At 36.7% G+C, this 57,671-nt stretch carries 51 protein-coding genes (1 of these 51 running past the window's edge); 47 read left to right on the top strand and 4 right to left on the bottom strand.

Going from position 1 to position 57,671, the window contains the following annotated elements:
• The 18 genes from HWV58_RS07930 to HWV58_RS07845 all read left to right on the top strand — a co-directional run.
• Positions 1–749, top strand: the 3' end of a protein-coding gene (locus HWV58_RS07930) for a YfhO family protein (protein WP_175633589.1). 1,765 nt of this gene lie to the left of the window's left edge; only the last 749 of its 2,514 coding nucleotides appear in the window; the start codon falls outside the window, past its left edge; it ends in the stop codon at positions 747–749.
• Between the two features lie 376 nt (positions 750–1,125).
• Positions 1,126–1,980: a UDP-2,3-diacylglucosamine diphosphatase gene (locus HWV58_RS07925; RefSeq protein ID WP_175633588.1), complete on the top strand. Its 855-nt coding sequence runs from the start codon at positions 1,126–1,128 to the stop codon at positions 1,978–1,980.
• Positions 1,981–2,000: 20 nt separating this feature from the next.
• A complete protein-coding gene (locus HWV58_RS07920) occupies positions 2,001–2,990 on the top strand; it encodes a glycosyltransferase family protein (protein ID WP_175633587.1) in 990 nt (329 codons plus the stop codon).
• A gap of 87 nt (positions 2,991–3,077) precedes the next feature.
• Positions 3,078–4,058: a DUF6427 family protein gene (locus tag HWV58_RS07915; protein ID WP_175633586.1), complete on the top strand. Its 981-nt coding sequence runs from the start codon at positions 3,078–3,080 to the stop codon at positions 4,056–4,058.
• A gap of 151 nt (positions 4,059–4,209) precedes the next feature.
• Complete coding sequence (locus HWV58_RS07910) at positions 4,210–4,944, top strand: type III pantothenate kinase (protein WP_175633585.1); 735 nt, start codon at positions 4,210–4,212, stop codon at positions 4,942–4,944.
• A gap of 1 nt (position 4,945) precedes the next feature.
• Positions 4,946–6,244, top strand: a complete 1,299-nt coding sequence (locus HWV58_RS07905) for an OmpP1/FadL family transporter (protein ID WP_235972679.1) — start codon at positions 4,946–4,948, stop codon at positions 6,242–6,244.
• Positions 6,244–6,810 carry a hypothetical protein gene (locus tag HWV58_RS07900; RefSeq protein WP_175633583.1) on the top strand — a complete coding sequence of 189 codons (567 nt, stop codon included), beginning with the start codon at positions 6,244–6,246 and terminating at the stop codon, positions 6,808–6,810. The genes HWV58_RS07905 and HWV58_RS07900 overlap by 1 nt, the downstream gene beginning before the upstream one ends.
• Before the next feature lie 261 nt (positions 6,811–7,071).
• Positions 7,072–9,156, top strand: coding sequence for a peptidylprolyl isomerase (locus HWV58_RS07895; RefSeq protein WP_175633582.1), 2,085 nt, complete (start codon positions 7,072–7,074; stop codon positions 9,154–9,156).
• 65 nt (positions 9,157–9,221) lie between these two features.
• Positions 9,222–9,737, top strand: coding sequence for a DUF2480 family protein (locus tag HWV58_RS07890; protein ID WP_175633581.1), 516 nt, complete (start codon positions 9,222–9,224; stop codon positions 9,735–9,737).
• A 99-nt stretch (positions 9,738–9,836) separates the two neighbouring features.
• The gene (locus HWV58_RS07885) at positions 9,837–10,610 is read left to right on the top strand and encodes a DUF3108 domain-containing protein (RefSeq protein ID WP_175633580.1); all 774 of its coding nucleotides are present in this window, start codon (positions 9,837–9,839) and stop codon (positions 10,608–10,610) included.
• A gap of 2 nt (positions 10,611–10,612) precedes the next feature.
• Positions 10,613–11,176 carry a DUF3109 family protein gene (locus HWV58_RS07880; protein ID WP_175633800.1) on the top strand — a complete coding sequence of 188 codons (564 nt, stop codon included), beginning with the start codon at positions 10,613–10,615 and terminating at the stop codon, positions 11,174–11,176.
• A gap of 764 nt (positions 11,177–11,940) precedes the next feature.
• Positions 11,941–12,318, top strand: a complete 378-nt coding sequence (locus HWV58_RS07875; RefSeq protein ID WP_175633579.1) for a plasmid mobilization protein — start codon at positions 11,941–11,943, stop codon at positions 12,316–12,318.
• Between the two features lie 25 nt (positions 12,319–12,343).
• The gene (locus HWV58_RS07870; RefSeq protein ID WP_175633578.1) at positions 12,344–13,378 is read left to right on the top strand and encodes a relaxase/mobilization nuclease domain-containing protein; all 1,035 of its coding nucleotides are present in this window, start codon (positions 12,344–12,346) and stop codon (positions 13,376–13,378) included.
• A gap of 234 nt (positions 13,379–13,612) precedes the next feature.
• Positions 13,613–14,665, top strand: coding sequence for a dTDP-glucose 4,6-dehydratase (gene rfbB, locus HWV58_RS07865; protein ID WP_175633577.1), 1,053 nt, complete (start codon positions 13,613–13,615; stop codon positions 14,663–14,665).
• A complete protein-coding gene (gene rfbC / locus HWV58_RS07860; RefSeq protein ID WP_175633576.1) occupies positions 14,665–15,213 on the top strand; it encodes a dTDP-4-dehydrorhamnose 3,5-epimerase in 549 nt (182 codons plus the stop codon). Before rfbB ends, rfbC begins: the two co-directional genes overlap by 1 nt.
• Positions 15,210–16,070, top strand: coding sequence for a dTDP-4-dehydrorhamnose reductase (gene rfbD, locus HWV58_RS07855; RefSeq protein ID WP_175633575.1), 861 nt, complete (start codon positions 15,210–15,212; stop codon positions 16,068–16,070). The genes rfbC and rfbD overlap by 4 nt, the downstream gene beginning before the upstream one ends.
• A 62-nt stretch (positions 16,071–16,132) precedes the next feature.
• Positions 16,133–16,993: a glucose-1-phosphate thymidylyltransferase RfbA gene (rfbA, locus tag HWV58_RS07850; protein ID WP_175633574.1), complete on the top strand. Its 861-nt coding sequence runs from the start codon at positions 16,133–16,135 to the stop codon at positions 16,991–16,993.
• Positions 16,994–17,311: 318 nt separating this feature from the next.
• The gene (locus HWV58_RS07845; RefSeq protein ID WP_175633573.1) at positions 17,312–18,595 is read left to right on the top strand and encodes a nucleotide sugar dehydrogenase; all 1,284 of its coding nucleotides are present in this window, start codon (positions 17,312–17,314) and stop codon (positions 18,593–18,595) included.
• A 28-nt stretch (positions 18,596–18,623) separates the two neighbouring features.
• Here the strand turns inward: HWV58_RS07845 and HWV58_RS07840 are convergent, their stop codons facing one another.
• The gene (locus tag HWV58_RS07840; protein ID WP_175633572.1) at positions 18,624–19,286 is read right to left on the bottom strand and encodes a hypothetical protein; all 663 of its coding nucleotides are present in this window, start codon (positions 19,284–19,286) and stop codon (positions 18,624–18,626) included.
• A gap of 296 nt (positions 19,287–19,582) precedes the next feature.
• Between HWV58_RS07840 and gmd the strand changes: the two genes are divergently transcribed.
• The 26 genes from gmd (at position 19,583) to HWV58_RS07710 (ending at position 48,423) form a co-directional block, all read left to right on the top strand.
• Entirely contained in the window at positions 19,583–20,719 is a 1,137-nt protein-coding gene (gmd, locus tag HWV58_RS07835) for a GDP-mannose 4,6-dehydratase (RefSeq protein ID WP_175633571.1), read from the top strand.
• A gap of 28 nt (positions 20,720–20,747) precedes the next feature.
• A complete protein-coding gene (locus HWV58_RS07830; RefSeq protein ID WP_175633570.1) occupies positions 20,748–23,213 on the top strand; it encodes an SLBB domain-containing protein in 2,466 nt (821 codons plus the stop codon).
• A 90-nt stretch (positions 23,214–23,303) separates the two neighbouring features.
• Positions 23,304–24,404, top strand: coding sequence for a Wzz/FepE/Etk N-terminal domain-containing protein (locus HWV58_RS07825; RefSeq protein WP_175633569.1), 1,101 nt, complete (start codon positions 23,304–23,306; stop codon positions 24,402–24,404).
• A 6-nt stretch (positions 24,405–24,410) separates the two neighbouring features.
• A complete protein-coding gene (locus HWV58_RS07820) occupies positions 24,411–25,598 on the top strand; it encodes a UDP-N-acetylglucosamine 4,6-dehydratase (protein WP_175633568.1) in 1,188 nt (395 codons plus the stop codon).
• Between the two features lie 3 nt (positions 25,599–25,601).
• Positions 25,602–26,768 carry a LegC family aminotransferase gene (locus HWV58_RS07815; RefSeq protein ID WP_175633567.1) on the top strand — a complete coding sequence of 389 codons (1,167 nt, stop codon included), beginning with the start codon at positions 25,602–25,604 and terminating at the stop codon, positions 26,766–26,768.
• Between the two features lie 3 nt (positions 26,769–26,771).
• Positions 26,772–27,668 (top strand): methionyl-tRNA formyltransferase, encoded by an 897-nt coding sequence (locus HWV58_RS07810; RefSeq protein WP_175633566.1) that lies wholly within the window; start codon positions 26,772–26,774, stop codon positions 27,666–27,668.
• Positions 27,665–28,690, top strand: coding sequence for an N-acetylneuraminate synthase (neuB, locus tag HWV58_RS07805; RefSeq protein ID WP_317174781.1), 1,026 nt, complete (start codon positions 27,665–27,667; stop codon positions 28,688–28,690). The genes HWV58_RS07810 and neuB overlap by 4 nt, the downstream gene beginning before the upstream one ends.
• Positions 28,687–29,799 carry a UDP-N-acetylglucosamine 2-epimerase gene (neuC, locus tag HWV58_RS07800; RefSeq protein ID WP_175633565.1) on the top strand — a complete coding sequence of 371 codons (1,113 nt, stop codon included), beginning with the start codon at positions 28,687–28,689 and terminating at the stop codon, positions 29,797–29,799. The genes neuB and neuC overlap by 4 nt, the downstream gene beginning before the upstream one ends.
• Positions 29,786–30,832 carry a nucleotidyltransferase family protein gene (locus HWV58_RS07795; RefSeq protein ID WP_175633564.1) on the top strand — a complete coding sequence of 349 codons (1,047 nt, stop codon included), beginning with the start codon at positions 29,786–29,788 and terminating at the stop codon, positions 30,830–30,832. Before neuC ends, HWV58_RS07795 begins: the two co-directional genes overlap by 14 nt.
• Positions 30,829–31,515 (top strand): acylneuraminate cytidylyltransferase family protein, encoded by a 687-nt coding sequence (locus HWV58_RS07790; protein ID WP_175633563.1) that lies wholly within the window; start codon positions 30,829–30,831, stop codon positions 31,513–31,515. Before HWV58_RS07795 ends, HWV58_RS07790 begins: the two co-directional genes overlap by 4 nt.
• Positions 31,512–32,357: an imidazole glycerol phosphate synthase subunit HisF gene (hisF, locus tag HWV58_RS07785; protein ID WP_175633562.1), complete on the top strand. Its 846-nt coding sequence runs from the start codon at positions 31,512–31,514 to the stop codon at positions 32,355–32,357. Before HWV58_RS07790 ends, hisF begins: the two co-directional genes overlap by 4 nt.
• A complete protein-coding gene (hisH, locus tag HWV58_RS07780) occupies positions 32,357–33,013 on the top strand; it encodes an imidazole glycerol phosphate synthase subunit HisH (protein ID WP_175633561.1) in 657 nt (218 codons plus the stop codon). Before hisF ends, hisH begins: the two co-directional genes overlap by 1 nt.
• Positions 33,013–34,242, top strand: coding sequence for an N-acetyl sugar amidotransferase (locus HWV58_RS07775; RefSeq protein ID WP_175633560.1), 1,230 nt, complete (start codon positions 33,013–33,015; stop codon positions 34,240–34,242). The genes hisH and HWV58_RS07775 overlap by 1 nt, the downstream gene beginning before the upstream one ends.
• Positions 34,243–34,289: 47 nt before the next feature.
• Positions 34,290–35,552, top strand: a complete 1,263-nt coding sequence (locus tag HWV58_RS07770) for an oligosaccharide flippase family protein (protein ID WP_175633559.1) — start codon at positions 34,290–34,292, stop codon at positions 35,550–35,552.
• 4 nt (positions 35,553–35,556) lie between these two features.
• On the top strand, positions 35,557–36,066 hold the full coding sequence (locus HWV58_RS07765) for an acyltransferase (protein WP_175633558.1): 510 nt from the start codon (positions 35,557–35,559) through the stop codon (positions 36,064–36,066).
• On the top strand, positions 36,067–37,431 hold the full coding sequence (locus HWV58_RS07760; RefSeq protein WP_175633557.1) for a hypothetical protein: 1,365 nt from the start codon (positions 36,067–36,069) through the stop codon (positions 37,429–37,431).
• Position 37,432: 1 nt separating this feature from the next.
• On the top strand, positions 37,433–38,035 hold the full coding sequence (locus tag HWV58_RS07755; RefSeq protein ID WP_175633556.1) for an acyltransferase: 603 nt from the start codon (positions 37,433–37,435) through the stop codon (positions 38,033–38,035).
• 11 nt (positions 38,036–38,046) lie between these two features.
• Complete coding sequence (locus tag HWV58_RS07750) at positions 38,047–39,186, top strand: NAD-dependent epimerase/dehydratase family protein (protein ID WP_175633555.1); 1,140 nt, start codon at positions 38,047–38,049, stop codon at positions 39,184–39,186.
• Positions 39,186–40,160, top strand: a complete 975-nt coding sequence (locus HWV58_RS07745) for a hypothetical protein (protein WP_175633554.1) — start codon at positions 39,186–39,188, stop codon at positions 40,158–40,160. The genes HWV58_RS07750 and HWV58_RS07745 overlap by 1 nt, the downstream gene beginning before the upstream one ends.
• 345 nt (positions 40,161–40,505) lie before the next feature.
• Positions 40,506–41,699, top strand: coding sequence for a hypothetical protein (locus tag HWV58_RS07740; protein WP_175633553.1), 1,194 nt, complete (start codon positions 40,506–40,508; stop codon positions 41,697–41,699).
• A gap of 6 nt (positions 41,700–41,705) precedes the next feature.
• Complete coding sequence (locus HWV58_RS07735) at positions 41,706–42,413, top strand: glycosyltransferase family 2 protein (protein ID WP_175633552.1); 708 nt, start codon at positions 41,706–41,708, stop codon at positions 42,411–42,413.
• 17 nt (positions 42,414–42,430) lie between these two features.
• Positions 42,431–43,255: a glycosyltransferase family 2 protein gene (locus HWV58_RS07730; protein ID WP_175633551.1), complete on the top strand. Its 825-nt coding sequence runs from the start codon at positions 42,431–42,433 to the stop codon at positions 43,253–43,255.
• A gap of 40 nt (positions 43,256–43,295) precedes the next feature.
• A complete protein-coding gene (locus tag HWV58_RS07725) occupies positions 43,296–44,276 on the top strand; it encodes an MraY family glycosyltransferase (RefSeq protein WP_175633550.1) in 981 nt (326 codons plus the stop codon).
• Positions 44,269–44,817 (top strand): PglD-related sugar-binding protein, encoded by a 549-nt coding sequence (locus HWV58_RS07720; RefSeq protein WP_175633549.1) that lies wholly within the window; start codon positions 44,269–44,271, stop codon positions 44,815–44,817. Before HWV58_RS07725 ends, HWV58_RS07720 begins: the two co-directional genes overlap by 8 nt.
• A gap of 45 nt (positions 44,818–44,862) precedes the next feature.
• Positions 44,863–46,803, top strand: coding sequence for a polysaccharide biosynthesis protein (locus tag HWV58_RS07715; RefSeq protein ID WP_175633548.1), 1,941 nt, complete (start codon positions 44,863–44,865; stop codon positions 46,801–46,803).
• Positions 46,804–46,806: 3 nt separating this feature from the next.
• Positions 46,807–48,423 carry a gliding motility protein RemB gene (locus HWV58_RS07710; RefSeq protein ID WP_175633547.1) on the top strand — a complete coding sequence of 539 codons (1,617 nt, stop codon included), beginning with the start codon at positions 46,807–46,809 and terminating at the stop codon, positions 48,421–48,423.
• Positions 48,424–48,760: 337 nt separating this feature from the next.
• Here the strand turns inward: HWV58_RS07710 and glmS are convergent, their stop codons facing one another.
• Together glmS and dxs are read right to left on the bottom strand one after the other, a co-directional pair.
• On the bottom strand, positions 48,761–50,599 hold the full coding sequence (gene glmS / locus HWV58_RS07705) for a glutamine--fructose-6-phosphate transaminase (isomerizing) (RefSeq protein ID WP_175633546.1): 1,839 nt from the start codon (positions 50,597–50,599) through the stop codon (positions 48,761–48,763).
• A 254-nt stretch (positions 50,600–50,853) separates the two neighbouring features.
• Entirely contained in the window at positions 50,854–52,782 is a 1,929-nt protein-coding gene (gene dxs, locus HWV58_RS07700) for a 1-deoxy-D-xylulose-5-phosphate synthase (protein ID WP_175633545.1), read from the bottom strand.
• Between the two features lie 211 nt (positions 52,783–52,993).
• Here dxs and HWV58_RS07695 point away from each other — a divergent pair, with 211 nt between their 5' ends.
• Positions 52,994–53,737 (top strand): segregation and condensation protein A, encoded by a 744-nt coding sequence (locus HWV58_RS07695; protein ID WP_175633544.1) that lies wholly within the window; start codon positions 52,994–52,996, stop codon positions 53,735–53,737.
• Positions 53,738–53,799: 62 nt separating this feature from the next.
• Positions 53,800–55,071 carry a serine hydroxymethyltransferase gene (gene glyA, locus HWV58_RS07690; RefSeq protein WP_175633543.1) on the top strand — a complete coding sequence of 424 codons (1,272 nt, stop codon included), beginning with the start codon at positions 53,800–53,802 and terminating at the stop codon, positions 55,069–55,071.
• A gap of 265 nt (positions 55,072–55,336) precedes the next feature.
• Here the strand turns inward: glyA and HWV58_RS07685 are convergent, their stop codons facing one another.
• Complete coding sequence (locus HWV58_RS07685; RefSeq protein WP_175633542.1) at positions 55,337–56,710, bottom strand: hypothetical protein; 1,374 nt, start codon at positions 56,708–56,710, stop codon at positions 55,337–55,339.
• Between the two features lie 643 nt (positions 56,711–57,353).
• On the opposite strand from HWV58_RS07685, the gene HWV58_RS07680 reads away from it, so the two are divergent.
• Positions 57,354–57,497, top strand: coding sequence for a hypothetical protein (locus tag HWV58_RS07680; RefSeq protein ID WP_175633541.1), 144 nt, complete (start codon positions 57,354–57,356; stop codon positions 57,495–57,497).
• The last annotated feature ends 174 nt before the right edge of the window (positions 57,498–57,671 follow it).

Here is a 57,671-nt window from a genome sequence, read left to right as displayed (position 1 = left end):
TCGCCGCAGATAAGGATCCAAATTTTAGAGTGTTTGATGCTTCGATAAATACTTTTAGTGATGCCAGCACATCAAATTATCATAAAACAATTGGGGGGTACCATGCTGCTAAGTTGAAGCGTTATGATGAATTGATTCAGAATCAAATGACCAAAAGCATCAACCAGGATGTGCTGGATATGTTAAATACCAAATACATCATTACACAAGATCCTCAAAACGGATCGTATAAAATGCAGCGTAATGCAACCGCTGCCGGTAATGCCTGGTTTGTACAAAGTGTACAGTTTGCTAAAAATGCTGATGAAGAAATGAAAGCCATCAGTAGTTTTGATGCTAAAAAAGAAGCCATTGTAGATGAAAGCTATAAGGATTTAATTGATACCAAACGTTTAGGTACTGGTCAGGAAGGTTTTATTCGTTTAACTACTTACAATCCCGATCATTTAACCTACGAATATTCTTCTGCCAAAGATGTAATTGCAGTTTTCTCAGAGATTTACTACAAAGAAGGCTGGAAAATGTATATCGACGGTGTTGAAAAACCTTATTTCAGAGCTGATTATGTTTTGCGTGCAGCTCAGCTGGAAGCAGGTAATCACAAACTTGAATTCATTTTCCACCCAACAGCCTATTATGCAGGTGAGAAAATCTCGCTGGCAGGCTCAATCCTGTTGTTGGCCGGATTGGGTTTTGGTTTTTACAACGAAGAAAAGAAAAAAAAGAAAGCAGTTAAGGTTAAAGCTTAAGTTGCGCTTTGATATGCAAGCCCCATAGGATTCAGATCTTATGGGGCTTTTATTTTTATCAATCTTGCCAAATAGGCCGTTTTACAATTAACCGGTTTATACCATTCACCTCTTTTAACATACATTATCAGATTGAATAATAATTTAACAATGTCGTAACATTTGTTTGATAAACAGCGTCTTATCTTTGTGTTGTAAAATCAGATGATATGTTAGAGTCTTTCTTTGCCGTGTGTTTGTTAATTGTTGTACTTTATTTCTTTAGCCCTTTTGAGGTAAAACTCGATGAGGAAGAAGAGTGGTAACAAATCTAAATTATGCAGGAACTGCCTACACCGGGCGGTAATAAGATTCTTCCCCCTAAAATTTCCCGTTTATGGATAAAAGAAATGTCGATGTAGTCGTAATCTCCGACGTGCATTTGGGCACCTATGGCTGCCATGCTAAAGAGCTTTTGAAGTATCTTAAAAGCATTAAACCCAAAACATTGATTTTAAATGGCGATATCATTGATATCTGGCAGTTCAGCAAAAGTTACTGGCCCGAATCGCATATGAAAGTCATCCGCAAGCTGATGAAATTCGTTTCGGAGGGGGTGCAGGTGCATTATTTAACCGGCAACCACGATGAAATGCTGCGCAAGTTCGATGGCATGGAAATGGGTACCTTCCATCTGCAGAATAAATTGATTTTAGAGCTTGATGGCAGAAAAGCCTGGTTTTTTCATGGAGATGTTTTTGATGTAACGATGCAACATTCTAAATGGCTGGCCAAACTGGGGGCTGTGGGTTACGATACCTTAATTTTGATCAATAGTTTTGTGAACTGGGTGCTTACGGCTTTCGGGAGGGAGAAGATGAGTTTCTCTAAAAAAGTAAAGGCGAAATTTAAAGATGCAGTTAAATTCATCAATAGTTTCGAGCAAACAGCGGCCGAGCTGGCAATTGAAAAGGGCTATCAATATGTGGTTTGCGGGCATATCCACCAGGCCGAAAAAAGGGAAATTGCTACCGATGAAGGAAGTGTTACTTATTTAAACAGTGGCGATTGGGTGGAAAGTTTAACCGCTTTAGAATATGAAAACCAAAACTGGACGATTTTTAAATATGAACACCAGCATTTTACCAAAGATGAACTGGATGAAGGACTGCTGTCTGATGCCGAAGATTTAAAGAGTAAACTGGACATAAATATTCTTTTACAGAATATAAAATATGAAATTGCCCAATAATTTTAGATATTCGGGCACAAATGAAGATACTTTACGCGATACAGGGAACCGGTAACGGACATATTAGCAGGGCCAGGGAAATTATTCCATTGCTTCAAAAATATGGTGAACTGGATATTTTAGTGAGTGGCACACAGGCCGATGTTAAACTCAGTCAACCGGTAAAATACCAGTTGCACGGTTTTAGCTTTATTTTTGGCAAGAAAGGTGGTGTAGATCATTATAAAACCTGGTTAAACATGAATCTTTTCCGTTTTAGAAAAGATATGAAACAGCTTCCCCTGAAAGATTATAACCTGATTATTAATGATTTTGAACCGGTAAGCGCCTGGGCCTGTAAACTGCAGGGTATTGAATGTGTTTCTCTAAGCCATCAGGCAGCGTTTAAATCGAAAAAAGTACCACGACCTAAAACATTAGACTGGGGTAAGCTGATTTTAAGCCGTTACGCCCCTACTAAATATCATATTGGTTTCCATTTCGATCGTTACGATACTTTTATCCATACGCCGGTAATCAGGGCCGAAATCAGAAACTTGGAAAGTGTAAATTTAGGTCATTACACCGTGTACCTTCCGGCTATTGATGATAAACGTTTGGTAAAGCTTTTTACCCAAATCCCGAATGTGAAATGGGAAGTTTTTTCTAAACACAGTAAGGTAGCTTATCAGGAAGGCAATGTTTTTGTAGAGCCTGTAAACAACGAGAAATTCAATAAAAGCTTGGCTACCTGCGAAGGGCTGTTTACCGGAGGCGGTTTTGAAGGACCAGCTGAAGCACTTTATTTAAAGAAAAAGCTGCTGGTTGCTCCCATGCGTTTCCAGTTTGAGCAGCAATGTAATGCTTACGCTTTAAAGCAATTTGGTTTGCCCGTGATCTGGGGAAGCACACGCAACTGGTTACCCATTATCAAAAACTGGGTCGAAAACCCTCAAAAGCACGAATTTGATTTCCCTGACGAAACTGCGAAAATTATCGACGATATGGTGAAAAAATACGCGAGGGTTTAGCCTTTCGAGTTTAGGTAAATTTAGTCTTTCAGCTTTCTGCTCTGGTGTTAAATTATTTTCTTTACTTTGCCTAATCGTTAAAAAGGCATGATTAATCAGTTTAGAAAGCTAAATCCAGTTAACCTCATATTTTTGCTGGCGTACACATTTTTTATGCGTATGGCTATCTTTTATGAAACACCATCGCAGTTAAACTTCGATTTCCTGGAGCCTTTTGCCCGCTTATTGATCAATGTAGATCTCGATAATGCCTTTACTGCACAGACCAATATTTTTATTGCGGCGGTTTTGGTTTATATACAGGCTCTGATCTTTAACCGGGTGGTAAACAATCATAACCTGTTGGGGAAACCGAGCTTTTTGCCTGGTTTAATGCTGGTAACCGGAACGAGTTTGTTTATGCCCTTTATGACTTTAAATCCGGCGCTGATTTGTAATTTCCTGCTCATCTGGATTATCGATAAGTTTTTAAAACTCGGAAAAAGCGCCAATTCTATTACTACTGTTTTCGATATCGGGATGATCATTGCCATTGGTACCCTGGTTTATTTTCCTTTTATGGGCATGCTGCTCATGATTTTTTTAGCCTTAATGCTTTTCAGGTCATTTAATTGGCGCGAGTGGGTAGCCGGGTTAATCGGTTTTATTACTGTATTCTTTTTCCTGGCCGTGTTTTATTACTGGAAAGATAATTTGAGTTCTTTTTACCAGATCTGGAAACCATTGGGTAATAAGTTTCCATCGGTGTTTAAAATCAACTATAATGATTATTTGGTTCTTATTCCAGTAGCTATTATCATTATCCTTGCATCATTACAGCTGCGCGAAAATTTCTTCAGGAGTTTTATCAGTACGCGGAAGAGTTTTCAATTGCTTTTTTTCATGTTTATTGTGGCTATTGTCAGTTTTTACCTCAAACCCAATTTCCGTACCTGGCATTTTCTGCTTTGCGTGCCGCCGGGTGCAGTACTGTTAGCATACTATTTTAGCAATGCCAAAAAGCGTTGGTTTTACGAAACTTTGTTTCTTTTGTTCGTGCTTTCGGTGCAGTACTTTCTGTTTGTTTAACCTTTTTTAACAAATAACCGGAGTGAAACTTGACAAAGATTAATAGCTTTGTGCATGATTTTAGCGTTAAAGCTTTTTTAGTTTTAATTTGATGGATAGAATTGGGATCTTCGGAATTTCTAAGGTATAATTTGATAAAAGGAAATTTTAAATGCGCACGTTAAGCATTGATATTGGAAATTCTGCTGCTAAAGTAGCTGTTTTTTCAAATAAAGAAATCGTTCACCATCAGCGTTTTAATAAACTTGGGATTATTGATCTGGCTCAGCTGATAGAAAAATTTTCACCCAATAAATCAATTATAAGCAGTGTTAATCAGGAAATTAGCCAGCTTGAAGGGTTTTTAAAGAAGCATACTGAATATACGCGTTTTTCGGCCTTATTAACGAATGGCGTGCAGAACAAATATAAAACGCCTGCGACTTTGGGATTAGACAGATGGGCAGCTGTTTTGGGTGCAAATGGATTATTTCCGGCAGGTGCCAGTTTAATTGTAGATGCGGGCACATGCATCACCTATGATGTTTTAAGCCAGTCGAAAGCATATTTTGGTGGGAGCATCAGTCCGGGAATTAATATGCGTTTCAGGGCTGTACACGAATTTACCGGCCGCCTGCCTTTAGTGGAATGGAATGAGCGCGAAGAGATAACAGAGGGGACGGATACACAATCGGCAATTAAAAACGGCGTTTTACAAGGAGTAATAAATGAAATTGAAGGCTTTATTGCCCTAAATAATAAAAAAGAAAGTGCTTTGAAGGTAATTATAACCGGTGGCGATGCTAATTTTTTGTATAAGCAATTACAAAACAGCATCTTTGCGCCTCAAATTATAAAAGATCCCTACTTGGTATTAAAAGGATTAAATGAAGCTATTGCAGATTAAAATGTACAAAAGAATAAATTATATTGCAGCCATACTCGTTTTAGTTGGTGGTTTAAGTGCTCAGGCACAGGTTACTACATCATCGCCATATTCAAGATATGGGCTTGGTAATATAAAAGGCTCTTTGTTGCCACAATTGCGGGCAATGGGTGGAATTTCTACTGCTGTAAATAAAGTAAGCGGTTTTAACTATATCAACATGCAGAACCCTGCATCGTACGCCGGTATTTCGTTAACCACTATCGATATTGGTATGAGTGCCAGTATCAATAACTTAAGCAGGGGAAATTTAAGCGAGAATACTTTCAACTCTACTTTTAGCCATTTGGCTTTTGCTGCACCAGTAGGTAGAAAATCAGCTTTGAGCTTTGGTATTTTGCCCTATTCTGATTTGGGTTATACTTACAGAAACTCCGTTAAAATTGATACTACTTCGGTTGATCAGGTTTACGAAGGTGAAGGTGGTTTATCGAAAGCGTACTTTGGTTATGGCTATCGTTTTGGCGATCATTTAAGAGTTGGTGCCAACTTGGAATACATTTTTGGTAACCTGCAAACTACGCGTTCAACCGAATACAGCAACGCCATTGTGGGTGCCTATAATGCTAAGCTTCAAAATAAAAACAGTGTAGGTGGTTTAGCTTATTCATACGGTATTCAATATGATTTTAACGTAGGTAAGAAAACCTTAGTAACCCTGGGTTATTCGGGTAGCACTTCTGGTAAAGTAAACTCGAGCCAAACCTTTTTTGCAACCCGTTACCTTAGAGATGCCAATGGAAATGAGCAGCCGGCTTTAGATACTTTGAGCCGTATTGATAAAGGAAAATCTAACCTGACCTTACCGCTAACACATAACTTTGGTATCGCTATTCAGCAAAATGATAAATGGATGATTGGTGCTGATTTTAGAATGAGCAAATGGTCGGAAACCACCATTAATAATGTTAGCCAGGGTTTGCAAGATAGCTGGGGAGCATCATTAGGTGGACAGTGGACTCCTGATGCCTATTCTTACAACAGTTACATGAAACGTGTTGATTACCGCTTAGGTTTTAATTACGATAAAACGTATATTCAGGTAAACAATCAGAATATTAAACAAATGGGCGCTTCGTTGGGTTTTGGTTTCCCGCTACCATCAGCAAACGGAGGTACTGCATTTTATAAAATCAACTTTACAACCGAGGTTGGACAAAGAGGTACTTTAAACAATAACCTGGTTAAAGAACAGTATATTAATTTCCACCTTGGCTTTACCTTAAATGATACCTGGTTCCGTAAGTACCGCGTAGACTAATGAAATTGAAAACATTTTTATATGGTTTGTTTCTGGCGTTGCCATTGTTTTTGGCTTCCTGTGGAGACGACGATCTAAAAAAAGCCAATTCAGTTTCAGCCGGCAAAATAACGCTAACCCGCGACCGTACTACCGGGGTTGAGATTATTTACAGCGATTCGGCCAGGGTAAAGGCAAAAGGCTATGCGCCAATACTGGATAAGATTACACCTTCTAACGGGAGTTCTTACCAAGAAATGATTAAAGGCGTAAACATCGATTTTTATAATCCACAAGGCACAGTTGATGGGAATCTGGTATGCGATTACGCGATCAGGAAAGATACTGAGCTCAAAACCGAATTCCGGAAAAATGTAGTGGTAAAAAATAGCAAGGGCGATACTTTTTCTTCTCAGGAATTGATCTGGGATGAATCGAAGAAGATTTTCTATTCAAATCAAACTGTTGATATTTTGAGTGTAAACGGTGATTTTACAAGGGCAAGGGATTTTAAGGCCCCTCAGGATTTCAGTACTTACGAGATGGGCCCCGGAACCGGTGAAATTAATTCGAAGGGAACTTTATAGCTGGATATAGACTAGTAGTGGCACTTTGACTTCATGTAAAATGGAAGAGGTAAAAGGGATGATGGATTGATTCTATTAAAATACAGTGGTTTTGAAGTCAGTTTTACAGGCAAATCCCGCCAACGTCCATCAGCCATTTTAGCGCCTACATCCTCCTTATAATTAAGCGTTTGATAAATAAAATTTTGTGTTTTCTTTTTTAACGCAAATTTGTATCTTGCGCCCTCTTAAAAAAGAACTAAATAAATTTATAATTACAATATGGGATTAATGACATTTTTGCGTAACCGTGCAGGCTATATCCTGGTCTTTGCAATCGGTTTTGCAATTGTTGCATTTTTAGTAGGTGATGCAATTAACGTAGGTAAACCTTTTTGGTCTGCAAATCAAAAAGTTGTCGGATCTATTGATGGTAACGAAATCAGTATCGATGAGTTCGGTCCAAAGGTTGATCAGGGTGTAAACCAAATGAAACAACAATACGGCGGTAGTGCAAATGCACAAATGACTGCTATGGCTGTAGATCAGGCCTGGAATGCAGAACTGGCTAAAGTATTATTAACAAAAGAGTACGACCGTTTGGGTTTAACTGTTTCGGAAGACGAGCTGTTTGATTTATTGCAAGGCCAGAACCCAAGCCCATTGGTTAAACAATATTTTTCTAATCCTCAAACCGGACAATTAGACCGCGTAACCCTGATGAACTTCTTAAAATCAAAAGAACCTCAGGCTTTACAACAATCTGATATGTTACAATTGGAGATTAAAAACCAGGCCTTACAAACCAAATATTCTAACTTAATCCGTAATTCGGTTTATGTAACTTCGTTAGAAGCTACTGATGAATATAACAACCGTAACAAACTGGCAAACTTCAAATATGTAAGTTTAGATTATACTTCTGTTCCGGATGCATCGGTTAAATTAACTGACGGCGATTATTCTGAATATTATGATAACAACAAAGCACGTTTCAACAATCCAACTGAAACCCGTGCATTTGAATATGTAACTTTCAGCATCAGCCCTAACAAAGCCGATTCGTTAGCGGTTAAAGCGCAGGTAGATAAAATTGCTGCTGATTTCCAGGTAGCTAAAAACGATTCGCTTTTTGCAGCTATCAATTCGGATGTTAAAGTTCCTTTTACTTACCTAACCAAAGGTAAATTAGATCCGGCTGTTGATTCGGCAGTATTTGCATTGCCTGCAGGCAGTTTCTATGGTCCTAAATTATCAGGTAACTCGTATAAAATTGTAAAAGTTGTAGCCAGCCGTTTCTCTCCTGATTCGGTAAAAGCCAGCCACATCTTAATCGATCCGGCTAAAGTTGGCGGTGATGATAAAGCAGGTAAATTAGCCGATTCGTTAAAAGGCTTAATTTTAAAAGGCGGCAATTTTGCTGAGCTTGCTAAAAACTACAGTGTAGATGGTTCGAAAGATAAAGGTGGTGAGCTGGGTACATTTGCACGTGGTACTATGGTGCCAGAATTTGAAAATGCTGCTTTCGATGGCAATACCGGAGATATTAAAGTAGTTAAATCTCAGTTCGGTTACCATGTAATCAAAATCGAAAAACAAATTGGTTCTTCGAAAGTTGCTAAACTGGCTTATGTAGAGAAAACATTAGCTGCGAGTAGCAAAACGCAGGCAGCGGCTTATAAAGCAGCAAGTAATTTCCTTGCTGATGTAAAAGGAAACGATTTTGCTAAACTGGCTACACAAAAAGGATTAAAACTTGCAGTTGCTGATAGAGTAGCAGCTACACAAGGTTTCGCCGCAGGTTTAGATAACCCACGTAAATTAATTCAGGATGCTTACGCAGCTGATAAAGGAGATGTGTTACCTGAAATCTATACCATGAGCAATGCTTATGTGGTAGCACGTTTAACCAATGTTAGCCCTAAAGGTACCCTATCGTTAGCCGATGTTAAAAAGGAAATCGAGCCAATGGTGCGCAATGCGGTTAAAGCTAAATTGTTAAAAGAAAAACTGGCTAATGCTAGTAAAGGAAATATCGATCAGGTTGGTGCGAAGCTAGCTCGTCCGGTTAGCCCAGTACAGAACATTGTATTTGCTAACCCGGTAATTCCAGGTGTGGCACAAGAAAATGCTTTGGTTGGTAGTGTATTTGGTTCTCAGCCAGGAAAAGTGTCTGCTCCTGTTCAGGGTGAGCGTGGTGTGTATGTATTCTCAGTTGATGGATTTACGAACCCTGCACCAATTGCCAACATGTTTAAACAAAAAGAAGGTATGTTATTAAGCTTAGGTCAGCGTTCGTTAGGGGCGGCTTTCCAGGCTTTACAAGATAATGCACAGATAAAAGACAATCGTGTGAAATTCTATTAATTAGAAAATACGTAATTTTGTAACCGTTCCGATCAGTTATCGGAACGGTTTTTTTATTTAAGGCCATGGAAATTCAGGAAAACATCATCAATAAAGTAGCCAACAGTGGTTTGGTAACCTTAAACCTCGAAGACTTTTATCATAAAGGCGAAAGAGTGCTGTATGATATTGTGGATAATCTTTTTCATGGGCTGATGCTGAAGGAGAAGGATTTCAGGGAGTTTATCAAAAACCACGACTGGGCGCAATATCAGGATAAGAATGTAGCCATTATCTGCTCTGCCGATGCTATTGTACCCACATGGGCCTACATGCTGCTGGCCAACAGAATGAAGCCTTATGCCAACGAAGTGGTGTTTGGCGGACTGGATACTTTGGAAGCTATTCTGTTTTCGAAAGCACTGGCTAAAATCAATCCACAGGATTATGCCAATGAACGTGTAGTAGTAAAAGGTTGTGGCGACATAGAAGTGCCCGTTTCGGCCTATGTAGAGGTAACCAACCTGTTAACGCCCGTGGTTAAAAGCATTATGTTTGGCGAGCCTTGTTCTACCGTTCCGGTTTATAAACGAAAAGATTAAAAATTGGTTTGCTTTTTGTATATCTTCATCAAGAAAGAATGTGTTCCCTTTTTTAAAGACTATACTTCTTTTCAGTACACACAAATGAATACAAAAGCGATGAGAAAACTGTTTTTAATAGTCACGGCTGCGTTATGCAGTTTTTATGCACAGGCGCAGGAGCTGCCCCTTAAGAAAGAGCCTGTATTTCAGGAGGGAGAAGTTTTAAAATATAAATTACGTTATGGTTTTATCACTGCTGCAGAGGCTACGATAAAGGTTAGTAATTCTGATTTAAAGTTTGATAATAAGCCAACTTACAAGCTAACAGTTGACGCGGAGACCTCAGGAACCTTCGATATCTTTTATAAGGTAAGAGATCATTACGACTCTTATATCGATAAAACGGACCTGTTACCTTACTTCTACCAGGAAAATATCCGCGAGGCCAGTTACCGCCGTCAGGATAAGGCCAGGTTTAACCAGGATGGTAAGAAAGTAGTATCGAACAGGGGAACTTTTAGTACCCCAACCAATCAAACCTTCGATCTGGTATCGGCCTATTATTTTGCCCGTAGCCTGGATATCAGTAAAATTAAGGTTGGCGATAAATTTAAATTAAACTATTTTTTGGGTGATGAGATTTCGGCCCTCGAAGTAGAATATATAGGTAAAGAAACCATCAAGAGCAAACTGGGTAATATTCGCTGTTTAAAATTTAGTCCATCTATTAAGCCGGGCCGGATATTTAAAAAAGACAGCAGATTGTACCTTTGGGTAACCGATGATGGCAACCGTGTGCCGGTAAAAGCACAGGTAGAAATATTGGTGGGCGCAGTAACGATGGAATTAAAATCGGCCGATGGGCTGAAATATGCTTTAGCAAAAGAGTAATGATGATAGAAGTAGAACAAGTGCTTGTGCACGAAGATGTATTGAAAGAAAACTTTGTTTGTAATTTAAGCAAATGTAAAGGGATCTGTTGTGTGGAAGGCGATTCGGGTGCACCTTTGGATAATGACGAGAAGGCGATTTTGGAGGATATTTACCCAAAGATAAAGCATTTGTTAAACGAAAAGGGGATTAAAGCTATTGAAGAGCAAGGCGTGTATGTAGTAGATGAGGATGGCGATTTAACTACGCCTTGTGTAGATAAAAATAAAGAATGTGCCTACGTGCTTTTTGAAGGTGGCATTACTAAGTGTGCTATAGAAAAGGCTTATGAGCAAGGTTTGGTAGACTGGCAAAAACCCATTTCGTGCCACTTATACCCTATCCGCATTACGAAATACCCGGAGTTTGATGTGCTGAATTACGATCGCTGGCACATCTGCCACGATGCCTGTACTTTTGGCCGCGAGCTTAAGGTACCGGTGTACAGTTTCCTGAAAGGACCACTTATTCGTAAGTATGGCGAGGATTGGTATAGGGAGTTGGAGAGTTCTGTTGCTGCGATGTAAACATATAGTATTTTGGCGAGCTATTCTAGCTAAGTTTCGCATCTATAAATAACAGCAGCCTGCTGGCACTCGTATAGCTCTGGCTATTTTCAATACTCATTTTTGCATTCTGAACGATGTGAATTTATTTACCTGAGGATTATTTTTTTGGTGGACGAGCTTCCTTGCTGCGTCAAATTTATTACGATTTGCTAAAAAGCTCATTTTTTGCAAATAACTATTGAAAATGGATTAGGGTTAGTAAATTTCTTCCTTAATAGGTATTCATTTATTTTCTGTGAAGTAGCCGTTTGCAAGCTGGATGTCTATCTTAACAGCTTTATTACATGAAAATCGTTGGTGATCACTATAGCGATGTAGTTTTAATTCAATTTTATTTTCCTATCGAGCGCCTAAAATAGGCCGAGTATGGAGGAAAATTATATCAGGTTAATTGTTAAATTCCACTTCTTTTTTACTATCTCCTAGACTCCTTCTAATAAATGAAAATATGTGACCTAATAGTTGTTCCTATTTTAACATATAAAGCATATCACATCTTCAATGATAGTAGCAGCGAAAAGTTAATTTCCATGCTAATAGCCTCTTTTTAAACGATTCGTCAAACGAATAATGTTCGATTGCTTATTTTTTTGTTGACAACTATTTTAAAAGAAAACGGTATAGATCACTATAGTGATCATCAAACAATTAATTTTTAGGTTGCGATTTTTATGGCGGACCACCTAACCTTTATTTCAGGAAGGGAGTAATTTAGTTTGGCTATGAAAAAATCAAAAAATGGAAATCAATATTGTAATGTGCCGTTCCATTGCCGGTTTACTGAAACAGAATTTCGAAGAATAAAAGAGGAATCAACGAACTTGGGCCTCTCCCAGGCGGAATATGTAAGGCAAGTCATCTCCGGTAGGAAATCACACACCCTTATTGATGCCCGAGATTTAGTAAAATGGCTGGATGAGGTTGCAATAGAATATAAATCGGCAAATAGTGCTCTGTGTAGTTTTATAGGGGAGCCTTTAAAGGAAATTATCTCCGAATATCATAGTATCGAACTATATAACTTAATTGTTAACTGCATAGCCGCCCAAGAAAATGTAGAAAAGGCAATGTTGATGCTAATGCGGCTGATAAGCAAATGATTTGATGTAGATCGTTTTTACAATTATGGAAATAGTGTTTCTTTCTTCAAGCAGCCGCTTTTCTGCTGTAAACTATAACAGCAGAAAGGTGTCCTCTGGTAAGGGGGAGCTAATGAGCGTCAAAAATTTCGGTTCATTGTCAATATTTAGAGATATTAAGACAAGACATTTTAAAGCATATTTTAAAATGATAGCATCTCTAAATCCAAGAGTATTAAATGCACAGCTGCATTTGTGCATTTCAGCAAATGGTAGGTCTCATAATAAAATGCAGCTGACAGAAGTCGCAGAACAATGGCTTGATAAAATGGGCTATGGAGAAAACCCATATTTAATATATTTCCATAGTGACACGTCTAATAATCATGTGCATATTGTTTCTACCAGAGTTGATAAGAAAGGAAAGAAAATTCCTTCATTTTATGAAAAAAATAGGGGTTTAATCATTCTGCACCATCTCATTGGTTTGGATGGAGTGGAAGAAGCTAAGGCAATTGCCTTTCGGGCTTTGCAGTACGGTTTTACTAGTGTTGATCAGTACAGAACAATTTTGAAAAGCTATGGATATTTTACTTATCTCAAGGATCACATGATTCATATGGTACGGTATACAAAGCGGTTATTTTCGATAGATTTAGATGCGATTCAAAATCGGATGAAAGAATATCAAAATAGCGAGATTGCGCTAAATAGTCTTAGAAGGATTTTTTCCTTGTTTTTGGATGTTGCTTCTGGCCAGCCAACCCACCAAACTGGAGCCTGGAATGCTCACATGAGAAGAATTCAGCGGTCTCCCCTTGGTGAACTATTAAAGCATAAGCTTAATATAGAAATCTTCTATCATCTTGACACGAGTTTCAATCCAGTTAATTACACGGTAGTTAATCACAATACAATGCGGGTTCACTCTGGTCATGAGATCGCAAATTTTGAGATTTTAACTGCACCGCTTGAGAATCCGAAAGCTTTTATCGTTGGTGAGGAGATTGTATTTAATAAACTTGATAATTCAATTAATGTAATGGATGCGGAAAAAGCTAGCAGAAAAACGAAACGATAAAAAACATATTTTGAATCTTTCCTTCTAATGAAATGGCAACAACTTCTTTAATTTTTTTCTGAAAATAAAGCTCTTATTAAAAACATGCAAATTAACTTGTGTGTTAACAACCTTGGTTGTTAAATTTCGGAGAATGTTTAAATACTTCAACAATAATCGACACTAAAAAACAAAATTAGTTGTAATTCAACTAAATCTGGCTTAATTTAGCTGACTGAAATTCATTTAATAACTGTGAAAAAAATCTTAATTACTGGTGGTGCTGGATTTATAGGGTCTCATGTAGTACGCCGTTTCGTTAATAATTATCCTCAATATGAGATTGTAAATTTAGACAAATTAACCTATGCGGGTAATCTTGCTAATTTAACCGATATCGAAAATAAGCCCAATTACCGGTTTGTAAAAGAAGATATCACCGATGCACACGCGATTGATGCGCTTTTCAAAACAGAGAATTTCGATGCTGTAATTCATTTGGCTGCAGAAAGCCATGTAGATCGTTCTATTTCCGATCCGACAGCTTTTGTAATGACTAATGTGATTGGCACGGTAAATTTATTAAATGCAGCCAGAGCTCACTGGAAAGGGAGCTACGAGCAGAAACGTTTCTATCATGTAAGCACCGATGAGGTTTATGGTGCTTTGGGTGAAATAGGTATGTTTACCGAAACTACGGCTTACGATCCTCACAGCCCATATTCGGCTTCAAAAGCCAGTTCTGATCATTTTGTTCGTGCTTATCACGACACTTATGGCATGGACTGTGTAATTTCCAATTGTTCAAATAATTATGGCTCGCATCATTTTCCTGAGAAACTGATTCCGTTAGCCATTAATAATATCAAAAACAATAAGCCTGTACCTGTTTATGGTAAAGGCGAAAATGTACGCGACTGGTTATGGGTTGAAGATCATGCCCGTGCCATTGATGTGATTTTCCACAACTCAAAAACTGGCGATACCTACAACATTGGTGGCCATAACGAATGGAAAAATATCGATCTGATTAATCTGTTGTGCAACATCATGGATGAAAAATTGGGGCGTGAAAAAGGGGAGTCTGCTAAACTGATTACCTATGTAACCGACCGTGCTGGACACGATTTGCGCTATGCTATCGATTCGACTAAATTACAGGAGCAGTTAGACTGGGTACCAAGTTTACAATTTGAAGAAGGCTTAGCTAAAACGGTAGACTGGTATCTGCAAAATGAAGACTGGTTAAACAATGTAACTTCAGGCAATTATCAATCTTATTACGAACAACAGTACAACAGCAAATAATGGAAATTGAACAAACGGGATTAAAAGACTGTCTAATTATTAAACCACGGGTATTTGAAGACCCTAGGGGTTATTTTTTTGAAAGTTTTAATCAAAATACCTTTGAAGAGCAAACGGGTTTATCGGGTAGATTTGTACAGGATAATCAATCTTATTCTTCATATGGAGTAATACGTGGTCTACATGCCCAAACTGGAGAATTTGCACAGGCTAAATTAGTTCGCGTTACTAAAGGCGAAGTATTGGATGTCGCGGTTGATGTGCGCCCAAGCTCACCTACTTACGGCAAACATATTGCCGTACGTTTAAGTGCAGAAAATAAATTGCAGTTGTATATTCCTCGCGGCTTTGTACATGGCTTTTCGGTATTGAGCGAAACTGCTGAGTTTTTATACAAGTGTGATAATTTTTTCAATAAAGCTTCTGAAACAGGCGTAATTTACAACGATGCCGACCTGAACATCGACTGGTTGATTCCAGAAGAGGATCAGGCTATTTCAGATAAGGACCTTCTTTTAAAACCCTTTTCAGTTTTACAGCATATATGAGCAAAATATTAGTAATTGGTGCTGGCGGACAGCTAGGGCAATGTTTAAAAACAGTTGCAGAGCGTAGGGGGATTACCGGAATTGTTTTTCCAGCTGAGCAGGATGGCAATATTTTAGATGAAACCGTACTCAACACGCTATTGGCAAAAGAGCAACCAACATTTGTAATTAATTGCGCAGCTTATACCGCTGTTGATAAAGCTGAAGATGAGGTTGAGTTAGCTAAAGCCATCAATGAGACCGGTGCAGGTTATCTGGCATCAGCTTGTGCCACAAATGATGCAGCTTTGGTTCATGTTTCTACTGATTTCGTTTTTGAAGGGAATGATGTAAAGTTGTTAAAAGAGGTTGACGAAGCTAAACCCATCAATGTGTATGGTGTAACCAAGTTGGACGGGGAAAAGGTCGTTGCCGCGAATTTGCCAGCTCATTTTATTATCCGCACCAGCTGGTTGTACTCTGAATATGCCAATAACTTTGTTAAAACCATGCTTAAACTTGGTGCGGAACGGGATGAACTGAATATTATTGCTGATCAGGTAGGTACACCAACTTATGCTATCGATTTGGCTAATGCCATATATGATATCATCGAATCCGGGCAAAGGGATTATGGTATTTATCACTATAGCAATGAAGGGGTAACATCGTGGTTTGATTTTGCAACTGCTATATTTGACATTAGTAAAACACAGGTAAAAGTAAATCCGATTCCAGGATCGGCTTATCCAACTAGAGCTACTCGTCCTCCGTTTTCAGTAATGGATAAAACGAAGATTAAGAAAACATTTAATATCGAAATTCCCTACTGGAGAGATAGTCTGGAGGATTGTATATCTAAAATTAAAGATCAATAAAATTGTTATGGGTTAACCGTTTAAATCGGTTAACTGTAATTTAAAAACCGATTAAATAAAATATGAAAGGTATAATTTTAGCCGGCGGTAGCGGCACGCGTTTGCATCCTTTAACATTGGCTTGCAGTAAACAGATGATGCCGGTTTACGATAAGCCGATGATTTATTATCCGCTTTCTACTTTGATGCTGGCGGGTATAAAAGAAATCCTGATTATATCTACCCCACACGATCTGCCTAATTTCGAAAAATTACTAGGCGATGGTGCAGCATTGGGCTGTAAATTCAGCTACGCGGTACAGGCAGAACCAAACGGTTTAGCGCAGGCTTTTGTAATTGGCGAAGAATTCATTGGTAAGGATAAAGTTGCTCTGGTATTGGGTGATAATATTTTTCATGGCGATGGCATGGCTAAATTATTACAGGCCAGTTCTGATCCAGATGGTGGCGTAGTGTTTGCCTATCAGGTATCGGACCCTGAACGCTATGGAGTTGTCGAATTTGACGAAAGTAAAAAAGCCATTTCAATTGAAGAAAAACCTGTAAGCCCGAAATCGGATTACGCGGTGCCAGGATTATATTTTTACGATAATGAGGTGGTAGAAATCGCTAAAAATATTAAACCATCTCCAAGAGGTGAATATGAAATTACCGATGTGAACCGCATTTATTTAGAACGTGGTAAATTGAAGGTAGGCGTATTGAGCCGTGGCACGGCCTGGTTAGATACCGGAACATTTACTTCTTTAATGCAGGCTGGTCAGTTCGTGCAAATTATTGAAGAAAGACAAGGCTTAAAAATTGGTTGTATAGAAGAGATTGCTTATCGAATGGGTTTTATTGATGCGGAGCAGCTCAGGGCTATCGCTATGCCACTAGTTAAAAGTGGTTATGGTAGTTATTTGCTGAAGCAGATTAAATAAACCATTTAATAGGCTAACTAAATTATATCGAATCACCATTCAGGTTATTGCTGATTGGTGATTTTTTATTTTAGTCTATTTATATCCCCTGTATCTGTTCTTATCACCCTGCTGATTCGATAGCTATCGGATTTGTTTTATTAGTGCTTTTGTTGTTTTTTAATGCCTAATAGCTACTCCGTGATTAGCATCTTTTAATGCATTGTACTTAATTTAGGTGAGACCCTGAAACGAGTTCAGGGTGACGACTAACGGATTGCTGAAAGCGCGCTCAGCTTATCCGATTTATCTTATCTTTGCCCAATTACCGAAATAAAAATGAATACAAAAAAGCAGATTGCCATTATAGGTTTGGGTTATGTGGGGTTACCATTGGCTATCGAATTTGCTAAAAAATATAAAGTAATTGGTTTCGATATCAATGAAACCCGGGTAGTGGAACTTAATCAGTTCGAAGACCGTACAAACGAAGCCAACCTGGATGATTTGAAATTTGTACTTAATTCTGAAAACACAAGCGCTGGATTAAAATTAAGTGCACAGCTGAATGATCTGAAAGCTTGTACGATCTATATTGTCACCGTCCCTACTCCTATCGATCATCTTAAACGACCAGATTTGCAACCCTTACTTGCTGCCAGCAATATGTTAGGTGGGGTGCTTAAAAAAGGTGATATTGTCATTTACGAATCGACCGTTTATCCAGGTTGTACTGAAGAAGACTGCGTACCGGTTTTGGAAAAGAAATCAAAGCTAAAATATAATACTGATTTCTTTTGTGGTTACTCTCCTGAGCGGATTAATCCCGGCGATAAGGTTAATACCCTCACCAAAATTAAAAAGGTAACTTCTGGCTCTACTCCAGCCATTGCATCCGAAATCGATCAGCTTTATGCCTCGGTTATCACTGCAGGAACGCACTTAGCTCCCAGTATTAAAGTGGCAGAAGCTTCTAAAGCTATTGAAAATGCACAGCGTGACGTTAATATCTCTTTTGTAAACGAACTGGCCTTAATTTTCGACCGCATGGGCATTGATACGGCGGATGTACTAGCCGCTGCAGCTACCAAGTGGAATTTCCTGAATTATAAACCGGGTTTGGTAGGTGGACATTGCATTGGGGTAGATCCATATTATCTGGCCCATAAATCTGAAGCTTTGGGTTATAAGCCTGAAGTGATCTTATCCGGACGGAGGGTAAATGATAATATGGGCCTATTTGTGGCCAATAAGGTTGTTAAAATGCTCGCTGCTAAGAACAAAGTGATTAATGGTGCTAAAGCCTTGATTTTGGGCTTTGCTTTTAAAGAGAATTGCCCCGATACCCGCAATACCCGGGTGATTGATATTTATAAAGAACTGAAATCGTTCAGTATGGAAGTTGACGTTTACGACCCCTGGGCAAATACCACAGCCGTAAAAGCTGAATATCAAATCCAGTTGATTGATAGCCGCCAGTTTGGGCAATATGATGTGGTGATTTTAGCCGTGGCACACCAACAATTTTTAGCTATTGATTACACCCGCTTCAGGGAAAAGGGAACACTGATTTTTGATACTAAATCTTTTATCGACCGCGATTTGGCAGATGCCAGGCTATAGTAAGGCTGGTTAGCAATCTTATTATCTCTTAGTTTTTTCTATTAATCTGAAACTGTAATCCAGCAGAAATTGGATTTAATAAGCTTTCTAATTTATTGTAAGTATTTACCGCCCGTGAAGTACTGTTGGGTTCTGAAATGTCCTGCCGCTCATAAGAAAAATAAAAATCTAAATTACTCTCTGCAAATAAAAGTAATTGCGGGAGGATATTTATTTTTAATCCAATTGAAGGGGAGACCACTAAACCACTCTTTGAAATATCTGCATTTCTGTTAACCGATGAAACTCCGTTGGGCTGTAGCGTGCCTGTAAAGCGATTGGAACGGTAGCCAAGGTCTAAGGCAAAGTAAGGCTGAATCCGGGAGTAGGTAAAGTTTTTTTCGAAGCCGATTTTAAAGCTATAATCTGTAACGGTACCATTAGCGGTTTCATAATTATTATCGAATCTGATATCATCCCTAAAATAATTTCCATTGATGCGATAACTGATTTGGTTATCGTTAAACTTAATGAATAAACCGTTTCCGTAAACATTGGTATAATCCTGCACATTGGTTTGATTCAGGATTTTAGGTAATTGTATTATACTAAAAGCTTTTATGCCAATCGAATAATTGTAATCGGCTGTATTTTGTGCTTTAAGACCGGATGAAATCAATAGTAAAAAGATAACCAGTGGGATTCTGTTCATAAAAATATTTAGCGAGACAATAAGGAGCTGTAAAAATAAAAATAATTCTGAACTATCAATGGAAATAGTGGAGCTCATTTGATTCTTTTGTGTTTTTTTTAATACATTGATTATGAGTATTTTGTGTTATTGTTGGCTTGGTAGAGCTAAATGTTGTTGAGATTTAATTTCATTTGCCAAAAGATTCAGGAGTGTTATTGTGCATTTATCCATTTCAATTCTATTCAGCTAATCAATTCGTTTTTTTACAAAAGAATTATTATGTATGTTTGCGTGCTTAAAACCTATGATAATTTATGAGGGTTGCCCTTATCACTGGCGTTACTGGACAAGACGGTGCTTATCTGGCAGAATTTCTGCTTAGAAAGGGCTATTTTGTGCATGGTATAAAAAGACGTTCATCATTATTTAATACCGATCGGATTGATCATCTCTACCAAGATCAGCACGAAAGCCATGTAAATTTTAAATTGCATTATGGCGATTTAACTGATTCAACCAATCTTATCCGGATTATTCAGGAAACACAACCTGATGAAATTTATAACCTGGCAGCAATGAGCCATGTGCATGTGAGCTTTGAAATGCCTGAATATACCGCTAATGCCGATGGTATTGGTACTTTGCGTTTACTCGAAGCCATCAGGATTTTGGGCTTAACTCGTAAAACCAAAATTTACCAGGCCAGCACCTCTGAATTATATGGTTTGGTGCAGGCTGTTCCACAGAGTGAAAGTACTCCTTTTTACCCGCGTTCGCCCTATGCTGTTGCCAAGATGTATGCTTACTGGATTACCGTAAACTACCGTGAAGCCTATGGCATGTTTGCCAGTAATGGGATTTTATTTAATCATGAAAGCCCGTTAAGGGGAGAAACTTTTGTGACTCGTAAAATTACACGCGCAGCGGCCAAAATTGCATTAGGCCTACAGCAGTGTTTATATTTGGGAAATCTTTCTGCGCAACGCGATTGGGGACATGCCAAAGATTATATCGAAGCCATGTGGTTAATTCTGCAACAGGAAAAACCCGAAGATTTCGTTATTGCCACAGGTGTAACCACTACTGTGCGCGATTTTGTCCGCATGAGTTTTGCAGAACTGGGTATAGCTATTGAGTTTAGCGGCAAGGATGAAAACGAAAAAGGTGTAATCATCGGTTTAGATGTTGAGGTGGTTAGTAGTTTAGGCTTAGACCCTGATAAGTTATTTTTGGGTAGTACAGTAGTTCGTGTAGACCCTAAATATTACCGGCCAACAGAAGTTGATCTTTTACTTGGCGACCCAACCAAATCTAAAACCCAGCTGGGGTGGGAGCCACAATATGATTTGCCAGCACTAGTTAAAGAGATGGCTTTGTCTGATCTTCATTTAATGAAGAAAGATGAGTACCTGAATGAAGGAGGTTTTAAAACCTTAAATTATTTTGAATAACATTACCTGCCGATTATTTCGGAAACCTATGAAACAAAGCATAAAATTATTTCTATCCCTTCTTGTTCTCTGTTTATTTGTCCATTTTCAGTCTTTTGCGCAGAATTATTCGAACGTAAAGGTTGATGAACTATCGGATGCGCAGATTTTGCAAATGATTAAAAAAGCAGAATCTGTAGGCTATAATGATGCCCAGTTGGAACAAATGGCTTCTGCCCAAGGCATGAAAGCCGATGAGATTCAAAAGCTGCGCGCAAGAGTGGCTAAAGTGAGGAAACAAGGCTCTGCCGTACAAGTAGAGCAAAAACCTGTGGTTACAGGCCGAGAGCTTAGTGAAACTACTGCTGGTGGCGAAATTAATAACGAAAAAAAAGAAGAAGATAGCGAAATCGGGCCGAAAATATTTGGATCAGAGCTGTTTAGAAATGGTAATATTACCTTTGAACCCAATTTACGCATGGCTACTCCTAAAGGCTATGTAATCGGACCCGATGATAAATTGGTAATCGACTTAACGGGAGATAATGAAGCCAGTTATAATTTGGAAGTAAGCCCTGACGGTATTATCAATTTGCAGTATGTTGGCCGAATTGCCGTTGGAGGATTAAGTATTGATCAGGCCACTGCTAAAATCCGAACGGCCATGAGTAAAACTTACCCCTCTCTAAAATCGGGCAGGACAAATTTGGCGATCAATTTAGGTAATATCAGAAGTATCAAAGTGGTTATGACTGGTTATGTAACTAAACCCGGTACTTATACCCTACCTTCATTGGCTACTGTTTATAATGCCTTATACGCTTCAGGCGGACCAGCTCAAAACGGATCTTTCCGTAAAATTCAAATTATCCGTAACAATAGGGTCATCGCAACTTTAGACATTTATAATTTTTTATTAAAAGGGATTCAACAAGCTAATATCCGATTACAGGATCAGGATGTGATCAATATTCCGGTATATGATGACCGTGTGGAAATTAGTGGTGAAGTAAAAAGAGCAGCACTTTACGAGGTAGTGAAAGGTGAGAACTTACAAAATGTAATCGATTTTGCAGGTGGTTTTACAACACAAGCTTATACCGCTAAGATCAAGGCTTTCCAAAATACCGATCGCGATCGCCGGATCAATGATATTCCTGCTGTCGATTTCCCTATTTACGTGCCAAAAAATGGAGATAAATATGTGGTTGAGGCGATATTAGATCGCTTTGCCAACCGTGTGGAGATTTTAGGAGCAGTGTTCCGTCCAGGCGTTTACGAATTGGAAAAGGGTTTAACACTCCGTAGTTTGATTAATAAGGCTGATGGTTTAACCGAGGAAGCTTTTTTAAATCGTGGCTATATCAACCGTTTGAATCCGGATAATACACAGGCGCTGATTTCATTTGATGTGGCTAAAATTATTGCTGGTACACAAACGGATATTGCTTTACAGCGAGAAGACAAGGTTACGATTTCATCCATCTTCGATTTAAGAGATGAATATCAGGTAAGTATTCAGGGAGAGGTACGTGCACCTGGAAGTTTTCAGTTTGCGGATGGCATGACTTTAGAGTCAGTAATCCAATTGGCTGGTGGGTTCAAAGAGGGAGCTACGCCTAACAGGATTGAAATCTCGAGAAGGGTAAGGAATAGTGAGGCTACTTCTGCCACGGCACAAACTGCTGAGGTTTTTATTGTAAATGTAAATGAAAATTTAAAATTGGAAGGAGAACCTTTCGTATTAAAACCTTTTGATATTGTATCGGTACGCAATGCAGAGGGCTATGCGGTCCAAAAGCAAGTTAAACTGGAAGGCGAGGTTGTTTATCCAGGAGTATATACTATTATTAACAAAAATGAACGAATTTCTGATTTGATTCGCCGTGCAGGGGGCTTAACCTCATCTGCTTATGCTGATGGAGCTTCATTAAAAAGACCTGGCGCTGAGAAGGTAAATCCAAAGGATAAAAATGCGATTAACAATAAAGAAGAAGAAGATAAGAAATTTTTGGGTTTAAAAAGGGCTCAAGAAACTGGAGCGAAAGACACCGTTGCTAAGGAGATTGAACAAAAATTAATCCAAAGTGATCTGGTAGGGATTAACCTAGAGCGTATTCTTAAAGATCCTCAGTCTAAATTTGATTTGATTGTAGAAGATGGTGATATCATTCGAGTACCACGCACCTTACAAACGGTTCGGGTAACCGGAGAGGTCTTAAATCCTAACAGTATTGTTTATCTTCCTGGAAAAAGCTTAAGGCAATATATTAACGGTGCTGGCGGGTTTACAGCTAATGCTCGTAAAGGAGGGGGCTATGTTAAGTATGCAAATGGTTCAGCTGCTGCTGTAAGCAAATTTTTGTTTTTTAATAATAATCCGGTGATTAAGCCAGGTGCAGAAATTTTGGTGCCTAAAAGGGCAGAAAGAGAAAGGATGACTGCGCAGAGCTGGATAGGGATCGGAACTGCGGTAGCTTCTTTGGGAGCGATTATTGTGAGTTTATTAAGATAAAGCTTTAACCCTCCCCAGGAAGGATCGCCATAGCGAGGCCTGGGAGGGGGTGAGCCGTGGCAATCTATTAAATAAGGTACTAATAAAATAATGACAACAGAAAGTCAACAATATAAAGATGCAGATAGTGATGAACTTTCACTAAAGGAACTTATCCTTAAAATCCGTGAATGGTGGCAATACCTTTTATCTAAATGGATAATCATTTTATCATTCGGATTATTGGGGGGAGCTTTAGGTTTCTTGTATGCAACTATTAAAAAACCGATATATACCGCAACTACTACCTTTGTACTAGAAGATGAAAAAGGTGGAGGTGGATTAAGTAATTTAGCAGGCTTGGCATCGGCGGCTGGTATAGATTTAGGTGGTGGCGGAAGTGGGATATTTCAAGGAAATAATATCATAGAACTTTATAAATCAAGAACTATGATTCAAAGGGCACTTCTTTCCCCAATAATAAGAGATGGGAAACAACGAATGCTAGTTAATGATTACATTGGATTTAATAAGTTAAGAAAAAATTGGGATGTGAATCCTAAACTAAAGAACATTCAGTTTACAACAAAAGATAACAATACACTTGGTTTGTCAACACTTTCTAGAGAAAAGGATAGTATCTTAGCTAATATTGTTGATGACATCAATAAAAATTACTTAAAGGTATCAAAACCTGATAAAGAACTAAGTATTATTCGGGTTGATGTTAAATCTCGAGTGGAAGTGTTTTCTAAAGAATTCAATAATCAAATCGTTAAAACCGTTAATGAGTTCTACAAAAATACAAAGACTAAAAAATCATTAGAAAATGTAACTATTCTGAAAGAAAAAACAGATTCTGTTAGGGCAATTATGAATGGTGCAATTTTTACCGCAGTAGCAATTACTGATGCTACACCAAACTTAAACCCTACTAGGCAAGTGCAACGTATGGTTCCAGTGCAACGGTCTCAATATACTGCAGAAACAAATAAAGCGGTGCTGAGTGAGTTGATTAAGAATTTGGAAATGACGCGAATGTCATTACTCAAAGAAACACCATTAATCCAACTTGTCGATTCACCAATTTATCCACTTACCAAAGAGCAATTTGGTAAATCGAAAGGAATTATTTTTGGTGGACTTATTGGGGGAATTTTGGTTTGTATTTACTTAATCTTACGTAGAATGCTTAAAATAATTCTCGCTTAAAAATCTATGAATATTCTTAACTTAATAGGACGTGAAAAAGAATTGTTTGAGGTTGATATTGCTCAACACGCAATGGCCCTTAATGAAAAAGTGTCACAATCTAAATTCTTGGTTTTGGGTGGAGCAGGTTCTATCGGACAGGCTGTAACCAAGGAAATATTTAAAAGAAATCCATTAAAGCTTCATGTTGTAGATATCAGTGAAAATAATATGGTTGAGCTGGTAAGAGATATCAGGAGCTCATTTGGCTATATGGAGGGTGATTTTCAAACTTTTGCTTTAGACATTGGATCTATAGAATATGATGCCTTTATTGAAGCAGATGGTGAGTTTGACTATGTACTTAATTTATCTGCATTGAAGCATGTGCGAAGTGAAAAGGACCCGTTTACCTTAATGAGAATGATTGATGTGAATGTATTCAATACAGTTAAGACCATCGATCAATCTATAGCAAAAGGCGTTAAGAAATATTTTTGCGTTTCAACAGATAAGGCTGCTAATCCAGTAAACATGATGGGGGCATCAAAACGGATCATGGAGATGTTTTTAATGCGCAAAAGTGAGAAAATCGTCATATCTACAGCTCGCTTTGCTAATGTGGCATTTTCAGATGGTTCTTTATTACATGGATTTAATCAGCGAATTCAAAAAAAACAACCCATCGTAGCTCCAAATGACATTAAAAGGTATTTCGTTATTCCCAAAGAATCTGGTGAATTATGTTTAATGTCATGTATTTTTGGGGAAAATAGAGATGTTTTTTTTCCCAAGTTAAGTGAAGAGCTGCATTTAATTACTTTTGCTGATATCGCGGTTAAATACTTGAAAGAGTTGGGCTATGAGCCTTATCTCTGTGAAACTGAAGAAGAAGCAAGAGCATTGATGAGTACATTACCACAAGACAAAAAATGGCCTTGTTTATTCACCGCTAGTGATACCACAGGAGAAAAAGATTTTGAAGAATTTTTTACTTCAAATGAAGTTTTGGATATAGCAAAATTCGAGAATTTGGGAATCATTAAAAATGAACTTCATTTTGATAATGATAAACTAAACAATTTTGCAACTACTATTTCAAGCTACAAGGCCGAAAAGAAATGGTCCAAAGATCAAATAATTAACTTATTCCACCAAATGATTCCTGATTTTGGACACAAGGAAACTGGGAAATATTTAGACGCAAAAATGTAAGAGATGGAGAGATTTCAGAAAATCGTTGATTTTGTAAAAGAACAATACCCTGATAAAGACTTTGTTTCCTTGCACGAACCTGTATTTATAGGAAATGAGCGTAAATATGTTTTAGATGCTATAGACTCTACTTTTGTTTCTTCAGTTGGAGTTTATGTCAATCGCTTCGAAGAAATGATGACAAAAATTACGGGAGCCAAGTATGCCATAGCTATTGTAAATGGTACTAATGCCTTACATTTAGGCTTATTGCTTGTTGACGTTGAAAGAGATGATGAAGTGCTCTCACAGGCCTTGACTTTTATTGCAACTGCAAATGCTATTTCATACATTGGTGCAACACCTGTTTTTATTGATATAGATAAAGAAACATTAGGGATGTCGCCTACAGCCTTAAGGAACTTTTTAGAAGGAAATGCAGAATTGCGAGCCGATGGTAGCTATAATAAGGTAACTGGTAAACGGATTGCCGCTTGTGTACCTATGCATACTTTTGGACTTCCATGTAAAATTGATGAAATAGCAGCGATTTGTAAGCAATGGAAAATTGATTTAGTTGAGGATGCAGCCGAGTCATTAGGTAGTCATTACAAAGGTAAACATACTGGTGTTTTTGGGAAGGTAGGCGTATTTAGCTTCAATGGAAATAAAACAGTTACTTGCGGTGGCGGAGGTGCATTAGTCACAGATGATGAGGCCATTGCAAAAAAAGCAAAGCACTTAACTACCCAAGCCAAAGTGCCCCATAGATGGGAATTCGTACATGATCAAATAGGCTACAATTATCGAATGCCGAATTTAAATGCGGCTTTAGCGTGCGCTCAATTAGAACAACTAGACCTATTTGTTGAAAACAAAAGAAATCTTGCTTCGCTATATAAAGGGTTTTTTAACGGTTCAAATATCTCTTTTATTAACGAACCTGTAGACTCAAAGGCTAACTACTGGCTTAATGCAATTCTTTTAGAAGACCTGAACCATAGAAATAAGTTTTTGGAATTTACAAATGCAAATGGGATAATGACCAGACCAGTATGGGAATTACTGAATCGATTGCCTATGTTTAAAGATTGCCAAACGGATAGTCTTATAAATAGTATTTTCGTTGCAGATCGCCTAGTTAATATACCTAGTGGGGTAAGATTGCAGGCGATAAATAATTTGAAGTAATTAATGGAAAAAATAAAAATAGGATATTTAGCTGATGGGCCTTGGTCTCATTTAGCGTTTGAGAAATTGATTAGTGATGAAACTATAGAAATAGCTTTTATAGTACCACGTTCAGATACAAATGATAGCACATTAAAGGAATTTGCTGAAAAATATAATATTGATTATCTATTTCCTGTTAAAATAAATACAGAAGAATTTATTGTTAAGGCAAATTCTTACAAGTTAGATTTGTTAGTTTCAATGAGCTTTAACCAAATCTTCAGATCTACTATACTTAAGGTGCCAAAATTCGGAGTAATCAATTGCCACGCGGGCAAGCTGCCATTTTATCGAGGAAGAAATATTCTAAATTGGGCATTAATTAACGATGAAAAGGAATTTGGAATAACTGTTCATTATGTTGATGAAGGAATAGATACTGGAGATATCCTTTTGCAAAGAAGCTATACGATTAGCGATGAAGATACTTATAGTTCACTTTTAAACATAGCTTATACTGAGTGCGCGAATATTTTGTACGATGCAATAAAGGAAATACAGAATGGCACCTCTAAAAGAATTGTACAAAATACAATTCATCCGATAGGCTTTTATTGCGGAAGGAGGGGGGCTGGAGATGAGATTATTAACTGGAATCAAACATCTAGGGCCATTTTCAATTTCGTACGATCAATAGATAAACCAGGGCCTATGGCTACTACAAATATAAGAGGCAATGAGGTTAAAATCAACAGAGCAAGAATAGTTAAAAATGCTCCATGTTATATCGGTACAAATGGACAGCTTTTAGCAAAAACAGAACAAGGCTTTTTAGTTAAGACGGCTGATAATTTTCTTGAAATATTAGAAATAGAATCTGAAGCTACATTAAAAGTTGGAGATAAATTAGGTTTATGATAAAGCATACAATAATTATTGCCGAGGCAGGGGTAAATCACAATGGCGATATGAATATGGCAAAACAGCTTATTGATGCTGCTGTTGTTGCTGGAGTTGATTATATTAAATTCCAGTCCTTTGTAGCAGAGAAACTTGTTAGTCCTAATGCGAAAAAGGCAGAGTATCAAAATAAGAACATAGGTGATGGCGATGATTCTCAATTTAATATGCTTAAAAAGCTTGAATTAAGCCATGAGAATCATATAGAACTGATTAAGTATTGTAAAGAAAAAGGAATACATTTTTTTTCTACAGCTTTTGATGTCGATGGACTGTATTATCTTAATGACCTTGGACTTCCATTATTTAAAATTCCCAGCGGTGAGGTAACAAATTTCCCCTACCTAAGAGCTGTGGCCTCTTTTGGAAAACCTGTTATTTTATCTACTGGAATGTGTGCAGAATCTGATATTAAACAAGCTACAGATGTTCTGACTGAATACGGGCTTACAAAAGATAAAATATCAATATTGCATTGTAATACTGAATATCCTACTCCTATGAAAGATGTGAACTTAAAGGCAATGCTGTCTATTAAGAAAGATTTTGGTGTGGAAGTTGGTTATTCTGACCACACATTAGGAATAGAAATTCCCATCGCTGCAGTAGCTATGGGTGCTGTAATTATTGAAAAACATTTTACGCTTGACCGTACATTGCCGGGACCTGACCATGTCGCCTCACTTGAGCCTGGTGAATTAATACAGATGGTCAAAGCTATTCGCAATATTGAGCTGGCAATTGGCGGCAACGGGATAAAAGAGCCAAGTGAAAGTGAATTGAAAAATATAGCTATAGCTCGCAAAAGCATACATCTAAATAATGATTTGCCTAAAGGTCATATTATTACTGATAATGATATAATAGCACTGAGGCCGGGTGATGGTATATCTCCTATGGAATGGAATAATGTTGTAGGCAGAAAGTTAACCGTTGATAAAAATAAATTTGATAAATTATTGTTGACGGATATCATATGAGATTAGGTGTACTAACAAGCTCAAGAGCTGATTATGGAATTTATCTCCCACTTTTAGAGAAATTAAAAGCAGATAGTTTTTTTTCTTTAGAAATAATTGCTTTTGGCACGCATCTATCAAAAAGCCATGGGTATACTATAGACGATATAATAAAAGATGGATATGGATGTATTCATAAAGTATCATCACTTGTATCAAATGATGATGAACAATCAATAACAACATCCTACGGACTTACTGTCCTGAAATTTGCTGACTTTTGGGCAGTACATAAATATGACTTGGTTTTATGTCTGGGAGACAGATTTGAAATGAGTGCTGCCGTGCAGGCAGGTATACCCTTTGGGGTAAAATTTGGCCATATCCACGGAGGAGAAACAACCTTGGGGGCAATAGATAATATTTACCGGCATCAGATTACTTTAGCATCTGTTCTTCACTTTACAGCAGCAGACAACTTTAAAGAAAAAATAATTAATTTATTGGACAGTAATTACGGCATTTATAGTGTAGGCTCGCTGAGCCTTGATAATATGCCTTCTTTCAAGCCCATAGAGAAAAGGGCTTTCTTTGATAAATTTGCTATTCCGGATGAAGGGTATGCGCTTGTGACTTTTCATCCGGAAACTGTTTCACCTGCAGATAACCTTATCTATGCAAGAATCATGAAAAAGGCAATGGCTAAAATAGCTGAAGAGATGTTTTTAGTTATAACGATGCCTAATGCAGATACCCTCGGCTCGATATTCAGGGAAGAGATTATAAAATTAAAAGAAGAAATGCCGGAGAGGATTTTACTGATAGAAAATTTTGGTAAAGCCAATTATTTTTCGGCAATGTATTATGCTAAAATACTACTAGGAAATACTTCAAGCGGAATTATCGAAGCAGCTTCTTTTGGAAAATATGTAGTGAATGTAGGCGACAGGCAGAAGGGGCGCGCTCAGAGCCTTAATATTCTAAATAGTCCATTTAATGAAGATGCACTTTATGACACAATACAAAATGCAATGGCTAAAGGGAACTATAATGGAAATAATGTGTATTATAAAAGTGGTGCTGTAAGTGTTATAATTAATATTATAAAAAAGTTCTATGAGGGTATATAGTGACCATTTAATCCCTTTGGGGAGTACAGTAAAGCAAGCATTGATAGTATTGGAGATGTTATCACATGATGCTATACTGTTTGTTGTGGATGCAGAGGACAAACTTTTGGGTGCACTTACTGATGGTGATGTAAGAAGGGGACTGATAAAAGGAATCAGTACTGATAGTATTGTTGATGAGATCATTCAAAAGAATCCCAGATATATTACAAAAGGTGAGAACGATATAAAAAAGATAATAGAATATAGAAAAGGGGATTTTAGGATATTGCCTGTAGTTGATGAGAATCATAAAGTTGTAAATATAATTAACTTTAGGAATATAAGATCTTATCTTCCTGTAGATGCTGTAATTATGGCAGGTGGTAGAGGACAAAGGCTGCAGCCACTTACAGATACAGTTCCAAAACCTCTTTTAAAAGTGGGGGACAAAGCTATTATGGAACATAATCTGGATCGCTTGGCTTTATATGGCATTGATGATTTCTGGGTTTGTATCAAATACCTTGGAAAACAGATTGAAGAACATTTTGGACAAGGTAAAAATAAGAATGTTGAAATTGAATATATTTGGGAAGATGAACCTCTTGGAACAATTGGAGCGGTTTCAAAAATAAAGAATTTTAAACACGATTATATACTGGTGACCAATTCTGACCTTTTGACCAATATAGATTATGAACAGTTTTTTTTAGAGTTTATAGAAGAAGACGCAGACCTTGCCGTGCTAAGTATTCCTTATCAAGTGAGTATCCCTTATGCTGTTCTTGAAACTAACCACAGGCAGGTAAAAAGTTTTAAAGAAAAACCTACCTATACTTATTACTCTAATGGAGGCATTTATCTGATGAAAAAGAAAGTGCTGCAAAACATCCCGAACAATACTTTCTTTAATGCTACAGACTTAATGGAGAGCCTTATAAAAAACAACTTTAAGGTGATTTCATATCCTTTTGCAGGCTATTGGCTGGATGTAGGCAAGCATGAAGATTTTGAAAAAGCTCAGGTTGATATAAAACATATAACCTTATGAGGATTCTTTACCTGATTCCTGCACGGGCAGGCTCAAAGGGGGTGCCTGGCAAAAATACAAAGTTGTTAGGAAACAAGCCTCTTATTGCATATAGCATTGAATTTGCGTTGGAAAACATGAAGGGGGATGATATGATTTGTGTCACAACCAACGATGATGATGTTTTTGCAATAGCAGATAGGATGGGTGTCAAGATTCCTTTTAAGAGACCAGAAGAACTCGCAACAGACAAAGCATCGTCTTATGATGTTATTATGCATGCCCTGAAATTTTATGAAAATCAGGGTTGCTGCTTTGATGCAATATTGCTTTTACAGCCTACATCTCCTTTTAGGAGCCAAGAAGATTTTAAAAATCTGATTGCAGACTATAGTGGAGATACTGATATGGTTGTAAGTGTTAAGTATTCAAAAGAGAATCCTTACTTTACGCTTTTTGAAGAAAACGACGACGGTTACCTTAAAAAAAGTAAAGAAGGAAATTTTGAAAGAAGGCAGGACTGTCCTCAGGTTTTTGCGTTGAACGGCTCAATGTACCTTATAAATGCGGAGGCTGTTAAAAAATCACCTCTTAGTGAATTTAAAAAAATAAAAAAAATCATAATGCCTGAAGAAAGAAGTATTGATATTGATACTTTTGCAGACTGGAATTTAGCAGAATTTTATTTAAACAATAGTAAATGAAAACAACCAGAATAATACCCCGATTAGACATTAAAGGACCTAATCTAGTTAAGGGTATACATCTTGAAGGATTAAGGGTGTTAGGTAAGCCATCAGATTTTGCCAAATATTATTACGAACAGGGGGCAGATGAATTAATGTTCATGGATGTTGTAGCATCTTTATATGAAAGAAACAGCCTTCATGACATAATAACTGAAACAGCAAAAAAGATATTTATTCCCATTACTGTTGGAGGAGGCCTAAGGTCAATTTCTGATATTAAAGAAGTACTTCGTGTAGGCGCAGATAAAGTATGCCTTAATACGGCTGCAATCAAGAACCCACAGCTTATCAAAGAGGCTTCAAGAATGTTTGGCTCTTCTACTATTGTTGTCGCAATTGAAGCCATAAAAGAGTCTGAAGGCAAATATCTTGCTTATACCGATAATGGACGTGAGTATACCGGTGTAGATGTTTTTGAATGGGCCCAGAAAGTTGATGAGCTTGGAGCTGGAGAAATTGTTATTACCTCCGTAGATAAGGAAGGAACCGGCCAGGGCTTTGATAATGACCTTATATCTAAAATAACTAGTTTGGTGAGTATACCTGTAATTGCTCATGGTGGTGCCGGCAATAAGCGACATGTGGTTGATGTTTTAAAACAGAGCAATCCGGACGCGGTAATGATATCATCTTTGTTTCATTATGATTTTATAAAAGAAAACGAATCTACAGCATCAGATCTGGAAGGGAATGTTGAGTTTTTGAAACAAAAAAGAAATTTCCATACATTTGAACCTTGTAGTATTACCGATGTGAAGAAAGAGTTATTGGCTAACGAAATAGAGTGCAGATTATAATGGATAACAGTAAGAAAAAAGTAGTTATAATAGACTATCAGCTAGGTAATTTGTTCAGTGTTAAACAGGCATGTGATACTGTAGGAATGAATGCGAAAATATCTTCTGATAAAGAAGATATTCTTAATGCTGATGCGCTTATATTACCAGGTGTAGGAGCTTTTAATGAGGCTATGAATAATCTTAAGAACCTGGATATAGAAAACCCCATTAAAGATATGGTTAATGCGGGTAAGCCATTGTTTGGGATATGCCTTGGACAGCAATTACTCTTTACTGAAAGTGAAGAATTTGGAACGGGTAAAGGCCTTGATCTTATCCCGGGAATAATAAAAAGATTTCCCGAGCAATTCGAAGACAGAAAGATAAAAGTTCCGCACATTGCATGGAATAGGATCTATGCAGATAATTATGACTGGAGTAAAACACCACTGCATGAGCTTGATAATAACGATTTCATGTATTTTGTGCATTCTTATTATGTAAAACCTGATGATAATGCAATTAGATTAACTTTAACCAATTATGATGATATTGAATTTTGTTCATCGGTTATAAAGGATAATATTTTTGCAACACAATTTCATCCTGAGAAAAGCGCCGACAAAGGCGTTTCAATTTATAAAAACTGGGCAATAACCAATAACTTATTATAATGTCAGAGAATAAATTTGAGACCTACTATGGTCTGCCGCATGATGTAAAGTTCTGTACAAAATGTGTAATGTCTAATCAAAGGCCGGCGTCTACGGTTGAGTTTAAGCATACCATTGATAGTAAAAAAGTAACTATGAACTTTGATGAGGAAGGGATTTGTGATGCTTGTAGAACTGCAGAGATTAAGGATAATATTAATTGGGGAATGCGTGAAGAGGAGCTTATAAAACTTCTTGATAAGCACAGAAAAAATGATGGTTCTTATGACTGCCTTGTACCGGGCAGTGGAGGTAAAGACAGTGCATACCAGGCACACGTACTTAAATATAAGTACGGAATGAATCCTTTGACAGTTACCTGGCCCCCAATTTTATATACTGATTATGGTCTACAAAACTGGAGAAACTGGTTAGATAGTGGCTTTGATAACATTTCATTTTACCGTAATGGTAAAGTAATGAAATTGCTTACCAAGCTGTCTATAGAAAATTTAATGCACCCTTTCCAGACTTTTATATTAGGGCAAAAAAACCTTGCTCCAAAAATTGCTGCACAACATGGTATAAGCCTTATTTTTTATGGAGAAAATGAAGCAGAATATGGTAATCCTATAGCTGATAACATGACATCTCTAAGAGATAAGTCATACCACAGTTTTGATAAACTTGACGAGATTTACCTTGCAGGTGTTTCTATTAAAGAACTTATGGAAAAATATGATGTGAAGTTAAGTGACCTTATGGCATATCTTCCTCCAAGGGCAGAAGATCTTGAAAGAGCTAATATTGAGGTTCATTATTTAGGTTATTATTTGAAATGGACTCCTCAGGAAGTGTATTATTATGCTGTTGAAAATACAGGTTTTAAAGCAAGGCCTCACAGGACTCAGGGTACTTTTAGTAAATATAGTGGTATTGATGATAAGATCGATGATCTTCACTTCTATACTACTTATATTAAATTTGGTATAGGAAGAGCTACATATGATGCTTCTCAGGAAATCAGGAACAGACACCTTACCAGAGAAGAAGGCGTTGCGCTCGTAAACCGTTTTGACGGTGAATTCCCGGATCGTTACTTCAACGACGTTATGGAATATATAGGCATGGAGTCGGAGCATTTCCACGAGCTATGTGATAAATTCAGATCTCCGCACTTATGGGGCAAGGGTGAAAACGGGGAGTGGAAATTAAGACATAATGTTGCTGGGAAAGGGCTTGACGATTAGAGAAAAATAGCAGATATTTTTTTGTAATTTTTCAAGAACGCTATTAGATGAAATTATTAAAGTCTTTTTCCCTTTATACCATTGCCTCTTTCATAGAAAGGGGCATAGCTTTTTTTTTACTGCCAGTTTTCACATTTTATCTTGTGCCTAAAGACTTCGGTATTTTAGCATTATTAGCATCAATTTCGAGTTTTGTATTACCCTTGGTTACACTAGGTATTCAAGGGGCAATATCTGTTGCTTATTTTAAAGGTGAAAAAGAAAATTATTCGAGTTATTTTACTTCTTCTATTATACCTCCATTTTTTATTGCCTTCTTTTTAACTTTAGTAACAGCTATTTTCCACACACAAATAGAGCATTACTTCGATGTTCCCGCTATATGGGTACTTGCAATACCTATTTCCTGTTTTTTATCGTTTTTTAATTCGTTATTGCTTATTGATTATCAGATTAAAGATGAAGCTGCTAAATATATAACGTTTAGCTTATCCTCTTCAATGCTAAATGTTGCACTATCAATTTTACTTGTTATTGTATTTAAATACGGATATGAGGGTAGATTTATTGGACAATATTTATCAATTGCTATTTTTTCGGTTATAGCATTGTACATAATGCTGAAAAAAAGGAATTTGCTGACGAAAAAAATCAGCTCCTTTAATATGAAAGATTCCTTGATGTTTGGTTTACCCCTTGTTCCCCATATTTTTGGATGCATGGTAATAAATATGTCTGACAGGATGTTTATAGATCATTTTTACGGGAAAGACGTTTTGGGTATTTATAATATAGGATACGTTATAGGTTCAGCGATATCAATCTTATGCGGAGCCTTTGCTAATGCAATTATACCATTTAGTTATGAATTGTTTACTCAAAACACACATGAGTCAAAGTCAAAAGTTGTAAAGGTTTACTTCGGTTTTATTGGTCTTATGGTAGTTACTGTTCTGTCTCTTTGGATACTTACACCATTTATTTTTGAATGGTTTGTAGATGCTAAATTTGCAGAAGGCTCTAAGTATGTGATATGGATTACGTTAGGATATTTTTTTCAGGGTATGTATCTGCTATTTGCAAATATAATTTTCTACCTAAAAAAGACAAAAATCCTTTTTTATATGTCATTTGCAAATGTTGCCATAAATCTAGGATTGAACTTTTTACTTGTTCCTAAATTTGGCCCAATTGGTGCGGCCATTACGCTTGCTGTAAGTTATCTGGTCTTTTTCTCTTCTATTGCGATTTATTGTCACAGCATTTATCCTTTGCCTTGGTTTAGTGCTTTTTCAAAAAAACAACACTGATAGTATGGGTATTGTAAAAAAAATAATTGCTAAAATATTCTCCTTATTCAAAGAGAGCTATCAGCAAAATGTATATGATAGTTACCGGTCTATATATACCATACATCCATCTTTTTACTTTAATGGAGAAGGGGTTTTGATGTATGGCGCAGGCAAAATAGATTTGGGGAGAGATAGTTATGTAGGCAGATACTCTGTGTTGCAGGCATCTGAAGGATGTGAGATTAACATTGGTAAAAATTGTAGCATTGGTCCTTTCTTTAGCATTTGGACACAATCCTCAGAAGTTGATTGCGATTACAATCTAAAAGATGAGATAAAACCTAAGCTTGGAAATGTTATAATTAAAGACGCGGTTTGGATTGGCGTTAATGTTCTAGTTTCCCCAGGTGTTACTATAGGGAGTAATGCAATAGTCGGAGCGAATTCAGTAGTAACTAAAGATGTCCCTGAGAATGCAATAGTAGGAGGTATACCTGCTAAGATCTTAAGGTATAAGAATTATGATATTTAAATGGATATAATAGAGTTTACAGATAAATTTCAGAAGATTGAAACCGCCAATAGTTTTTTTGAAGAGAAAAACAGTGAGGGGATATTGTATTGGGATATTGTAAGGCACGATGTTTTTTACTTACTGTATTTTAAGGTTTGCGATACTAAGCTTTTACCTATTGTAAATGCGAAAAGATCTAAACTGACCATGCTCTCTATTTTGTTTGGCAATGTTTTGGGATACATCAATTTTTATCTAAAAACCCTACAGAAATACAAGTACATTTGCTTTACGGCCTCAAGAAATAAGGATGTTAATAAAAAAGATTCAGATGTTATATCTGATGACATATTAAGCATTATCTATAATGATTCTTTAATGATTGAGAGTTTTAATAAAGATACTGCTAATAGTCGTTATAAGTCGGTTTTTGATTTTGGACTACTGATGGCGACATACAAATGGCGAATAAAGCAAAAGTTTACTAAAAAGACTTCCGAATCTTTTAAAATTGTAGAGATATTAAATTGCGAGTTTAACATTGATCTCAATCTTACAAATGATATAGCTGCTTTAATTATTAGCTATAAGATTTCCAATGCCTATTATTGGCGTTTGTTCAGGAGGATAAGACCTAAAGCTATATTTATTGTTCAGAATGGAATCCAGAAAGGATTGTTTTTGGCGGCTAATAAATTGAATATTCCGGTTATTGAACTTCAGCATGGACTCATAGGATATGTGCATCCTGCGTATTCGTATCCAGATACTATTCAATCGGGAGAATTGAAAACTTTCCCTAATACGTTTTTCTCTTTTTCAGATTTCTGGACCGGCAATTTAAACTATCCGGTAAAGAATATCATTCCAATGGGGAATAATTTTTATGCAAAGAGAACAGTCAATGAATCAAAAGAATATGATCTTACAATTATATTCGCAAATATTTACAGCAATGATTTACTGTATTTTATAGACAGCTTATTGAAAGACGACTATAAAGGCACGATATGTATAAAACTACATCCCAACCAGTTTGAGGAGTTTAATATAATTACATCATTGTATGAAGCTTATGATACAATCGAAGTAATAGCATCTCAGAGATCTATGGGCGAAATACTTTCCGTTTCAAGAGCAATTTTTGCGATACAGTCTACCGCGGTATATGAAGCACTACATTATAAGGTTAAGGTCTATCTTTATAAAATTAAAGATTATCTGACACATCAGGATGTTATAGATAATCCGAATGTATACCTTGTTGAAAATGCAGTTGATGTAAGTGAGTTGGATAAGAATGATTTTATAGATTCTGAGGAATGTATTATGTTTGAGCCGTTTAAGGAAGGAATGTTTAATGACTTTATAAAAAAAATGTAATATGCTTGAAAGGATTTATTTGGCTCTGTACAGACGTATATGGTATGTTTTGAATAAACCTGCATTTAAAGATTTAGGGAGAAATGTAATTGTTAGAAAGCCGTTAATAATTACGCCTGGTTTTATTTCGATTCATAATAATGTATCTATAAATTATCATGCAAGGATTGAAGGATTTAGAAGTTATGAAGGGGAAGTTTTTACACCTCATATTATATTAGATGACTTTTGTACAATACAACAAAACCTGCATTTGACCTGCGCAGGAAGTATATATATAGGTAAAAACACTGGAATAGCTGCAAATGTTACTATAACAGATATTCATCATCCTTATGAAGATATAAACCTTCCCATTGAAAGGCAGAAGATAAAAGTAAAACCTGTATCAATAGGTGATGACTGCAAAATTTATAATAATTCGGTAATTTTGCCAGGAAGTAATATTGGCAAACATTGTACTATAGGGGCTAATAGCATAGTTTCGGGAATTATTCCTGATTTTTGTATTGTTGTGGGTGCTCCGGCAAAAATTATTAAGCGATATTGTTTTGAGAGGGGCGAGTGGCTTAAAACAGATGAAAAAGGCGATTTTTTAAAATAAAATAAGATAAAATGAAAAACATTCTAATTACCGGCGGTGCCGGATTTATAGGCTCTAACCTGTCTTTGCAATTAATTGATAAAGGATATAATGTAACTGTACTTGATACTTTGTCGCCACAAATTCATGGTGAGAATGCCGAAGAGAATTCTTTTTTATTTTTGAAAATAAAAGGAAAAGTAAAGTTTATCAAGGGGACAGTTACCTCAAAAGAAGACTGGAATCAGGCCCTAGCAGGCCAGGATGCTATAGTACATTTTGCTGCCGAAACAGGTACAGGCCAGTCTATGTATGAAATTCAGAAGTATACCGATGTTAATATTGGTGGTACTGCATTAATGCTTGACCTGCTTGCCAATGGAAAGCATTCGGTTAAAAAAGTTGTTATTGCTTCTTCAAGGTCTATTTATGGAGAGGGCAGATATTGGTCTGAAGACTTAAATGCTTATGTTTATCCTAAACATAGGACTGATGAATATATGACTTCAGGAGATTTTGAAGTGAAATACAAAGGAGCAACAAAACCTCTACAGCTGGTTGCGACAGATGAGGAGTCTAAAATTCACCCATCTTCTGTATATGGTATTACAAAACAGAACCAGGAACAAATGATCATGACTGTTTGCCCTACAATAGGAATTGCTCCCGTAGCTTTTAGGTATCAGAATGTTTATGGTCCGGGTCAATCATTATCAAATCCTTATACAGGCATCCTGTCTATTTTCTCAACGCTTATCAAGAATGGTAAAGACATCAATATTTTTGAAGACGGTAAAGAAACACGTGATTTTGTATATATAGATGACGTAGTTGCTGCTACAATTCTTGGCCTTGAAAAAGAAGAAGCAAATAGTGAAGTATTTAATGTAGGTACAGGTGAAGCTACCGATGTTATTACTGTAGCTGACACGCTTATAAAAAATTATGGTGCTGATACAAATGTAAAAATATCGGGAAACTACAGGCTGGGTGACATCCGTCATAACTATGCCGATCTTACCAAGATAAAAGCACTGCTTGGATTTGAGCCTGAGTACAATTTTGAAAATGGTATTAAGAAATTTACTGAATGGGTACTTACACAAGAAATTAAAGAAAGTAAATACGAAGCGAGTATTACTGAAATGAAAGAAAAAGGGTTGTTTAAATAATGGATAGGAAAAAAGTTTTATTTATAGGCATCGGTTTTTATGATTATGATCAGGCTATAATCAATGAATTCAATTTATTAGGTTATGATGTTGATTATTTTTCGGAATTTCCCGCAGGAATCCCTTACAGGTATTATCTAAGGAGAAATAATTGGGATAAGATAAAATCATATAGGGAAAAGACAAGTATGCATATAGCAAATTCCTCGAAATCTGACTATGATCTTGTCTTTGTAATAAAAGGAGAATGTCTTTCGCAGAATGCTATAGATAAAATCAAAAGCAAGAATCCGAATAGCAAATGGGTTCTATACCTCTGGGATTCTATTGTTAGGATACCGCAAAGTAAAATAACAGCTAAAAATTTTGACAATGTCTATTCATTTGACAAGGCGGATTGTCTCGAAAACAAAGAATTTATTTTTAATCCTCTTTTTTTTAGGAGAGAGTATGATAAAAGGCAATATGGTGGGATGGAGGTCAAATATGATCTTTATTCCTTAGGTTGGTATCATTCAGACAGGCTGAGACTAGTAAAAAAAATTGTGAATTTTTGCAAAAAGGAAGGATTACGCTATAAGGTAATTCTCTATACAGGGTACATGAATTATCTTTTACATAAGCTTGTAGGTAAAGAACTAAAAGGTAATAAAGAGTACCTTATCTTTAAACCTATCACCACAAAAATGAATTTGGATTTAATTATGAAGTCAAAGGCCACTCTTGATATGGCTCATTCGCAACAGACTGGTTTGACCATGAGAACAATAGAGCTGCTGGGCGCGCAAAAGAAAATAATTACAACAAATAGCGATATTGTAAATTATGATTTTTACGATTCACAAAATATATTAGTAATAGATAGGGAAAATCCACATTTTGACACTGCTTTTTTTAAAGCCGAATTTAATCCAACTCCTGAACAAATATTGCACAAGTATTCTATAAATGAATGGCTCAAGCGAATGCTTTAATAGTTTATGAATATTTTTGTTATATAGTATAATATGTTTAACAAAAACATTTGTAATTAAATAAATCCGTTGATTTTAAGCAAAGTTTGTTTTAATATTCCTGTAAAAGGAAAATTTCTTGATGTATTGAATTATAATAGCGCAATAGTTATCGTAATAGGAAGTATTATATAGTATTAAAGATTTGTATACTCCTTTATACTATAAAACACGCTTGAGAGGCTTTAATCCTTTTTAAGTGTCTAAAAATGGAAGACTGTAAGATGTCGCAGTTTTTGAGGATATGTAAAACTCGATATAAAATATAAAAGCTCTATTTTTAGAATGTTTTTTTAAAACTAAAATATGATTGTTCGGATTGTTAAATTTTTATTGTCACTTCTTGTATTGATTCTATTAATAGATCCAAGCGACCGCATTTTTCATTTAAAAATACCAGCATTTATATTAGTAATATTTGGATGGTTGATTTTAAAATTAACATCTAAAATAAAATATTATAAAGAAAATATAATAATTATATTCTTTTTGATATTTATTACTGTTTTCGGAATTTTTACTGCCATTGCTCAGGGGGGGGGATATACTGATTTTGCATTTGCATTTGGATTTTTAAAATCTATTTCCATTTTATTTTTATTGATAGTTGTAGTGGATATGAATATTGATATTGGAAAGTATATAACGAACTGTTCGATTCTTATACCCTTAATTACAATTTTTATCTATTTCTTACCGATTTATAATGTAGCTCTTTTTGGACAAGTATATAATTATCTAGTTATAGGAACAGAAACGATGATGATAGCCAACAGGGATTTTTATGGATATACTGTTTCGATGATTTATTATAAAACAAGCCCAATGCTAGTTTTTCCTTTGTCTTATTATTGCTCGGTAATTGTAAGAGAGGGTTTCTCAGTGAAAAAAATAATTTTAATATCAACATTTTTTATTTGTTTGATTATATCTGGTACGAGGGCAAACATGATTTCAGCCATCTGTGTTCTTATATATTGGATTTATATATTTCTGAAAGAAAGAAAAAACGCCTTTTACTCCTTAGTTACTCTAACATTATTGTTTACAGCCATAACAATGTTTGCTTTGAGTTTATCATTTGAAAAAAAGGAAGCATCAGCGGAGACTAAACATGGTCACTATGTATCTCTAATGGATAATTTTGAAGAACATCCACAATATTTATTATGGGGTCAAGGGCTTGGCAGTAGGTTTTATTCAATTGGTAAAAATGGGTTTACTTCTCAAGTTGAACTTACTTATATCGAGTTAATACGTTATTTTGGAATTCCTCTAGGGTTATTTTTTTTAGTATTGATTATTTATCCAATGATTAATATTATCGTTAATAAAAAAATTAATACTTACAATCGATATATTATTCCTGCTTTTGCGACTTATTTATTTATTTGTGGGACCAATCCATTATTGGTTAGTTCAACAGGGATGCTAGTAATGATTATAATGTATTCCTACATTCGTATGGATTTTGTTCAATATAACAAAAAATTAGAATAATTTTTTATGATTTCTATCTGCATTGCAACCTATAATGGTGAAAAATATATTATTGATCAAATAAAATCAATTTTGAACCAAATCAATCCAAATGATGAAATAATAATATCCGATGACTCTTCGACAGATGGTACTATTACAAAAATAAAATCATTAAAGGACTCGAGAATTAGAATACTTGAAGGTCAAAAATTTTATAGTCCGATATATAATTTTGAAAATTGCTTAAAAAATGCAAGTGGTAATGTTATTTTTTTAGCAGATCAAGATGATGTTTGGGCCCCAGATAAAGTAAAAATCATGTGTGAATATTTAATCGATCACGATCTTGTGTTGTCAGATTGTGAGGTTGTAAACGATAAATTTGAAACTATCATACCATCATTTTTTAAGTTTAATAATTCAAAAAAGGGCATCATAAAAAATCTTTACCGAAATAGTTATATAGGATGTTGTATGGCCTTTAATAAAGAGGTTTTAAATAAATGCTTACCTTTTCCAAAAGATTTACCAATGCACGATTCGTATATTGGCTTAGTAGCAGAACTTAAATTCAAAGTGAAATTTTTACCAAATATTTTGTTATTCCATAGGAAGCATGATAAAAATACTTCGGATACATCGAGTGGTAAAAGTAAATTTAATTTTAAGGAAAAGATATTTTTTAGATTAAATTTAATAAAGGCATTACTTAATATTATTATTTATGATTAACTGTAAATCAAAAAAAGATGTTTGATATTGTTTGTAGTTTAGTAATTTATAAAAATGAAAGAACTCAGCTTTTAAACGCAATTAATAGTTTTCTCAATACTAATTTAAATGTTAGATTAGTATTGATTGACAATTCTCCCACTGACGAGTTAAAGAATATCATAATAGATAGCAGGGTGGAATATATTTCTAACCCCCAAAATCCTGGTTATGGCACCTCACATAATATTGGTATTTTTAAGTATATAGATGATACAAAATACCATTTGGTGCTAAACCCTGATATTTACTATGACGAAGGTGTTTTAGAAAATATTATTGATTTTATGGTAAGAGATAAATCAATTGGGCTAATTATGCCAAAAATATTGTATCCAAATGGAAATGTTCAATATCTAGCTAAATTAATTCCAAGCCCCATAGATTTCTTTATTAGAAGATTTATGCCAGTTCAATCCATTAAGGAAAAAATTACTAACAATTTTGAATTAAAGTTTAGTGGATATAATCAAATAATGGAAGTCCCATATCTTTCCGGATGCTTTATGGTTTTTTCTTCAGAAGCACTTAAAAAAATACAAGGATTTGATGAGAAAATTTTTATGCATATGGAAGATCTAGATATAAGTAGAAGATGTATTGCTGCAGGGTTTAAAAATGTTTTTTATCCAAATAGTGTAGTTTTCCATGATCATCTTTTTAAGTCCATAAGTGATTGGAGAAATCTTAAAATGTATCTTACATCTGCGGTGTACTATTTTAATAAATGGGGCTGGATTTTTGATAAAGAAAGGTCGATAACTAATAAGAGGACAATATCTAAAATAAAGGAGCAAAAATAAATATATTCATAACTGAAGAATCGAAAATTGTATTTTACTTATGACATTTTTAGAAACTACTCTAATTATTTCGGCACTATTTTTTCTTGAAATAACCTATTTCAAAATAGCAGATCGATTTAATATCATTGATAAACCTAACCATCGAAGTTCTCATTCTAGTGTTACTATACGTGGAGGAGGGATTATTTTTAGCCTGGCAGGCTTGCTTGCTTTTTTTCTTTTTGACTTTCACTATCTGTTTTTCAGTATCGGTTTGTTTCTCATTGCGCTTATCAGCTTTCTGGATGATATGCATACGCTTAATAACAAAGTGAGATTGATAGTACATGGTTTATCGGTGCTATTGCTCTTTACACAACTGGATGTAATTTATTTCCCCTGGTATTTTACGGCAATAGGAGCTGTTGTAGTAATAGGTACTATTAATGCCTATAATTTTATGGATGGCATTAACGGGATTACAGGTGGATATAGTTTATTGCTTTTAGGCACCCTTTATTATATCGATCAGTATGTTGTTGATTTTACATCTGTACAACTATTGCTTATGATAATTATATCTGTATTGGTATTTAACTTTTTCAACTTTAGAAAAAAAGCCAAATGCTTTGCGGGGGATGTAGGGAGTGTAAGTATTGCCTTTATTATTGTTTTTCTTTTAGGACAGTTGATTTTTAAAACACAGAATCCAGTTTACATTTTATTTTTACTGGTATACGGATTGGATACAGTGACTACAATTTTCTTCAGGGTAATGCGGAAGGAAAATATTTTTAAAGCACACCGCTCACATTTTTATCAATATTTAGCTAATGAGAAAAAATGGCCACAACTGGCTGTTGTAGCGCTTTATTTGGCTGTTCAATTGGTTATTAACCTCCTTATTATCTTTGTTATACAGGCTAATTTTTTATCGGCATTATTCTTGTTGGCAATGTGCCTGGTTGTTTTCGTAACCTTAAGATTTAAAATTGAGGGTAGAGAACATTTGTTTAACTTAAAGTTAAGTAATGAGTGATTGGGTAATTTATGGTGGTGGAGGCCACGCAAGGGTGATTGGAGATACGATTAAATTAAATGATGATCAGTTAGTCACCTATTTTGATGATAATCAAGATTTATCAGTAATCAACGGTGTTCCTGTTTCTTCTTATCACGAAAGTATTGAGCAACAGGCAAAGCTTATTATTGGAATAGGTAATAATGAGATCAGGCGAAATATTTCCAAATATATTGTACATGAATTTGGCACTATAGTGCATCCTAAAGCTACGGTTGCAGCCGATGTTGTAATTGGAGAAGGAAGTGTAATTTTAGCCGGTGCTGTGATTCAGTCGGGAGCAATTATTGGTAAGCACGTAGTGATTAATGCTAACGTAACTATTGATCATGATGCGTTCATCGGAGATTTTTGCAGTATATATCCTAATTCATATATTGGTGGCGGTGCTAAGATTGGCAAGGGGGTAAGTATTGAGGGCTGTAGTAGCGTGGCAAGACTAACAGAGATTCCGGATGCTTTTGAAAACGATGAAGTTATCGCATTAGATTTGTATTAGGATTGTTATAATGTGTATCTTTACTAAAATTTAGCCTATTGTATTTTGTTTACACAAATTAATATTGTTCCCCGCTGGGTCATTTTCTTATTAGATTTGACTATATGCACCTGTTCTTTAATATTTGCTTATTCACTTAAGAATAACTTAGATTTAACTGCAATTGAATTGCCAGAGTTGGCCCGGAATCTTTTGATTCTCGGAACCATAAATATTGCTGTTTTTTTTCATATTAAGACCTTTACGGGCATTATTCGTTATACCAGCGCTCAGGATTCATTCCGCATTTTGTTATCAGTAATTATTTGTAACGGAACTTTTTTTGTTCTAAATCTAATTTCAATTACTTTTTTCCAATACCCCTTAATTTCTTTTACTATATTAATCACCAATGGTTTAGCCAGCTTTTTGCTGTTGATGACTTATCGAGTGCTGATTAAATACTTCTTTATTTATGTGAAGAACCTTAACCTGGATAAGAAAAAGGTAATTATTTACGGAGCTGGTGAAGCTGGCCTGGCCACTAAACGAACTTTTGATCATGATGGAAGTGTAAATAAAAATATTGTTGCCTTTGTTGATGATGATCAGCGCAAGGTGGGCAAGACCATAGATGGTGTGAAAATTTTGGACGCTGCGAACCTGGCCTATTTGATTGGTGAGCATGAGCTGGATGAAATTATCTTTGCCTCTTACACTATTCCCGATGATAAAAAAGATGCGATTGTAGATTTATGTTTAGAAAATGATATAAAGGTTTTAAATATCCCGCCACTTGATGTTTGGACCAATGGACAGTTAAAGTCTGCGCAGATTCAAAAGCTGAATATTGAGGATCTATTAAATCGTAAATCTATTAAGATTGATATAGAAGGCATTGGTGAAATGCTGAATAAAAAGCGAATCCTGATTACTGGCGCGGCCGGATCTATTGGTAGTGAAATTGTGCGGCAGCTATCTAAATTCGAGGTGGGTTTGATTATTCTTTGTGATCAATTGGAAACAGCTTTACACGAACTGTATCTTGAATTAGAAGAAAACAATAAGAATAAGAATTTTCATGCCTTTGTAGGTGATGTTAGAGATGAACAACGTATGGATAAGTTATTTGATACTTATAAACCACATTATGTGTATCATGCTGCGGCCTATAAACATGTGCCTTTGATGGAGGATAATCCGGCAGAGGCGATTAAGGCTAATGTTTTGGGTACCAAAACTATTGCGGATAAAGCTGTTAAATTTGGTGTGCAAAAGTTCGTGATGATTTCTACCGATAAGGCAGTAAACCCCACTAATATTATGGGGGCTTCTAAAAGGATTGCCGAAATTTATGTTCAATCATTAAACAATTCGTTAAGTACAGAAGGCTTTATTTTTAGTAATGGTTTACAATACATTAACGAGCTAAATGTCAAACCTATTACCAAATTTATTACTACGAGGTTTGGCAATGTTTTAGGATCAAACGGATCTGTAATTCCCCGCTTCAGGCAGCAGATTGAAAAAGGTGGACCATTAACGGTTACGCACCCTGAAATTACCCGCTATTTTATGACCATACCTGAGGCTTGCCGTTTGGTGCTGGAAGCAGGGTGCATGGGTAAAGGTGGTGAGATTTTCGTTTTCGATATGGGTAAATCGGTTAAGATTGTAGAATTGGCCAAAAAAATGATCAGATTAGCTGGTTTAGAACCCAATGTTGATGTGAAGATTGAATATTCTGGTTTACGACCGGGAGAAAAACTTTACGAAGAGCTCTTGAATGATAACGAGAATACCATGCCCACCCACCACGAAAAAATTATGATTGGCAAGGTGCGTGAATATATATTTGCTGATGTAGAAAAACAGATTTATGAGCTGGTTGCCTCAGCAAGATCAGGTAATGATAGACAAGTGGTAATCAACATGAAAAAGCTTGTCCCGGAGTTCAAAAGTAAAAATTCGGTATTTGAAGAATTAGATCAAATTATTAACGATTAGAAAATGACGAAAAAAATCCTCTTTATGGCCTTTATGGCCATTTTTGCTTTAAGTACGAAAGCACAAAATCCTACTCCCAATAATATTATCCCTTACGATTATCAGTTTTACCAAAAGCTAAGTACATCGGTATATGATCGCCAATCGAAATTTCACTCGGCTATTAAAGGCTTTTATGCAGATGATAGCGCTTTGCAAAAGCAATATGATTCTTTGATGAATGCCGGTACTGATAGTTTGAACAAAAGAAGGTGGGTACACCGTAAATTGTTTCAGGAACACCTTTTAGAATTTAAGGATGACGATTATAGCATTTATGCCGACTTTTTGCCTGATTTTCAAATTGGCCGAGATGTTGCCAGTGATCGTACAACCTGGTTAAACACGAGAGGCTTTCAGGTAGGTGGGAATGTTGGTAAGCAATTTTCTTTCTATTTAAATGGTTTCGAGAACCAGGGGAAATTTGCCAATTATATAAATAATTTTATTGTAGCCAATCAGGTTGTGCCTGGGCAAGGTTATGGTAAATTGGGGGTAGACAAGCAAGACTGGTCGTACGTAACGGCACTCTTATCTTATACGCCGAATAAGCATTTGAATTTTGCTTTAGGCTACGACAAGAACTTTATAGGTGATGGATACCGTTCGATGCTGTTATCTGATGTGTCATCAAACTATTCTTTTTTCCGTGTACGTGCCACTTTAGGAAGTGTTCAATACCAGACCATATTTGCCTATATGCTGGATCCGGGAGCAGAGCGGTTTACTGCAGATAGAAGACTTGGAGACAGAGGAAAGTGGATGGCTGCGCATTATGTAGACTGGAATGCTACGAAACGTTTTTCGGTAGGCTTTTTTCAGGCTGTAACCTGGGCTGATGCGCAACCAGAAGGCAAACGTGGGTTTGATTTTAATTATATCCACCCTTTTATGTTTTTGCGCCCAGTTGAGAATACGAATACGACCTCACCAGATAAAATGCGCTTAGGGATTAACCTGAAATATGAACTATTAGAAAAAACAGCATTATATGGCCAGTTTATGTTTGACGAATTTACTGCAAAAGAATTTTTTAAGGGGAATGGTTATTGGGCCAATAAGTTTGCTGTACAGTTTGGGGTACGTGGATCGGATTTATTTAAGGTGCCAGGTTTAAACTATCTTGCTGAATTTAATACCGCAAGGCCTTATACTTATGCCCATTTTGACCGAATATCTAATTATGCCAATTATAATCAATCATTAGCACACCCTCGAGGCGCAAACTTTAGGGAGTTTTTAGGGATTTTAAATTACAGTTATAATAGATTTGACTTACAAGGGCAAGCATTGTACTCGCGGTATGGCTTGGATCCTGCTGATATGAATTATGGCGGTGATATTTTTAAAAGTTATGATACCAGATCGGTACAGTATGGCAGCCATATTGGTCAGGGGATTGGCACCGATTTATATTATGTAAAGGGGCAGGTAGCTTATTTATTAAACCCGAAATATAATTTAAGGATAGAAGTTGCCGGTACTTACCGGAGAGAAAGCAACGCATTGGGTTTGAACAGAACAGGTTTGTTAACCATTGGTTTGAGAAGTTCATTTAGAAATATTTATCACGATTTTTAACCGTGATAAATATTTCAGTGAAGTGTTAATTTGATTGATGAACCTAACTAATTTTTTATTTTCCTCTAAATTGGTTAACCATGTAACCGACAAAATTGAAAATTAGTTTACTAAATACAATCGTTTTTCTAATAGCAGTCATAATTTAGTTCATTTTATTCGAAAACAAAACCTTGTTTGCGATGTTAAACATATGGAAGATAAAATTGTTTTAAAATTGAAGTAGATTTATCAGGTTTTAAAGTAGATTGCTTTTTGACGTTGATGGAGAAAGATTTTATACTGGCTAAATAAAAAATAAAGCGCTGATTTTTTTAATCAGCGCTTTATTTTTTAACTACTCAACTGTTACGGATTTAGCCAGATTTCTTGGCTGATCTACATTACAGCCTCTCATTACCGCAATGTGGTAAGAAAGTAACTGAAGTGGTATGGTGGCTAATAGTGGTAAGAAAGCTTCGTTTGCATCAGGAATCTCGATACAGTAGTCGGCCATTTTCTTCACTTCAGTATCGCCTTCTGTTACAATGGCAATTACTTTACCTTTACGGGCTTTTACTTCCTGGATGTTGCTGATTACCTTTTCGTAAGATGAATTTTGCGTAGCGATGAATACCACCGGCATTTCCTCGTCAATAAGCGCAATTGGGCCGTGTTTCATTTCGGCTGCTGGATAACCCTCTGCGTGGATATAAGAAATTTCCTTTAGTTTTAGTGCGCCTTCTAAGGCCACCGGGAAACCACTTCCCCTACCTAAGAATAAACAGTTCCTGGAATCTTTGATTTTTTCGGCAACTTCTTTGATTAACTCATTCGATTCTAAAGCTACCTGGATTTTTTCAGGAATATGGTCTAGTTCGGTTAACAGCTCAATTAACTTTGAAGTGGTAATGGAGCCTTTTTGCTGGGCCATGTAAAAGGCCATTAGCGTTAGCACGGTTACCTGGGCTGTAAATGCTTTTGTAGAAGCTACGCCAATCTCCGGACCTGCATGTGTGTAAACACCGGCATGTGTTAAACGCGGGATGGATGCACCAGCAACATTACAGATGCCAAAAATGGTTGCGCCGCGCTCTTTGGCCATTTCGATAGCAGCCATGGTATCGGCAGTTTCGCCTGATTGCGAAATGGCGATTACCACATCTTTTTCGGTGATGATGGGGTTGCGGTATCTGAATTCTGATGCATACTCTACCTCAACCGGTATACGGGCATATTCTTCAATCAGGTATTCCCCTACCAAACCGGCATGCCATGAAGTGCCACAAGCTACAATGATAATCCGGTCGATATTTTTTAGTTTATCTGCAAACTCTTTTATTCCACCCAACTGAACTTTGCCTTCTTGCGGGTATATGCGCCCACGCATACAATCCTTAATCGATCTCGGCTGTTCGTATATTTCTTTTAACATGAAGTGATCGAAACCTCCTTTTTCAAGCATCTCTAGTTTTAGTTCCAGTTCCTGAATTAATGGGGTTTGCACCACATTGTCGAGCTGCTTAATTAAAAGATCACTTTTTGTAATTAATGCAATTTCGCCATCTTTCAGGTAGATTACATTTTTGGTGTATTCGATAATCGGTGTGGCATCTGATGCAATAAAATATTCGCCTGCACCAACACCAATAACCATCGGACTTCCTTTACGTGCTGCAATTAAGCGATCGGGATTTTCTCTATCCATAATTACAATGGCATAGGCGCCGCTCACTTCCTGGAGTGCCAAACGTACCGCTTCCATCAGGTCGATTTGCTCAATTTTCTGAATTTCTTCAATCAGGTGGATGAGTACCTCTGTATCGGTATCACTTTTAAACTCATGGCCACGTTCCAATAATTCTTCTTTTAAAGTGGCGTAGTTTTCGATAATACCGTTATGTATGATGGAAAGTTTATTGTTGTTTGAGGTATGTGGGTGTGAATTCCGGTCAGATGGTACACCATGCGTTGCCCAGCGGGTATGGCCTATTCCGATAGTGCCAGATTTATCCTGAGAAGCTGCAAATTCTTCTAAAACGGCAACTTTACCTGCCTTTTTGTAAATGTGCTGCCCACTATCATTCATTAATGCAATGCCAGCGCTATCATAACCGCGGTACTCTAATCTTTTAAGGCCTTTTAATACAATTGGCCAGGCTTCTCTAAAGCCTATGTAGCCTACTATTCCACACATAATAAATTTAGATTTTAATTAGGCAGCTAATATAGCAAATCAAACGTTTGTTTAATATTATTTGGTTAATTATGGTAGCGTAATTGTTACGGCCTTTACATGAGTTTACAATATTAACTCATCTGATCAACATGGGTTAAGTACCTAATTTATCTATCAAGGTTTACTTTTATATAATACAGCTATTGACATAAAAAAATCCCATTGCATTTTTTGCAATGGGATTTATATCGGTGTATTGAGGCTTTTTGCTTTTAACCAGCCATACTATCGGTTGTTCTTTTTACAGCAACTTTTCTTACTGCCTGTACAATGGCGTTTTTATCGTATCCGCATTCGGCCCAAAGCTCGGGCTGTTCGCCATGTTCGATAAACTGATCGGGAATGCCTAAGCGGATTACGTTGGCCTGGTAACCATGATCGGCCATGAATTCTAAAACTGCAGAACCTACGCCGCCTTGCAGTGAACCATCTTCTACAGTAATTACATGTTTATATTTGGTAAATACCTCATGCAGCATTTGCTCATCTAAAGGTTTAACAAAACGCAAATCGTAGTGTGCAGGATAAAATCCTTCGGTATTCAGTTCGGCACGGGCTTCTACTGCAAAATTACCTACATGACCAATGGTTAATAGTGCAACATCTTCTCCATCACATATTTTACGGCCTTTACCAATTTCTAACGCTTTAAATGGTCTTTTCCAATCGGGCATTACGCCATTACCACGTGGGTAGCGAATTACAAAAGGACCGATGTTTTCTTGTTGAGCCGTAAACATCAAATTGCGCAATTCTTCTTCGTTCATAGGCGAAGAAACCACCAGGTTTGGAATACAGCGCATATAGGCAATATCATAAGCGCCGTGGTGGGTTGCTCCATCTGCACCTGCTAATCCTGCCCTATCCAGACAAAAAACAACATTGAGTTTTTGAATGGCTACATCATGAATTACCTGATCGTAAGCCCTTTGCATAAAGCTGGAATATATATTACAGAAAGGAACCAGACCTTGCGCTGCTAAACCTGCAGAGAAAGTTACAGCATGCTGTTCGGCTATACCCACATCGAAGGCGCGCTTAGGCATGGCTTTCATCATGATGTTTAATGATGAGCCGGAAGGCATTGCTGGCGTAATTCCTACAATTTTATCGTTTGCCTCGGCCAGTTCGACCATGGTATGTCCGAAAACATCCTGGTATTTGGGAGGCTGAGGTTTATCTGGCGTACTTTTTTTAATTTCTCCGGTAATTTTATCGAAAAGGCCTGGTGCATGCCACTTGGTCTGGTCTTTTTCGGCTAATGCAAAACCTTTACCTTTTACTGTAACACAGTGTAACAGTTTCGGGCCTGGAATTGCAGAAAGGTCTTTTATTGTTTGTGCAAGGCGTTTTACATCATGACCATCTACCGGGCCAAAATACCTGAAATTTAAGGCCTCAAATAAATTGCTTTGTTTAAGCAGGGTACCTTTAATACTCTTCTCTATTTTCTTCACATACTTATGTGCATTTGGCCCTAATTTAGAAAGCCCTGCAAGTACATGAGAAATATCATCGCGAAAGCGGTTGTATGATTTTGAAATGGTAATACTGGTTAAGTATTCTTTCAGCGCACCAACATTCGGGTCGATAGACATACAGTTGTCGTTTAAGATAACCAGTACATTGCTGTTTTCGATCCCGGCGTGGTTTAAACCTTCAAAAGCTAAACCGGCTGTCATGGCACCATCGCCAATTACGGCGACATGTTGTCTGTCGGTCTCGCCTTTTAGCTGCGAGGCAACAGCCATACCCAAGGCGGCAGAAATAGAAGTAGATGAGTGGCCCACACCAAAGGTGTCGTACTCGCTTTCCGAAATTTTTGGGAAACCACTAATGCCTCCATATACGCGGTTGGTGTGAAATAAATCTCTTCGACCGGTAAGGATTTTATGTCCGTAAGCCTGGTGACCTACATCCCAAACCAGTTTATCATATGGTGTATTTAACGCATAGTGTAGTGCTACCGTGAGTTCGACAACACCTAAACTGGCACCAAAATGGCCACCATTCACACTCACTACATCGATAATGTATTGTCGTAATTCCTGACTTATTTGTTCTAAGTCAGCTTCGTTATATTGCTTTAAATCAGCAGGGTAGTTGATTTTGGAAAGCAGGGGGCCAGCTTTTACTTGCATTCGAAATTTATGGTAAAAAACAAGATACAAAGTAAGGGAAATTTGTTTTAATATAGAAGAGAAAAATAATGGTTTATTATTGACGGTTAAGCGATTAGTGATTAGCTGTTTAGCAGTAAGCGTTTGGCGGATTGCGTTAAAGATATCTTTTTATTGCTATTAGCGGCCAGATTGTTAAGACCTGAAATTTTCGTTATGTTTGCCCCTACGCATGCAGGCAGAGAATTTTGAAATAAAACTTCCGGTTTTCGAAGGTCCCTTCGATTTATTGTTGTTCTTTATAGAACGCGATGAACTCAATATTCAGGATGTGGAGATTGCCAAGATTACCAACGATTTCCTGGCCTATATCCATCAGCTATTGGCGCTGAATGTAGAAGTGGCCAGCGAATTCATTCTGGTAGCAGCAACTTTAATGCGCATTAAATCGAAAATGCTTTTGCCCAGGATTGAAATTGACGAAGCCGGAAACGAAATCAATGCAGAACAGGATCTGATTGCGCGGCTTATCGCCTATAAGCAGTTTAAATCGGCTGCCGAAGAAATGAAAGTTTTGGAAGATGGCCGGATGAAACAGGATCAGCGGGGTAATATAGCTTTCGACTTAAGTTTGGCAGCTGCTTCTTCATCTCACCAGGATGAACTCCTTTCCCTCGATTTATATAAACTTTTAACAGTTTATCATCGTACCATGCAGAAGTATGAGCTGCGGAGCGAAGAAGTTAAACATACCGTAGTTCAATATCCCTATACTATTGAGCAGCAAAAACATTTTATTGCCAATCTGTTAGATATCAATAAGCAGATAGATTTTGCACTGGTGCTTAAAAATTCAGAAAATAAGGTGCATTTTGTGTACAATTTCCTGGCTATTTTAGAAATGTTGCAACAACAAATCGTAGAGATAACCATCGGAAGCGGCTTTAACAACTTTAATGTGAAAGCATTATCGTAATACCGCTTAAATTAGCTTTGAATTTCTTACTTTTGCAAAAAAAATACAAACCTAATATAACGATGACACGCGACAACCAAATTTTTGAACTTATTGATAAGGAGTTAAACCGCCAGGAGCATGGTTTAGAGCTTATTGCATCAGAAAACTTTGTAAGCAAGCAGGTAATGGAAGCTGCTGGTTCAGTATTAACCAATAAATATGCTGAAGGTTTACCAGGAAAACGTTACTATGGCGGTTGCCAGGTAGTGGATGTAGTAGAGCAAATTGCTATCGATAGGGCAAAACAACTATTTGGTGCAGCATGGGTTAACGTTCAGCCACACTCTGGTGCGCAGGCCAATGCAGCGGTTATGCTTGCTATCCTTCAGCCAGGCGATAAAATATTAGGTTTTGATCTTTCTCACGGTGGTCACTTAACTCACGGTTCGCCGGTAAACTTTTCTGGTAAATTATATCAGCCATTATTTTATGGTGTTGAAAAAGAAACCGGATTAATCGATTATAAAAAACTAGAAGAAGTTGCCTTAGCTGAAAAACCAAAATTAATTATCTGCGGTGCATCTGCTTACTCGCGCGAGTGGGACTATGCATTTATCCGTTCGGTAGCTGATAAAATTGGTGCATTGGTTTTAGCTGATATTTCTCACCCAGCTGGTTTAATTGCCAAAGGTTTGTTGGCTAACCCGCTTCCTCATTGTCATATTGTAACTACTACTACCCACAAAACTTTACGTGGCCCGCGTGGTGGTATGATTATGATGGGACAGGATTTCGAAAACCCATGGGGATTAAAAACACCTAAAGGCGAAATCCGTATGATGAGCAACTTATTGGATATGGCTGTTTTCCCAGGTACGCAAGGCGGTCCGTTAGAGCACATTATTGCTGCTAAAGCAATTGCTTTTGGCGAGGCTTTAAGTGAGGAGTACGGAACTTATATTAAACAAGTTGCTGCCAATGCACAGGCTATGGCCAAAGCATTTGTGGCTAAAGGATACGGAATTATTTCTGGCGGTACCGATAACCACTTGATGTTAATCGACCTTCGCAATAAAAACATTACCGGTAAAGTTGCTGAAAATGCTTTGGAAAGAGCTGAAATTACAGTAAACAAAAACATGGTGCCATTTGATGATAAATCGCCATTTGTAACTTCAGGTATCCGTGTTGGTACTGCGGCAATTACCACAAGAGGTTTAAAAGAAGCTGAAATGGAGAAAATTGTTGATTTAATTGATCAGGTATTAACAAATCCAGACGATGAAGCCAATATTAATGCGGTAAAAGCTGAGGTAATTAACCTGGTTAGCGCATTTCCATTGTATAAATAATATCGCTTTAACGGATTTTTACAGAAAGAGCCTTGCACGATGTGTGCAAGGCTCTTTATTTTTATAGGTGGTGCAGGGCTAAACTGTTAATGGCTTTTTTTTTGTGCGGATTTTTCTGGAATCCTATTTAAACATAAAGTGAGGTAAAAAGTAAAGGGCCGATATTCTTATGTGAAATATCGACCCTTACCATCTAAATTAACGCTCTCGAATATATAAACGAGAATTTATGTCAAATTGTTTTCGATGAGGTGAAAAAAAGTGATTATTTTTCGTAACAGCCTAAGGTTGAGGGAAAAAATCTTGCATTTTCTTTAAGGTCTTTATTCAGGTAACTGCTGAAATAGAGGTCTGTGCTTAGTTCTTTCCCCTTTTTTATAGCAGGACTGCTGGTTTGCAATTCAAAATTCTCCAATGTCCTATCAACAAAAAGTGGATCTGCATTTAGAATGTTGCCGTTATTGTTGTAGCTGCTGTTGGTGGTTCTGATTAGATTGTTCCATAAATTCAGTTGCAGCGCTGCCGAAGTTTTTCTTTGGATATCGAGCTCATTAGTTAAACTGCCCCAAACGATATTATTGACTAAATCTAATTGAAGTTCATTATAAGCATTAACTGATAAATAATCGGAAAAGCTCAAAGCTGCGGTCTTTCGTGGGAAATTGAGGTTATAGCCTGCAAAAGTATTGTGCTTAAGGTTATAATTTCCGCCCCCTACGGCATAAATAAGGTAATTGCCACAATTGTACATTAGATTGTTAAATGCCAAAAGCTCCGAATGGTAGCCTATGTACGCTGCAACCTGCATATTTTTAATAACACTGCTGCTTAAAATCAATTTTGGGTTCGAGTTCAACGATAAGGAATCGGAAGTGATGCCAACTGATGCATTTTTGATAATAGCATATTTAATTAACCCATTTCCATTTCTTTTTATAAAAATTCCTTTCCATTGTCCGGGTTCATCATGATATACTTTTTCCAGCCTATCACTGCAAAACAGCACCGGTTCGTTAACCGTTCCGTTAACAGTTAGTGTCCCCTCTACGTTTAGGTTGGCGTCTTTATGGAAATAAATTTTGGTGCCGGGTTGGATGGTAAGAGAATTACCGCTTTTAACAGTCAGCGTACCATTAATAATATAAGGCAAGGCTTTTGCCCAAATGGTATTGGAGCCAATAACCGCATTGTTTATAAATATGGCATTCTGACCGTAAGCCAAAAGTTGCACTACCTGCCGGTTTCCATTGGTGTTTAAAATAATCGAATCCTGCACTAAAAAAGCAAGGTTTTGGATGTTGGGATTAATGGTAACTTTTACAAAAAGGTTAATCGAATCCTGGCCATTTAAAATTAGGTCATTTTTATTTAACAGGCTTTCTCCATTAATATTAATGGTAAATGGAGAAGTGTTGCCTCCTGCCAATTTTATTTCTGTTATTCTAACCGCATTGTTATTCTTATTGGCAATTTTTATTTTTTTCGTAACCGATCCTACTGAAGTAAAAATGGTATCGAATAAAATTTCGGGATTAGAAATACTTAGTTTGGCGTTTGGATCAGTGGTTATATGCTCTCCTTTCCGGCAGGCCGATACTATGAAAATAACCAATAACATCAGGCCAATATTAAAACGCATAAATCAAACTTATAAAAATGTTCGAGGAGTTACAACAATGCTCAAAAATAATAGCTGCCTTTATTAGGCAAAAGCTACAGTCGTAGTCTTTTCCATAACAGAATTAAAAAGCGCGTTTGCCGTGGCTCAAGTTTTTCTGTTAATTACTATGCCTTTTTCAAATGAAATGAGTTTATTCGAAATCTGTCTAGAAATTCTTAGGTTTCATTTTGTACATAATAAAATGCGATTGCCATAGCCAATTCCATGTCTCCAGGCCCTCTTGATATTATTTTATCTCAGTTATAAGATAATGATTATACCTCTAGACGCTTGAGGTTCATAGCTATTTGGTGGTAGTGAAATATTATTTCCTGCTGTAAACCAATTATTTAGCCGAATTCCCTCAAAAAACCTGCAAATCCATTTGTGGGTGTTGTGATTTTTCCTACCTTTGCAACCCGCTCGGAAGGAGAGGAAGTTAATTGAAAAGCGTACAATGGTGAAGATGGGGCAGGATTTATTTTAAAATAAAGCTTGCAGGAAGGAAAAAGATTGTTACCTTTGCAGCCCGCTCCTGAAGGAAAAGGAAGCTAAATAAAATTAGCATATTGAAATAGCGAAGAAAGGAAAAAGGGAAACGAAAAAATAAAAATTATTTTATTTGGAAGTTAAAAAAAAGATTCCTACCTTTGCACTCCCAACCGAAAGGAAGGGCAAAAAAGCTAAAGCGGCGGATGTCGCAGACAGCAAACAAAAAAGATTGAAACAGGCGAAAACTGAAGGCTGGACAAAAAAGACCGGCTGAAACCAACACCTGAAGATATATAGAAAGGCAACCGCGAGGTACTGCCGATAAGTTCTTAAAAGAGATGTCAATGTAGCGAAAGCGGGTTTAATGAAGTACTGGTCGAAGTACATGATTAAGGAGCTTTATTTTAAAGGTGATGTCTAACAGACAAAACAAAAGAAGACTATTTTT

It is taken from the genome of Pedobacter ghigonis, assembly GCF_903166585.1.
Taxonomy (GTDB): Bacteria; Bacteroidota; Bacteroidia; order Sphingobacteriales; family Sphingobacteriaceae; genus Pedobacter; species Pedobacter ghigonis.
The sequence above is the reverse complement of the archived record's forward strand: the minus strand, read 5'-3'. Positions and strand labels throughout refer to the sequence as shown.

What these genes read in the sequence shown, in the direction of transcription:
- HWV58_RS07795 (WP_175633564.1), top strand. Translation starts at nt 29,786, where the DNA reads ATGAGGGTATATAGTGACCATTTAATCCCTTTGGGGAGTACAGTAAAG.
- HWV58_RS07875 (WP_175633579.1), top strand. Translation starts at nt 11,941, where the DNA reads ATGAAAAAATCAAAAAATGGAAATCAATATTGTAATGTGCCGTTCCAT.
- HWV58_RS07685 (WP_175633542.1), bottom strand. Translation starts at nt 56,710, where the DNA reads ATGCGTTTTAATATTGGCCTGATGTTATTGGTTATTTTCATAGTATCG.
- glmS (WP_175633546.1), bottom strand. Translation starts at nt 50,599, where the DNA reads ATGTGTGGAATAGTAGGCTACATAGGCTTTAGAGAAGCCTGGCCAATT.
- dxs (WP_175633545.1), bottom strand. Translation starts at nt 52,782, where the DNA reads ATGCAAGTAAAAGCTGGCCCCCTGCTTTCCAAAATCAACTACCCTGCT.
- HWV58_RS07755 (WP_175633556.1), top strand. Translation starts at nt 37,433, where the DNA reads ATGCTTGAAAGGATTTATTTGGCTCTGTACAGACGTATATGGTATGTT.
- HWV58_RS07870 (WP_175633578.1), top strand. Translation starts at nt 12,344, where the DNA reads ATGGAAATAGTGTTTCTTTCTTCAAGCAGCCGCTTTTCTGCTGTAAAC.
- hisF (WP_175633562.1), top strand. Translation starts at nt 31,512, where the DNA reads ATGAAAACAACCAGAATAATACCCCGATTAGACATTAAAGGACCTAAT.
- rfbC (WP_175633576.1), top strand. Translation starts at nt 14,665, where the DNA reads ATGGAAATTGAACAAACGGGATTAAAAGACTGTCTAATTATTAAACCA.
- HWV58_RS07830 (WP_175633570.1), top strand. Translation starts at nt 20,748, where the DNA reads ATGAAACAAAGCATAAAATTATTTCTATCCCTTCTTGTTCTCTGTTTA.
- HWV58_RS07885 (WP_175633580.1), top strand. Translation starts at nt 9,837, where the DNA reads ATGAGAAAACTGTTTTTAATAGTCACGGCTGCGTTATGCAGTTTTTAT.
- HWV58_RS07745 (WP_175633554.1), top strand. Translation starts at nt 39,186, where the DNA reads ATGGATAGGAAAAAAGTTTTATTTATAGGCATCGGTTTTTATGATTAT.
- HWV58_RS07880 (WP_175633800.1), top strand. Translation starts at nt 10,613, where the DNA reads ATGATAGAAGTAGAACAAGTGCTTGTGCACGAAGATGTATTGAAAGAA.
- HWV58_RS07720 (WP_175633549.1), top strand. Translation starts at nt 44,269, where the DNA reads ATGAGTGATTGGGTAATTTATGGTGGTGGAGGCCACGCAAGGGTGATT.
- HWV58_RS07905 (WP_235972679.1), top strand. Translation starts at nt 4,946, where the DNA reads ATGTACAAAAGAATAAATTATATTGCAGCCATACTCGTTTTAGTTGGT.
- HWV58_RS07920 (WP_175633587.1), top strand. Translation starts at nt 2,001, where the DNA reads ATGAAGATACTTTACGCGATACAGGGAACCGGTAACGGACATATTAGC.
- HWV58_RS07845 (WP_175633573.1), top strand. Translation starts at nt 17,312, where the DNA reads ATGAATACAAAAAAGCAGATTGCCATTATAGGTTTGGGTTATGTGGGG.
- HWV58_RS07915 (WP_175633586.1), top strand. Translation starts at nt 3,078, where the DNA reads ATGATTAATCAGTTTAGAAAGCTAAATCCAGTTAACCTCATATTTTTG.
- HWV58_RS07740 (WP_175633553.1), top strand. Translation starts at nt 40,506, where the DNA reads ATGATTGTTCGGATTGTTAAATTTTTATTGTCACTTCTTGTATTGATT.
- hisH (WP_175633561.1), top strand. Translation starts at nt 32,357, where the DNA reads ATGGATAACAGTAAGAAAAAAGTAGTTATAATAGACTATCAGCTAGGT.
- HWV58_RS07900 (WP_175633583.1), top strand. Translation starts at nt 6,244, where the DNA reads ATGAAATTGAAAACATTTTTATATGGTTTGTTTCTGGCGTTGCCATTG.
- HWV58_RS07895 (WP_175633582.1), top strand. Translation starts at nt 7,072, where the DNA reads ATGGGATTAATGACATTTTTGCGTAACCGTGCAGGCTATATCCTGGTC.
- HWV58_RS07810 (WP_175633566.1), top strand. Translation starts at nt 26,772, where the DNA reads ATGGAAAAAATAAAAATAGGATATTTAGCTGATGGGCCTTGGTCTCAT.
- neuB (WP_317174781.1), top strand. Translation starts at nt 27,665, where the DNA reads ATGATAAAGCATACAATAATTATTGCCGAGGCAGGGGTAAATCACAAT.
- rfbA (WP_175633574.1), top strand. Translation starts at nt 16,133, where the DNA reads ATGAAAGGTATAATTTTAGCCGGCGGTAGCGGCACGCGTTTGCATCCT.
- HWV58_RS07825 (WP_175633569.1), top strand. Translation starts at nt 23,304, where the DNA reads ATGACAACAGAAAGTCAACAATATAAAGATGCAGATAGTGATGAACTT.
- HWV58_RS07710 (WP_175633547.1), top strand. Translation starts at nt 46,807, where the DNA reads ATGACGAAAAAAATCCTCTTTATGGCCTTTATGGCCATTTTTGCTTTA.
- rfbD (WP_175633575.1), top strand. Translation starts at nt 15,210, where the DNA reads ATGAGCAAAATATTAGTAATTGGTGCTGGCGGACAGCTAGGGCAATGT.
- glyA (WP_175633543.1), top strand. Translation starts at nt 53,800, where the DNA reads ATGACACGCGACAACCAAATTTTTGAACTTATTGATAAGGAGTTAAAC.
- HWV58_RS07840 (WP_175633572.1), bottom strand. Translation starts at nt 19,286, where the DNA reads ATGAACAGAATCCCACTGGTTATCTTTTTACTATTGATTTCATCCGGT.
- HWV58_RS07765 (WP_175633558.1), top strand. Translation starts at nt 35,557, where the DNA reads ATGGGTATTGTAAAAAAAATAATTGCTAAAATATTCTCCTTATTCAAA.
- HWV58_RS07770 (WP_175633559.1), top strand. Translation starts at nt 34,290, where the DNA reads ATGAAATTATTAAAGTCTTTTTCCCTTTATACCATTGCCTCTTTCATA.
- HWV58_RS07750 (WP_175633555.1), top strand. Translation starts at nt 38,047, where the DNA reads ATGAAAAACATTCTAATTACCGGCGGTGCCGGATTTATAGGCTCTAAC.
- HWV58_RS07695 (WP_175633544.1), top strand. Translation starts at nt 52,994, where the DNA reads ATGCAGGCAGAGAATTTTGAAATAAAACTTCCGGTTTTCGAAGGTCCC.
- HWV58_RS07820 (WP_175633568.1), top strand. Translation starts at nt 24,411, where the DNA reads ATGAATATTCTTAACTTAATAGGACGTGAAAAAGAATTGTTTGAGGTT.
- HWV58_RS07735 (WP_175633552.1), top strand. Translation starts at nt 41,706, where the DNA reads ATGATTTCTATCTGCATTGCAACCTATAATGGTGAAAAATATATTATT.
- HWV58_RS07725 (WP_175633550.1), top strand. Translation starts at nt 43,296, where the DNA reads ATGACATTTTTAGAAACTACTCTAATTATTTCGGCACTATTTTTTCTT.
- HWV58_RS07910 (WP_175633585.1), top strand. Translation starts at nt 4,210, where the DNA reads ATGCGCACGTTAAGCATTGATATTGGAAATTCTGCTGCTAAAGTAGCT.
- gmd (WP_175633571.1), top strand. Translation starts at nt 19,583, where the DNA reads ATGAGGGTTGCCCTTATCACTGGCGTTACTGGACAAGACGGTGCTTAT.
- HWV58_RS07775 (WP_175633560.1), top strand. Translation starts at nt 33,013, where the DNA reads ATGTCAGAGAATAAATTTGAGACCTACTATGGTCTGCCGCATGATGTA.
- HWV58_RS07760 (WP_175633557.1), top strand. Translation starts at nt 36,067, where the DNA reads ATGGATATAATAGAGTTTACAGATAAATTTCAGAAGATTGAAACCGCC.
- HWV58_RS07890 (WP_175633581.1), top strand. Translation starts at nt 9,222, where the DNA reads ATGGAAATTCAGGAAAACATCATCAATAAAGTAGCCAACAGTGGTTTG.
- HWV58_RS07815 (WP_175633567.1), top strand. Translation starts at nt 25,602, where the DNA reads ATGGAGAGATTTCAGAAAATCGTTGATTTTGTAAAAGAACAATACCCT.
- HWV58_RS07925 (WP_175633588.1), top strand. Translation starts at nt 1,126, where the DNA reads ATGGATAAAAGAAATGTCGATGTAGTCGTAATCTCCGACGTGCATTTG.
- HWV58_RS07730 (WP_175633551.1), top strand. Translation starts at nt 42,431, where the DNA reads ATGTTTGATATTGTTTGTAGTTTAGTAATTTATAAAAATGAAAGAACT.
- neuC (WP_175633565.1), top strand. Translation starts at nt 28,687, where the DNA reads ATGAGATTAGGTGTACTAACAAGCTCAAGAGCTGATTATGGAATTTAT.
- HWV58_RS07790 (WP_175633563.1), top strand. Translation starts at nt 30,829, where the DNA reads ATGAGGATTCTTTACCTGATTCCTGCACGGGCAGGCTCAAAGGGGGTG.